The 56,384-nt window shown below is 71.9% G+C and carries 52 protein-coding genes (1 of these 52 running past the window's edge); 20 read left to right on the forward strand and 32 right to left on the reverse strand.

All coding sequences use genetic code 11. The annotated features are described in order from the left end of the window. Positions 1–71 precede the first annotated feature (71 nt). Positions 72–545 carry a hypothetical protein gene (locus OHA17_RS17285; protein ID WP_406507364.1) on the forward strand — a complete coding sequence of 158 codons (474 nt, stop codon included), beginning with the start codon at positions 72–74 and terminating at the stop codon, positions 543–545. Between the two features lie 32 nt (positions 546–577). On the opposite strand, the gene proC is transcribed toward OHA17_RS17285, so the two are convergent. From proC to OHA17_RS17315, 6 genes are all read right to left on the reverse strand, one after another. Continuing rightward, on the reverse strand, positions 578–1,387 hold the full coding sequence (proC, locus tag OHA17_RS17290) for a pyrroline-5-carboxylate reductase (protein WP_398877746.1): 810 nt from the start codon (positions 1,385–1,387) through the stop codon (positions 578–580). Between the two features lie 346 nt (positions 1,388–1,733). Continuing rightward, positions 1,734–2,471, reverse strand: a complete 738-nt coding sequence (locus tag OHA17_RS17295; RefSeq protein ID WP_406507365.1) for an ABC transporter permease — start codon at positions 2,469–2,471, stop codon at positions 1,734–1,736. 215 nt (positions 2,472–2,686) lie between these two features. Further along, complete coding sequence (locus OHA17_RS17300; RefSeq protein WP_406507366.1) at positions 2,687–3,514, reverse strand: ABC transporter ATP-binding protein; 828 nt, start codon at positions 3,512–3,514, stop codon at positions 2,687–2,689. Between the two features lie 223 nt (positions 3,515–3,737). After that, positions 3,738–4,496 (reverse strand): class I SAM-dependent methyltransferase, encoded by a 759-nt coding sequence (locus tag OHA17_RS17305; protein ID WP_406507367.1) that lies wholly within the window; start codon positions 4,494–4,496, stop codon positions 3,738–3,740. A 1,236-nt stretch (positions 4,497–5,732) separates the two neighbouring features. Next, the gene (locus tag OHA17_RS17310; RefSeq protein ID WP_406507368.1) at positions 5,733–6,260 is read right to left on the reverse strand and encodes a hypothetical protein; all 528 of its coding nucleotides are present in this window, start codon (positions 6,258–6,260) and stop codon (positions 5,733–5,735) included. A gap of 35 nt (positions 6,261–6,295) precedes the next feature. Further along, complete coding sequence (locus tag OHA17_RS17315) at positions 6,296–6,589, reverse strand: SH3 domain-containing protein (RefSeq protein ID WP_053729090.1); 294 nt, start codon at positions 6,587–6,589, stop codon at positions 6,296–6,298. 127 nt (positions 6,590–6,716) lie between these two features. Between OHA17_RS17315 and OHA17_RS17320 the strand changes: the two genes are divergently transcribed. Continuing rightward, positions 6,717–8,861: a protein kinase domain-containing protein gene (locus OHA17_RS17320; RefSeq protein ID WP_406507369.1), complete on the forward strand. Its 2,145-nt coding sequence runs from the start codon at positions 6,717–6,719 to the stop codon at positions 8,859–8,861. 155 nt (positions 8,862–9,016) lie between these two features. On the opposite strand, the gene ilvD is transcribed toward OHA17_RS17320, so the two are convergent. The 4 genes from ilvD to OHA17_RS17340 all read right to left on the reverse strand — a co-directional run bounded on the left by ilvD (position 9,017) and on the right by OHA17_RS17340 (position 13,543). After that, positions 9,017–10,867 (reverse strand): dihydroxy-acid dehydratase, encoded by a 1,851-nt coding sequence (gene ilvD, locus OHA17_RS17325; protein WP_406507370.1) that lies wholly within the window; start codon positions 10,865–10,867, stop codon positions 9,017–9,019. A 183-nt stretch (positions 10,868–11,050) separates the two neighbouring features. Beyond that, positions 11,051–11,686 carry a TetR family transcriptional regulator gene (locus OHA17_RS17330; protein WP_406507371.1) on the reverse strand — a complete coding sequence of 212 codons (636 nt, stop codon included), beginning with the start codon at positions 11,684–11,686 and terminating at the stop codon, positions 11,051–11,053. Further along, positions 11,683–12,504 carry a sugar phosphate isomerase/epimerase family protein gene (locus tag OHA17_RS17335; protein ID WP_406507372.1) on the reverse strand — a complete coding sequence of 274 codons (822 nt, stop codon included), beginning with the start codon at positions 12,502–12,504 and terminating at the stop codon, positions 11,683–11,685. The genes OHA17_RS17330 and OHA17_RS17335 overlap by 4 nt, the downstream gene beginning before the upstream one ends. A gap of 106 nt (positions 12,505–12,610) precedes the next feature. Then, a complete protein-coding gene (locus OHA17_RS17340) occupies positions 12,611–13,543 on the reverse strand; it encodes a Ppx/GppA phosphatase family protein (protein WP_053729095.1) in 933 nt (310 codons plus the stop codon). Positions 13,544–13,595: 52 nt separating this feature from the next. On the opposite strand from OHA17_RS17340, the gene OHA17_RS17345 reads away from it, so the two are divergent. After that, entirely contained in the window at positions 13,596–14,411 is an 816-nt protein-coding gene (locus OHA17_RS17345; RefSeq protein WP_398877729.1) for a hypothetical protein, read from the forward strand. A gap of 24 nt (positions 14,412–14,435) precedes the next feature. On the opposite strand, the gene OHA17_RS17350 is transcribed toward OHA17_RS17345, so the two are convergent. Next, a complete protein-coding gene (locus OHA17_RS17350) occupies positions 14,436–16,100 on the reverse strand; it encodes a BACON domain-containing protein (RefSeq protein WP_406507373.1) in 1,665 nt (554 codons plus the stop codon). Between the two features lie 292 nt (positions 16,101–16,392). Between OHA17_RS17350 and radA the strand changes: the two genes are divergently transcribed. Together radA and disA are read left to right on the forward strand one after the other, a co-directional pair. After that, complete coding sequence (radA, locus tag OHA17_RS17355) at positions 16,393–17,790, forward strand: DNA repair protein RadA (RefSeq protein ID WP_406507374.1); 1,398 nt, start codon at positions 16,393–16,395, stop codon at positions 17,788–17,790. Between the two features lie 90 nt (positions 17,791–17,880). Beyond that, positions 17,881–19,005, forward strand: a complete 1,125-nt coding sequence (disA, locus tag OHA17_RS17360; RefSeq protein WP_406507375.1) for a DNA integrity scanning diadenylate cyclase DisA — start codon at positions 17,881–17,883, stop codon at positions 19,003–19,005. A gap of 615 nt (positions 19,006–19,620) precedes the next feature. Here the strand turns inward: disA and OHA17_RS17365 are convergent. Further along, positions 19,621–20,445: a hypothetical protein gene (locus OHA17_RS17365; RefSeq protein ID WP_406507376.1), complete on the reverse strand. Its 825-nt coding sequence runs from the start codon at positions 20,443–20,445 to the stop codon at positions 19,621–19,623. A gap of 165 nt (positions 20,446–20,610) precedes the next feature. Between OHA17_RS17365 and OHA17_RS17370 the strand changes: the two genes are divergently transcribed. The 7 genes from OHA17_RS17370 (at position 20,611) to OHA17_RS17400 (ending at position 26,265) form a co-directional block, all read left to right on the forward strand. After that, a complete protein-coding gene (locus OHA17_RS17370) occupies positions 20,611–21,237 on the forward strand; it encodes a phosphatase PAP2 family protein (protein ID WP_406507377.1) in 627 nt (208 codons plus the stop codon). Positions 21,238–21,325: 88 nt separating this feature from the next. Beyond that, a complete protein-coding gene (locus OHA17_RS17375; RefSeq protein WP_406510743.1) occupies positions 21,326–22,240 on the forward strand; it encodes an A/G-specific adenine glycosylase in 915 nt (304 codons plus the stop codon). Between the two features lie 251 nt (positions 22,241–22,491). Continuing rightward, complete coding sequence (locus OHA17_RS17380; RefSeq protein ID WP_053729102.1) at positions 22,492–23,049, forward strand: SigE family RNA polymerase sigma factor; 558 nt, start codon at positions 22,492–22,494, stop codon at positions 23,047–23,049. After that, positions 23,037–23,708, forward strand: a complete 672-nt coding sequence (locus tag OHA17_RS17385; RefSeq protein WP_406507378.1) for a hypothetical protein — start codon at positions 23,037–23,039, stop codon at positions 23,706–23,708. The genes OHA17_RS17380 and OHA17_RS17385 overlap by 13 nt, the downstream gene beginning before the upstream one ends. Before the next feature lie 119 nt (positions 23,709–23,827). After that, entirely contained in the window at positions 23,828–24,532 is a 705-nt protein-coding gene (gene cseB, locus OHA17_RS17390; RefSeq protein WP_344372794.1) for a two-component system response regulator CseB, read from the forward strand. A gap of 105 nt (positions 24,533–24,637) precedes the next feature. Further along, positions 24,638–25,969, forward strand: a complete 1,332-nt coding sequence (cseC, locus tag OHA17_RS17395; RefSeq protein WP_406507379.1) for a two-component system sensor histidine kinase CseC — start codon at positions 24,638–24,640, stop codon at positions 25,967–25,969. A gap of 92 nt (positions 25,970–26,061) precedes the next feature. Then, positions 26,062–26,265, forward strand: a complete 204-nt coding sequence (locus OHA17_RS17400) for a hypothetical protein (protein WP_406507380.1) — start codon at positions 26,062–26,064, stop codon at positions 26,263–26,265. A 91-nt stretch (positions 26,266–26,356) separates the two neighbouring features. On the opposite strand, the gene OHA17_RS17405 is transcribed toward OHA17_RS17400, so the two are convergent. Next, positions 26,357–27,961: an MDR family MFS transporter gene (locus tag OHA17_RS17405; RefSeq protein ID WP_053729106.1), complete on the reverse strand. Its 1,605-nt coding sequence runs from the start codon at positions 27,959–27,961 to the stop codon at positions 26,357–26,359. Between the two features lie 172 nt (positions 27,962–28,133). Between OHA17_RS17405 and OHA17_RS17410 the strand changes: the two genes are divergently transcribed. Beyond that, a complete protein-coding gene (locus OHA17_RS17410; protein ID WP_398877717.1) occupies positions 28,134–28,697 on the forward strand; it encodes a TetR/AcrR family transcriptional regulator in 564 nt (187 codons plus the stop codon). Positions 28,698–28,701: 4 nt separating this feature from the next. Here the strand turns inward: OHA17_RS17410 and OHA17_RS17415 are convergent, their stop codons facing one another. Then, positions 28,702–29,352, reverse strand: coding sequence for a M23 family metallopeptidase (locus tag OHA17_RS17415; protein WP_406507381.1), 651 nt, complete (start codon positions 29,350–29,352; stop codon positions 28,702–28,704). 498 nt (positions 29,353–29,850) lie between these two features. On the opposite strand from OHA17_RS17415, the gene OHA17_RS17420 reads away from it, so the two are divergent. Both OHA17_RS17420 and OHA17_RS17425 read left to right on the forward strand, forming a co-directional pair. Continuing rightward, entirely contained in the window at positions 29,851–30,237 is a 387-nt protein-coding gene (locus OHA17_RS17420) for a trypco2 family protein (RefSeq protein ID WP_406507382.1), read from the forward strand. Continuing rightward, positions 30,234–33,467, forward strand: coding sequence for an NACHT domain-containing protein (locus OHA17_RS17425; RefSeq protein ID WP_406507383.1), 3,234 nt, complete (start codon positions 30,234–30,236; stop codon positions 33,465–33,467). The genes OHA17_RS17420 and OHA17_RS17425 overlap by 4 nt, the downstream gene beginning before the upstream one ends. 138 nt (positions 33,468–33,605) lie before the next feature. Here OHA17_RS17425 and OHA17_RS17430 read toward each other — a convergent pair whose 3' ends face one another. Beyond that, the gene (locus OHA17_RS17430) at positions 33,606–36,134 is read right to left on the reverse strand and encodes an ATP-dependent Clp protease ATP-binding subunit (protein WP_406507384.1); all 2,529 of its coding nucleotides are present in this window, start codon (positions 36,132–36,134) and stop codon (positions 33,606–33,608) included. 430 nt (positions 36,135–36,564) lie between these two features. Here OHA17_RS17430 and OHA17_RS17435 point away from each other — a divergent pair, with 430 nt between their 5' ends. Then, on the forward strand, positions 36,565–37,197 hold the full coding sequence (locus tag OHA17_RS17435; protein ID WP_398877711.1) for an SCO3374 family protein: 633 nt from the start codon (positions 36,565–36,567) through the stop codon (positions 37,195–37,197). Here OHA17_RS17435 and OHA17_RS17440 read toward each other — a convergent pair. The 10 genes from OHA17_RS17440 to OHA17_RS17485 form a co-directional block, all read right to left on the reverse strand. Then, on the reverse strand, positions 37,176–37,517 hold the full coding sequence (locus tag OHA17_RS17440) for an Lsr2 family protein (protein ID WP_053729112.1): 342 nt from the start codon (positions 37,515–37,517) through the stop codon (positions 37,176–37,178). The two genes, OHA17_RS17435 and OHA17_RS17440, sit on opposite strands and share 22 nt — an antisense overlap. Positions 37,518–37,670: 153 nt before the next feature. Then, complete coding sequence (locus OHA17_RS17445) at positions 37,671–38,201, reverse strand: amino-acid N-acetyltransferase (protein WP_053729113.1); 531 nt, start codon at positions 38,199–38,201, stop codon at positions 37,671–37,673. A gap of 9 nt (positions 38,202–38,210) precedes the next feature. Then, entirely contained in the window at positions 38,211–38,654 is a 444-nt protein-coding gene (locus tag OHA17_RS17450; protein WP_344372754.1) for a BlaI/MecI/CopY family transcriptional regulator, read from the reverse strand. A 124-nt stretch (positions 38,655–38,778) separates the two neighbouring features. Further along, positions 38,779–38,952 (reverse strand): hypothetical protein, encoded by a 174-nt coding sequence (locus OHA17_RS17455; RefSeq protein WP_199827068.1) that lies wholly within the window; start codon positions 38,950–38,952, stop codon positions 38,779–38,781. Between the two features lie 13 nt (positions 38,953–38,965). Continuing rightward, positions 38,966–39,556 carry a hypothetical protein gene (locus OHA17_RS17460; protein WP_406510744.1) on the reverse strand — a complete coding sequence of 197 codons (591 nt, stop codon included), beginning with the start codon at positions 39,554–39,556 and terminating at the stop codon, positions 38,966–38,968. 122 nt (positions 39,557–39,678) lie between these two features. Beyond that, a complete protein-coding gene (locus OHA17_RS17465; RefSeq protein ID WP_053729116.1) occupies positions 39,679–40,485 on the reverse strand; it encodes a type III pantothenate kinase in 807 nt (268 codons plus the stop codon). Beyond that, positions 40,485–41,510, reverse strand: coding sequence for a carboxylating nicotinate-nucleotide diphosphorylase (gene nadC, locus OHA17_RS17470; RefSeq protein ID WP_398877709.1), 1,026 nt, complete (start codon positions 41,508–41,510; stop codon positions 40,485–40,487). The genes OHA17_RS17465 and nadC overlap by 1 nt, the downstream gene beginning before the upstream one ends. 2 nt (positions 41,511–41,512) lie before the next feature. After that, positions 41,513–43,210 carry an L-aspartate oxidase gene (locus OHA17_RS17475; RefSeq protein ID WP_406507385.1) on the reverse strand — a complete coding sequence of 566 codons (1,698 nt, stop codon included), beginning with the start codon at positions 43,208–43,210 and terminating at the stop codon, positions 41,513–41,515. Then, positions 43,207–44,193 (reverse strand): pantoate--beta-alanine ligase, encoded by a 987-nt coding sequence (gene panC, locus OHA17_RS17480; protein ID WP_406507386.1) that lies wholly within the window; start codon positions 44,191–44,193, stop codon positions 43,207–43,209. Before panC ends, OHA17_RS17475 begins: the two co-directional genes overlap by 4 nt. After that, the gene (locus OHA17_RS17485; protein ID WP_406507387.1) at positions 44,190–45,113 is read right to left on the reverse strand and encodes a Rossmann-like and DUF2520 domain-containing protein; all 924 of its coding nucleotides are present in this window, start codon (positions 45,111–45,113) and stop codon (positions 44,190–44,192) included. Before OHA17_RS17485 ends, panC begins: the two co-directional genes overlap by 4 nt. Positions 45,114–45,244: 131 nt before the next feature. On the opposite strand from OHA17_RS17485, the gene OHA17_RS17490 reads away from it, so the two are divergent. Then, complete coding sequence (locus tag OHA17_RS17490) at positions 45,245–46,447, forward strand: threonine aldolase family protein (RefSeq protein ID WP_406507388.1); 1,203 nt, start codon at positions 45,245–45,247, stop codon at positions 46,445–46,447. Between the two features lie 59 nt (positions 46,448–46,506). On the opposite strand, the gene OHA17_RS17495 is transcribed toward OHA17_RS17490, so the two are convergent. After that, positions 46,507–46,734, reverse strand: a complete 228-nt coding sequence (locus OHA17_RS17495) for a hypothetical protein (protein ID WP_406507389.1) — start codon at positions 46,732–46,734, stop codon at positions 46,507–46,509. Positions 46,735–46,897: 163 nt separating this feature from the next. On the opposite strand from OHA17_RS17495, the gene OHA17_RS17500 reads away from it, so the two are divergent. Then, positions 46,898–48,010, forward strand: coding sequence for a DUF5937 family protein (locus OHA17_RS17500; protein ID WP_053729129.1), 1,113 nt, complete (start codon positions 46,898–46,900; stop codon positions 48,008–48,010). 181 nt (positions 48,011–48,191) lie between these two features. Here OHA17_RS17500 and OHA17_RS17505 read toward each other — a convergent pair whose 3' ends face one another. The 3 genes from OHA17_RS17505 to OHA17_RS17515 form a co-directional block, all read right to left on the reverse strand. Then, positions 48,192–48,797, reverse strand: a complete 606-nt coding sequence (locus OHA17_RS17505) for an AAA family ATPase (protein WP_406507390.1) — start codon at positions 48,795–48,797, stop codon at positions 48,192–48,194. A 46-nt stretch (positions 48,798–48,843) separates the two neighbouring features. After that, the gene (locus OHA17_RS17510; RefSeq protein ID WP_406507391.1) at positions 48,844–49,518 is read right to left on the reverse strand and encodes a response regulator; all 675 of its coding nucleotides are present in this window, start codon (positions 49,516–49,518) and stop codon (positions 48,844–48,846) included. Between the two features lie 91 nt (positions 49,519–49,609). After that, the gene (locus tag OHA17_RS17515) at positions 49,610–50,818 is read right to left on the reverse strand and encodes a sensor histidine kinase (RefSeq protein WP_406507392.1); all 1,209 of its coding nucleotides are present in this window, start codon (positions 50,816–50,818) and stop codon (positions 49,610–49,612) included. Positions 50,819–50,914: 96 nt separating this feature from the next. On the opposite strand from OHA17_RS17515, the gene OHA17_RS17520 reads away from it, so the two are divergent. Both OHA17_RS17520 and OHA17_RS17525 read left to right on the forward strand, forming a co-directional pair. Next, on the forward strand, positions 50,915–51,898 hold the full coding sequence (locus OHA17_RS17520) for an SAM-dependent methyltransferase (RefSeq protein ID WP_406507393.1): 984 nt from the start codon (positions 50,915–50,917) through the stop codon (positions 51,896–51,898). A 319-nt stretch (positions 51,899–52,217) separates the two neighbouring features. Continuing rightward, entirely contained in the window at positions 52,218–53,360 is a 1,143-nt protein-coding gene (locus tag OHA17_RS17525; RefSeq protein ID WP_406507394.1) for an NADH-quinone oxidoreductase subunit D, read from the forward strand. 35 nt (positions 53,361–53,395) lie between these two features. Here OHA17_RS17525 and OHA17_RS17530 read toward each other — a convergent pair whose 3' ends face one another. The 3 genes from OHA17_RS17530 to OHA17_RS17540 all read right to left on the reverse strand — a co-directional run. Then, the gene (locus OHA17_RS17530; RefSeq protein ID WP_406507395.1) at positions 53,396–54,403 is read right to left on the reverse strand and encodes a PhlD; all 1,008 of its coding nucleotides are present in this window, start codon (positions 54,401–54,403) and stop codon (positions 53,396–53,398) included. 135 nt (positions 54,404–54,538) lie between these two features. Continuing rightward, complete coding sequence (locus tag OHA17_RS17535) at positions 54,539–55,396, reverse strand: helix-turn-helix domain-containing protein (protein ID WP_406507396.1); 858 nt, start codon at positions 55,394–55,396, stop codon at positions 54,539–54,541. A 579-nt stretch (positions 55,397–55,975) separates the two neighbouring features. Further along, on the reverse strand, positions 55,976–56,384 hold the 3' portion of the coding sequence (locus OHA17_RS17540; protein ID WP_406507397.1) for a hypothetical protein. 590 nt of this gene lie beyond the right edge of the window; only the last 409 of its 999 coding nucleotides appear in the window; its start codon lies beyond the right edge, outside the window; the stop codon is at positions 55,976–55,978.

A 56,384-nucleotide genomic window follows, 5' to 3' on the forward strand; every position in this document is an offset into this window, starting at 1 on the left:
GCTTTCGGCCGAGGCAGGCCTGGCGGGACGGCCGATCCGGTGGTCCTGCCGGGCGTCCTAGTTTGGCGGGTATGAGGTCTCTTCTTCGGATTGCCGTGACCGCCGCGGCCCTCCTCGTCCTGGGGATGGCCGTGGGACCCGGGGCTGCCTACGCCGCGGACGGTGATGAGCGCGTTGCCCGCATACGGCTGCGGGTCGTCGACGCCGTCAATGCGGAGACCCGGGCCGAGATCGAGCGGGCACGGGGCCTCGCGCCGCCCGGTGAGGTGGCGCGGCTTGAGGAGAAGTTCCAGGAGGGGAGCCGGCTCGCGGCGGACCTGCGGACGGTGCGAGCGGTCCGGCCGCGCAGCGCCGAAGCGGAGTCCGCCATCCGTTCGGCCGGTGGTGGGGACGAGTCGTCCGGGGGCACCGTGTTCCAGGCTGCGCGGGCGGCTCTTCCGCATACTCCCGCCGGGGTGCTGAGCCTGGTCGGCGGGGGCGCGCTGGCGCTGGTCGGCGGGGGCGTGGCCGCCACTGTGGTGCGGCGGCCACGAAGGAAGGCGTAACAAGAAGAGGCGTATCGAGAAGGCGCAGCCGGTCAGCTGTTGCCGGAGGCCAGTTCGCGGCTGCGGTCGCGGGCGGCTTCCAGGGCTGCGATGAGGGCGGCCCGTACGCCGTGGTTCTCCAGCTCGCGGATCGCGCTGATGGTCGTGCCCGCCGGGGACGTCACCGCCTCGCGGAGCTTCACCGGGTGCTCGCCGCTGTCGCGGAGCATCACCGCGGCGCCGATCGCGGACTGCACGATCAGGTCGTACGCCTGGGCGCGGGGCAGGCCGAGCAGGATTCCGGCGTCGGTCATCGCCTCGACCAGGTAGTAGAAGTACGCCGGGCCCGAGCCGGAGAGGGCCGTTGCCGCGTCCTGCTGGGATTCCGGTACGCGCAGGGTCTTGCCCACTCCGCCGAAGATTTCCTCCGTATGGGCGAGGTGGTCCGGCGTCGCGTGGCTGCCGGCGCTGATCACCGACATGCCCTCGTCGACCAGTACGGGGGTGTTCGGCATGACGCGTACGACCGGGGTGCCGGAGGCCAGGCGGGCTTCGATGAAGGAGCTCGGGATGCCGGCCGCGGCGCTGATCACCAGGCGGTCGCTCGTGACGTGCGGGGCCAGTTCGTCCAGGAGCTTGCCCATGTCCTGGGGCTTCACCGCGAGAATCAGCGTGTCTGCGCGCTTGGCGGCCTCGGCGTTGGTGACCGCGTCCACGCCGTAGCGGGCGTGGAGTTCCGCGGCGCGCTCCGGGCGGCGGGCGGTGACCAGGAGGTTGGCCGGGTGCCAGCCGGCCCGGATCATTCCGCTGAGGAGGGCCTCACCGATCTTGCCGGTGCCGAGGACTGCGACGGTCTGGGTCATGCGGTCACCCTCCAGGTGGTGCGGCGTTTCGTGACGTCATCCTCGCATCGCGGACGGGTGCCGGAAGGGGGCGTCCGAGGGGCGGTACGGCTAGGGCCTGTCCGGCGGATCTGGTTGGCTTCGGCTCGGGGCGAGGCTGTGATGCTGGTGAGCGGGGATCTGGTGCGTGCAGCTGCAAGGCGGAGGAGGGCGGCGACGCGATGGGGGTCCCCCTGTTCGAGCGCAGCCGAGAACTAGGGGGAGTCGGCAACTGACGACAACGCCGTGGGGGTCCCCCTGGCCCTTTAGGCCTTGGGGGAGGGCGTGCCAGGCTCCCGCGTCCCAGACAAGATCCGCCGGACAGGCCCTACGGGGTCCGGCGGGGCAGGGTGGCGGCGCCGAGGGTGAGGACCAGGACCGCTACCGCCGCCACGATGCCGGTGTCCTTCGCGAACGTGGCCGTCGCGTCCGGGTGGTGGAGGACCTGGGTCATGGCGTCGACGGCGTACGACATGGGCAGGACGTCCGAGATCCAGCGCAGGACCGGCTGCATCGAGTCGCGCGGGGTGAACAGGCCGCACAGCAGGAGCTGGGGGAAGATCACCGCCGGCATGAACTGGACCGCCTGGAATTCGGACGCGGCGAAGGCCGAGACGAACAGGCCGAGGGCGGTGCCGAGCAGGGCGTCGAGCAGGGCGACCAGGAGCAGCAGCCAGGGGGAGCCGACCACGCTCAGGTCGAGGAGCCAGACGGAGATGCCCGTCGCGATGAGCGATTGGAGTACGGCGAGCACGCCGAAGGCCAGTGCGTAGCCCCCGATCAGGTCGCCCTTGGCGAGCGGCATGGCGAGGAGGCGTTCCAGGGTGCCCGAGGTGCGTTCGCGCAGGGTGGCGATGGAGGACACCAGGAACATCGTGATCAGCGGGAAGATGCCGAGCAGCGAGGCGCCGATGCTGTTGAAGACGGCCGGGCTGCCGTCGAACACGTACCGGAGCAGGATGATCATCAGGGACGGGATGATCAGGAGCAGCGCGATCGTGCGTGGGTCGTGGCGCAGCTGACGCAGGACGCGGGCGGCAGTCGCGAGGGTGCGGGACGCGGTCATGAGCGGGCCTCGGGGTGGGGGGGTTGGCGCGGCATAGGGGCAGGCGCTGTGGGGGGGGCGAGCGCTGTGCGGGGGCTGGTCATCGGGAGCCCCGGGCTCTTCGGAGGTGCGGCCGCGGTGGTCATCGGTCGGCCGCGGGGCCTTGGAAGGGGCGAGGTGGCTTAAGGCGGGCTGTGGGCTCCCGGAGGTGCGGGTGCCGGAGGTACGGGTTGTGTTCATCGGGAGGCTTCGGGGTGGGTGGCGGTCTCGTCCACCAGGTGGAGGAAGGCCTGCTCGACGGTTTCGGTGGCGGTACGGGTGCGCAGGTCGTCCGGGGTGTCCTCGGCCAGGAGTACGCCTTCGCGCAGGAGGAGCAGGCGGTGGCAGCGTTCCGCTTCGTCCATGACGTGCGAGGACACCAGCAGGGTGGTGCCGCGGGTGGCGGCGATGGTGTGGAAGAGGTTCCAGAGGTCGCGGCGGAGTACGGGGTCGAGGCCCACGGTCGGTTCGTCCAGGACGAGCAGTTCCGGGGTGCCGAGCAGGGCGACGGCCAGTGAGACGCGGCTGAGCTGGCCGCCGGAGAGCCGGCCCGCGAGGTCGTCGGCGTGGCTGGTGAGGTCTACGTCGGTGATGGCCCGGGTGACCGCTTCGGCGCGGGCCGCGCGGTGGGCTCGGCCGGGGTTCAGTACGGCCGCGAAGTAGTCCAGGTTCTGACGTACCGTCAAATCCTGGTAGACGGACGGATCTTGGGTCACGTAGCCGATGCGCTCGCGCAGGGCCGGGGTGCCCGCGGGGGCACCGAGGACGGTGAGGGTGCCGGTGACTTTCGCCTGCGTACCCACGATCGCGCGCATCAGTGTCGACTTTCCGCAGCCGGACGGGCCGAGGAGGCCGGTGATGCGGGCGCGCGGAACGGTGAAGTCCAGGGCCTTCAGGACTTGGCGGTCGCCGCGCACGACGGTGAGGGACCGGGCCGTTACGGCGGGGGCCCCTTGGGGGCCCGGGGTGGTGTCGCGCCCTGGGGAGGTGCTGTTGCCCGCGGAGTTCGGGTCATAATTCACCATGTGATGAATAGTGCGCCTGCCGGGGTTCGGACGTCAAGGATCGGGGGCCGGGGGCCGTCAGGGGGCGTCCCCCATGGCCCTGCGGGGAGGGGGAGGGCGGGGCGCAGGGCGCTGGAGGAGGCATGAATCAGGAATCACTCGGAAAGCTCGCGGGCTCGTGGGGGCTTTCCGGAAGCCGTGATCCGCTCGGTTGCGGGGGGGGCTGTGCCTCGTCGTGCGGCTGTTAGTTGAGGGCCAGTCGTACGTGGACCACGTAGCACTCCTCCACCGTGCCGTCGGGGAAGCGTTCGCTCAGGAGCTCGTGCTCCCTCTTCAGGAACTCCCTCGCCCTCTCCTCGCCCAGGACCAGGAACGCCGAGTGGCTTCCCAGGTTCGCCAGGTGGGTGGCCAGCGGGACCTTGCGCGTGTGCGGGATTTCGCGTTCCGTGAAGTCCAGGCCGGGGACGTCGGTCCAGGGGTGGCCGCCTCGCTGCTTGCCCTCGCCGCTGGCCGGCCGGAACGAGTCGTGCCGGAAGAAGTCGCGCAGGCGGGCGTCCTGGGCGGCCGCCCACTCCTGCGAGTTGTCCGACATGTTCCACCACAGGGCGAGCGCGCCGCCCTCGCGCAGTACGCGGCGGGCTTCCGGGCCCGCCTTCGCCGGGTCGGTCCAGTGCCAGGCCTGGGCGTACGTGATGAAGTCCGCGGATGCGGTGGCGAGGGGGAGGTGGTTGCCGTCCCCCCGCACCAGCGGGATGCCGGGGTTGTTCCTGCGGAACTCGGCCGCCATGCCGTCGCCGGGCTCCACCGCGGTGACCTTCGCGCCGCGGGCGTGCAGGAGGCTGGTGGCTATGCCGGTGCCGGCGCCGACGTCAGCGACCTGGGCGTTCCGCAGGGGGCGTCCTGCCAGCTCCTCCAGCGTGTCGAGGAGGAGCGGGGGGTACGAGGGGCGGTTCGCGGCGTATTGCGCGGCGGCGGCGTTGAAGGAGTGGGCGCGGGTTGTCATGGGGGCGAGTCTGCCGGGTGGGGTGGGTTGGGGGGCGCGTTTTCCCACCCGCCCGCCCGTTCTGCTCCCTTGCAAGGTTGAGCCACGGGTGGGTGGTGCGGGCTCGCCGGCGGGGCGCGGGCCGGTGGGCGGACGAGCGCGCCCTCCCACCCGCCCGCCCGCTCGGCGGGGTCAAGAGGGCGAGGTACTGGCGGGAGTGGGGTGCCGGATCGTTGGCGGCTGACCGGCCGGTGGGTGCGTGGGCGGGCGGACGGACGGACGGGCTGGCTGGCTGGCTGGCTGGCTGGCTGGCTGGCGTGGCTCGCAGATGGCCTCGCGGCCGGTGAATAGCTACCGGCTTGTCGATGGCCTGGCGGCTGGGGACCAGCTCGCCGATGGGCCGACGGCCGGAGAATTCCAGCGGATCGATGACCTGGCAACCAGTGAGGCCCGGCACCTCGATGGTCTGACAGTCAGAGGCTCAGCCCGCCAATGGGCCGACGACCAAGGGGCCGGCTCGCCGATGGGCTGACAGCCGGGTGATTCCAGCGCGTGGGCTAACGACCGATGGGTCCCGCGCGTCGACAGCTGACGGCCAGGGGCCCGGCCTGTCGGCGCATGGCGGCCCGTGGCGGTGCGTGCACAAAGGCGCCGCCTTCCCACCTGCCCACCCGTTCTGCCCCCTCAAGAGAGCGAGGCACCAGTGGGGGCGCCGGATCGTTGGCGGCTGACGGCCCGGGGGAAGGGGACGTGGCTCGCCGATGGCCTGGGGGCCGATGGGTGGGCAGAGCCGCCTCACAGATGGGTCGCGGCCGATAGGCGGGCACAACCGGCTCACCCACGGGCTCGCGGCCGACGGGTAGGCGCAACCGGCCTCGCGATCGGCTCCGCTGTGAAAGGCAGGCAGAACCGGCCTCGTCGACGGGCCCGCCGCCGACGGGTGGGCACACACCAGCTCATCAATGGGCTCGCCGCTCCTGTGTGCCTGGGGCTGCTGGCCCCCGCACTCGGCGTTCCGTCTCGTGAAACGCCGAGCCATTCCATGGCCCCGCTCATCGCCCCCGCGGCCGACAGCTCCGACGGCCCCTGAGTGCCCCGGGCCGCCGACCCCCAAGGCGCGCGGTAACCGTGCGGTCAGCCACCCGTGGCCCGCCGACCCAAACCCAAACCCAAACCCAGACCCAGACTCAGACCCAGACGCACCAAGGCCGACAGCAGGGCAGGACCCTCCAAGGGGCTCAATCGGCGGGGCCCCGGCTACTTTCGCTTTGGCTTTTTCTTTGTCGACTTCGTCGGCTTCGTCGACGGGTTGCCCCGGCGGCGGGCGTACTGGGCGCGGGCCGTTTCGTATTCCTTGCGGTGGAGGGCCTCGCCCGGGGCCTCGGTGAAGGTGCGGAAGAAGTAGGCGAGCAGCGAGCCGATGAAGCCGATCGCCTTCAGGCCCTGGAGTGAGCGGTCCGCTTCCGGGTCGGCCGGGCGGGTCGAGAAGGCGTCCCAGGTTTTGCGGAACGCCAGCGCGCTGCAGATCGCGAACATCACCACCACCAGCACGTTCACGAAGCTGCCGGTGTTCGAGAGCTGCAGGCCCTCGTACGCGAAGCGCAGGACGAAGCACGCCGCCACCGCCGCGGCCAGCGAGCCGATCGCCGCGCCCGCCCTGCGCAGCCCGTACCCGTTGTCGTGGTCCACCCACGTCGTGCCGAAGAAGCGGATGGGCTCGGGCTGGGGGCCCGCGGTGCCTGCGCCCTTGCTCTCGGGGTTCTCGGGATTCTCGGGCTCGCTCATGGGGTCGATTATCCCAGGGGCGGACACGTAGCCCGTCAGCCGCAGCGCGGTGCCACGTATCCGTCGCTTCCCGTCTTCACGTACGCGTCCGCGACGAACCGGCCGTTGCCGATGTTGTCCCAGATGTTCGAGGTGCCGTACGGGCCCGAGACCCGGGTGCCCGGGGTCTGGCAGTTCACCGGGACCGTGGCGCCCTGGGGCAGCACGTCGATGATCGAGTAGCCCGTGCCGGGGCCGCTGCGCACGTTCAGTTCGCAGCCCGGGGCCACCGGATAGCGCTGGGTCCCCAGCGACGTGGACGCCATGGATTCGGCTGATTCTGATGCCATGTGAAGCTCCCCCATCGGATTCACTCTGCGTGCAACACGCAGGCTAGCAAGCCCCATCGGGCCCGTACGCCCCATCGACTAGGCTCCGCCGGGACGCGCGCGTACAACGGACACTCGGGGGTGGGCCATGGCCTCGCCGCGCAGTATCGGGTTCGGAGCAGAGGGCGCCGCGGATCCGGAGTCCGTCGGGGCGTACCGGCTCGAATCCGTACTCGGCTCGGGCGGGATGGGTGTGGTGCACCTGGCCACCTCTCCCTCCGGCATGCGGCTCGCCGTCAAGGTCGTGCACGCCCAGCACGCCGCCGACCCGGAGTTCCGGGCCCGCTTCCGGCAGGAGGTGTCGGCGGCCCGGCGGGTCAGCGGGGCCTTCACCGCCTCCGTCGTCGACGCCGACCCCGATGCCGACCGGCCCTGGATGGCCACCGTCCACATCCCGGGGCCCACCCTCGCCGAACGCGTCAAGGACAGCGGGCCGCTCACCGCCGCCGAGGTACGCCGGCTCGGAGCCGGGCTCGCCGAGGCCCTGCGCGACATCCACCGGGCCGGGGTCGTGCACCGCGACCTCAAGCCGAGCAACGTGCTGCTCGCCGCCGACGGGCCCAAGGTCATCGACTTCGGGATCTCGCGTCCGTACGACAGCGATCTGCGGACCGAGACCGGCAAGCTCATCGGCACGCCGCCCTTCATGGCGCCCGAGCAGTTCCAGCGGCCCCGCGAGGTGGGGCCCGCAGCCGACGTGTTCGCCATGGGGGCCGTGCTCGTGCACGCTGCCACCGGGAGCGGGCCCTTCGACTCCGCTTCGCCGTACGTCGTCGCGTACCAAGTCGTCCACAACGAGCCCGACCTGGACGGGGTGCCCGAGGATCTCGCGCCCGTGCTGCGCCTGTGCCTCGCCAAGGATCCCGGCGACCGGCCCACCCCGGACGAGCTGATGTCCGCGCTGCGGTCCGTCGCGTACGGGTCCGAGGCCCATATCCCTACGCAGCGGTTCCGTAATCCTGTTCCACCCAGCAATCCTGTTCCGCCTCGGACCGAGAGTGACTCCCCCGAGTCCCCCGAGTCCCCGGGCTCCCCCGCCCCCTCGCGCCGCCGCACCCGCTGGGTCGTCGGCGCGCTCGTGCTCATCGGGGTCGCCGGCGGGGGCGTGGCCGCCGTCCGGGCGCTGCCCGACGGCACCGGGACCGTCGCCGCTCCCGAGCAGCCCGCAGCGGCTCAATTCCGGCCCTGGAACGTGCAGTTGGCCACCAAGGGGGACGGGAATCGTACGGCCTTCTGCTCGGCGGACGCGGGTGGCGGCGCCCTGTACTGCGCCGCGCCCGGCGTCACCGTCGCCCGGCTCGACGCCCTCAGCGGGAAGGTCCTCTGGTCGACGGCGGGGGGCGGCGGGCAGCTGCTGTCCGAGGACCTCGCTCCCGTCGCGGCCGGCGGGAGGGTCCTTGTGCGGGCTCCGGGAGGCGGATCCTTGCGGGCGTACGACGCCGGGACCGGCAAGCCGGTGTGGTCCGCCGACGTATCGGCGTACTCCGGGGTGCATCCCGCAGGCGCCACCGTGCTGCTCGCCACGGCGGACGGGCACGTCACTGCCCTCAACTCCGTTACGGGTAAGGAGAGTTGGCGGAAGGCGGTCGGCGGGCCCCGCTCTCAGTGGGTTGTGCCGGCCGACGGCAAAGGGGCCGCCTTCGTCGCCACCCCGTCCGCCGACGGGCGCTCGACCTCCGTCACCGCCCTCGATCCCGCCACCGGATCCGTGCGATGGCAGGCTCGGGCCGACGGGCGGCTCAGGCCCGTCGCGGCCGACGGCAAGGCCGTGTTCCTGCTGGCCACCGACCCCAGCGGGTTCACCACGGCGGTCGTACGCCTCGACGCCGCCACGCACACCGCCCGCCGCACCGCGCTCACCGCACCCCTCGACCAGGCGCAGGCCGGGGCCGCCGGGGACAGCGTCTACCTGTTCGGGGCGGGCGGGGCGCTGGTCGCGGTCGACTCCGTACGGGGCGGCGAGAAGTGGCGGCTCGACACGGGGGTGGCCCGCGCCTCGCGGCCCGTCGCCTCGGGCGGCCAGGTGTTCCTGACCGGCGCGGACGGGCGACTGCTCGCCTTCGACGCGGGCAAGGGCGTGCTCGCGGGCCAGACCAACCCCCGTATGAACAACGGGCGTTACACCTTCACGCCCGCCCTCCCGGCGCCGCTCGCCGCCGGGGGGCGGGTGTATGCCGCCTCCCCCGACGGGTCGGTGTTCGGGGTCGATCCGGGGGACGTCGCCAGTTGGTGACCTGCTGGATCCGCCAGTTGGTGACCTGTTGATGACCTGCTGGATCCGCCAGTTGGTGACCTGTTGATGACCTGCTGGATTCGCTAGTTGGCGACCCGCTGGGCTCACTGCCGATGCGGCGTCAGCCCAGCGCTCGCACGTCACCTGATGTGGCGTCAGCCCAGCTTCGAGACGTCGCGCACCGCGCCCCGGTCCGCGCTGGTCGCCATCGCCGCGTAGGCGCGCAGCGCGGCCGAGACCTTGCGCTCGCGGTTCTTCGGCGCGTACACGCCGCCCAGCGCGTCCCGACGGGTCGCCAACTCGGCCTCGGGGACGAGGAGTTCGATCGTACGGTTGGGGATGTCGATCCGGATGCGGTCGCCGTCCTCGACCAGCGCGATCGTGCCGCCGGACGCCGCCTCGGGCGAGGCGTGGCCGATGGACAGGCCCGAGGTGCCGCCGGAGAAGCGGCCGTCGGTGATCAGCGCGCAGGTCTTGCCGAGGCCCCGGCCCTTGAGGAAGGAAGTGGGGTAGAGCATCTCCTGCATGCCGGGGCCGCCCTTGGGGCCTTCGTAACGGATCACGACGACGTCGCCGTGCGTGATCTCCTTGCGGAGGATCTTGTCGACGGCCTCGTCCTGCGACTCGCAGACGACGGCCGGGCCCTCGAAGGTCCAGATCGACTCGTCGACGCCGGCCGTCTTCACGACGCAGCCGTCCTCGGCGAGGTTGCCGTGCAGGACCGCGAGGCCGCCGTCCTTGCTGTACGCGTGCACCGCGTCCCGGATGCAGCCCTCGGCCGCGTCGGTGTCCAGGGTGTCCCAGCGCTCGGACTGCGAGAACGCGGTGGCCGAGCGGACGCAGCCCGGGGCCGCGTGCCACAGCTCGACCGCTTCGTCGGACGGGGAGCCGCCGCGCACGTCCCAGACGTCCAGCCACTCCTTGATGGAGCGGGAGTGGACGGTGTGCACGTCCTCGTTGAGCAGGCCCGCGCGGTACAGCTCGCCGAGGATCGCGGGGATGCCGCCGGCGCGGTGCACGTCCTCCATGTAGTACGTGCGGTTCTTGGCGACGTTCGGGGCGACCTTGGCCAGGCACGGGACGCGGCGGCTGACGGCGTCCATGTCGCTGAGGCCGTAGTCGAGCTCGGCCTCCTGGGCGGCGGCGAGCAGGTGCAGGATCGTGTTGGTGGAGCCGCCCATGGCGATGTCGAGCGCCATCGCGTTCTCGAACGCGGCGCGGGTCGCGATGGAGCGGGGCAGGACGGAGTGGTCGTCGTCCTCGTAGTGCCGCTTGGTGATCTCCACGACCGTGCGGGCCGCGTTCTCGTACAGGGCGCGGCGGGCGGTGTGGGTCGCCAGGACCGAGCCGTTGCCGGGGAGGGAGAGTCCGATCGCCTCGGTCAGGCAGTTCATCGAGTTGGCGGTGAACATGCCGGAGCAGGAGCCGCAGGTGGGACAGGCGTTCTCCTCGATGCGGAGGATGTCCTCGTCGGAGATCTTGTCGTTCACCGCGTCCGAGATCGCGTCGACCAGGTCGAGCGTGCGGACCGTGCCGTCGACCAGGGTCGCCTTGCCGGACTCCATCGGGCCGCCGGAGACGAAGACGGTGGGGATGTTGAGGCGGAGCGCCGCCATCAGCATGCCGGGGGTGATCTTGTCGCAGTTGGAGATGCAGATCAGGGCGTCGGCACAGTGCGCCTCGACCATGTACTCCACGCTGTCCGCGATGAGGTCGCGGGAGGGGAGGCTGTAGAGCATGCCGCCGTGCCCCATTGCGATGCCGTCGTCCACGGCGATGGTGTTGAACTCGCGGGGGACGGCGCCGGCGGCCAGGATCGCCTCGCTGACGATGCGGCCGACCGGGGCGAGGTGGGTGTGGCCCGGCACGAACTCGGTGAAGCTGTTCGCCACGGCGATGATCGGCTTGCCGATGTCCTCGCTCGCTACACCGGAGGCCCGCATAAGGGCGCGGGCGCCCGCCATGTTGCGGCCGTGGGTGACTGTGCGGGACCTCAGCTCGGGCATCGTCGCTCGTCTCCTTCAGACAGGGTGGGCTGTCTGTGAGCCTACGCCGCGGCTCCAAGATTTGGACAGGGTGTCCGGATGGCGGGACGCGTGGCTCGCTATTTGACCCCCGTCCCGGGCGGGGGTGGGCCGCTGGGGCTCCGCCCCGGACCCCGCTCCTCAAACGCCGGAGAGGCCGGGTTCTCACCCCGGGTCCGTCAGATACCTCTGCAGGGTCGGAGCCACCATCTCCACGATCCGCTCCGCCGGCGCCGAGGCCAGCGGCTCCACTTCCAGGACGTACCGCATGATCACGATCCCCATCATGTGCGACGCCGCCAGCTCCGCGCGGAAGCGGGGGTCGGGGACCTGGAGGTCCCCCGCCACCCGCTCCAGCAGGCGGCGCAGGACGAAGCCCCGCAGCACCTTCGCCGCCGCGTCGTGCGTGAGGGCCGAGCGGATCACGGCGATCAAAGGGGTGCGGGTCGCCGGGTTCTCCCAGATGGCCAGGAAGTGGCGGGCCAGGCGTTCGCCGACGCCGTCGAGGGAGTCGCCGAGGACCGCGTCCACGGTCAGCGCCGGTTCGAAGTCGACCTCGATGGCCGCCGCGAACACCTCGTCCTTGGTGCCGAAGTAGTGGTGGACCAGCGCCGCGTCCACCCCCGCCGCCTTGGCGATGCCCCGCATCGATGTCTTGTCGTAGCCCCGGTCCGAGAATTCCGTGCGCGCGGCGGCGAGGATGCGCTCGCGGGTGCCGGGGCCCGTTTCGGCGGCGGCCCGCGGAGGCCGGCCGCGCCGGCGCGGGGCGGCCGGCCCCGTACCGCCCCCGGAGTCCGTCATGCGCGGCGGGCCGGCGCGGACGCCAGGTGCAGCCGGGTGAAGGCGAGGGCTTCGGCGAGGTCGGCCTCGCGCTCGGCGGCGGACATCGCCCGCCGGGTGTTGACCTCGATGACGACGTGCCCGTCGAACCCGGTCAGGGCGAGGCGCTCCAGGAGTTCCGCGCAGGGTTGCGTACCGCGGCCCGGCACCAGGTGCTCGTCCTTCGCCGAGCCGCGCCCGTCCGCGAGGTGGACGTGGGCGAGCCGGTCGCCCATCCGGTCGACCATGGCCATCGCGTCCGTGCGGGAGGTCGCGGCGTGCGAGAGGTCGACCGTGAAGTGCCGGTAGTCGTCCTTCGTCACGTCCCAGTCGGGCGCGTACGCCAGCATCTCGCGGTCCCGGTAGCGCCACGGGTACATGTTCTCTACGGCGAATCTGACGTCGGTCTCGTCCGCCATCCGCCAGATGCCGTTCACGAAGTCGCGGGAGTACTGGCGCTGCCAGCGGAAGGGCGGATGGACCACCACCGCCGACGCGCCGAGCTTCTCCGCCGCCGCCCGCGCCCGCTGAAGCTTCGCCCACGGATCGGTGGACCAGACCCGCTGCGTGATCAGGAGACACGGCGCGTGGACGGCCAGGATCGGCACCTGGTGGTAGTCGGAGAGCCGCCGCAGGGCTTCGATGTCCTGGCTCACGGGGTCGGTCCAGACCATGACCTCGACGCCGTCGTAGCCCAGGCGCGCGGCGATCTCGAAGGCCGTTGCCGTCGACTCCGGATAGACCGAGGCCGTGGACAGGGCGACCTTCGCATCCGGGATGCGCACCACTGGTTCTGCCACGCAGACAGGGTACGGGCCGCCACCGCCGAGGGGGGAGGCGGTCCGGCGAGCCCGACGAACGTCACACTCGCCGGTAACTCCGGGTCCGGCTCTCCCCTTCGCTCCGTCAGCCCACCGGCAGGTGGTCGAGGTGGCGCAGGATCACGCCCTCGCGCAGCGCCCAGGGACAGACCTCCAGCTCATCGACGGCGAACAGGTCCATCGCACCCTCGGCGACGAGCGCCCCCGCGAGCAGCTGCGGCGCCCGGCCCTCCGAGACGCCGGGCAGCGTGGTGCGCTGTTCGGTCGTCATGGCGGCGAGCTTGGGCACCCACTCCTCCAGTGATTTACGACTCAGAGTGCGCTGGACGTAGGCACCCTCGCTCGACCGTGCGGCCCCCGCGATCCGCGCAAGCTGCTTGAACGTCTTCGACGTGGCGACCACGTGATCGGGCCGCCCCGAGCGGGTGAACTCCCCTACGGTTTCGGCGATTTGGGCCCTCACATGACGGCGAAGGGCCCGTACGTCGGACGGGTCCGGCGGGTCGCCCGGCAGCCAGCCCGCGGTCAGCCGCCCGGCTCCCAGCGGCAGCGAGACCGCCGCGTCCGGCTCCTCGTCGATGCCGTACGCGACTTCCAGGGAGCCGCCCCCGATGTCGAGGAGCAGCAGCTTCCCGGCCGACCAGCCGTACCAGCGGCGCGCCGCGAGAAAGGTGAGGCGCGCCTCCTCCTCGCCGGAGAGCACCACCAGATCGACCCCGGTCTCGGCGCGGACCCGGGCGATCACCTCGTCCACATTGCTGGCCTCGCGCACCGCGGACGTGGCGAAGGGGAGCAGTTCCTGGACACCCTTGTCCTCGGCCGAGAGCAGCGCGCCACTGATCGTGGCGACGAGGCGGTCGATGCCTTCCGGTCCGATCGCACCGTCCTCGTCGAGGAGTTCGGCGAGCCGCAGCTCGGCCTTGTGCGAGTGCGCGGGCAGCGGCGCGGCACCGGCGTGCGCGTCCACCACCAGCAGATGAACCGTGTTCGACCCCACATCGAGGACTCCGAGTCTCATGGACTGAACGCTACTGCGCGTCCGGACATGGCCTCGGACATACGCTTGAGGTGTGCCAAAGACGAAAAAGGCGAAGCCGGGCAAAGCCAAGGCCCCGAAGAACCCCGCGAACAAGGCTCAGGACGAGCAGGGGATCGACTTCCCGCGCGCCTGGGTCGAGTTCCCCGACCCCGCCGACGACGAGCAGGTCTTCCGCTGTGACCTGACCTGGCTCACCTCGCGGTGGACCTGCATCTTCGGCAGCGGCTGCCAGGGCATCGAGGCGGGCCGGGCCGACGACGGCTGCTGCACGCTTGGCGCCCACTTCTCCGACAAGGACGACGAGAAGCGGGTGGCCGGGCACGTGGCGCGGCTCACCCCGGAGCTGTGGCAGTTCCACGACGTCGGCACCGAGTCGGGCTGGATCCAGACCGACGAGGACGGCGACCGCCAGACCCGCCGCTGGAACGGCTCGTGCATCTTCCAGAACCGGCCGGGCTTCGCGGGCGGCGCCGGCTGCTCGCTGCACATCCTCGCCCTGAAAGAGGGCAAGGAGCCCCTTGAGACCAAGCCGGACGTCTGCTGGCAGCTGCCGGTGCGCCGGACGTACGACTGGATCGAGCGGCCCGACGACACCAAGGTGTTGCAGATCTCGATCGGCGAGTACGACCGCCGCGGCTGGGGCCCCGGCGGCCACGACCTGCACTGGTGGTGCACCTCGGCGACCTCCGCGCACGGCGCGGGCGAGCCCGTGTACGTGACGTACAAGCCGGAGCTGACCGAGCTGATGGGCGAGGAGGCGTACGCCGTCCTCGTCGAGCAGTGCGAGGCGCGGCTCGCCTCGCAGCTCCCCCTGGTCGCCCCGCACCCGGCCGATCCGAAGCGGTAACTCCCTTATCCCGTACGGCAGTTGCTAGCCACTCGGGGTCGAAGACGGCGGCGTCTGCGTGGGTGTGGGCGTCGCCGTCGGGGTGGGGCTCTGGCTCGGCGGCGTCGGGGTGGGCGTGGGCGTCGGGCTGCTCGGGCTCTGCGTCGGCGGCGTCGAGGCGGGCGCGCTGGATCCGCCCGGGCCGGGGTGGCCCGTGGTGCCGGGGTCGGGCGAGGACGGCGTCGCGATGGGCGTGCCGTCGCCCGCGATGCGTACCGCCGCGCCCGAAGGCGCCACCTCGACCCGTGCCGACCACGCGTGGTGCGGCTCCTCGGCGTGGTCGACCCGGATGTACACGGTGACGCTCTGGCCTGGCGCGAGCCTGCCCGCGCTCTGGCTGAAGGTGAGCCAGCGGGCGTGGCTGCGCAGCGACCAGTCGACGGGTGCGCCGCCGGTGGAGGTGAGCGTGAGCACGGTCGTGTCGCCGGCCGAACTCGCCGAGACCGCGAGCCGGGCGGGGCCCGCCGGGGCGGTCGTGGGGCTGATGACCTCGACGGACACGTCGGGGGCGCGGCTGCCCGCGGTGAACCGGGTGTCGGGCTCGCTGCGCGCGTTGCCCGCGTTCTCGTAGCGGTCGTACGGATGCCCGCTCAGTCCGCCCGGGCTGTCGGCCTCGCTGGCGGTGACCTTGGCGCCGCCCTCCGGCTCGCCGGTCGCGGGGGCGCCGCGGTAGGCGGCCCAGAGCGCGAAGACGGGGGCCGCGACGACGGTCGCGACGACGGTGGTGGTCACGGCCCTGGCCCGCAGCCGGTCGCGCCGGGCGGCCCGGTCCTTCGGGTCCATCGGGAACCCGGCGCGGTCGAAGCGCGGGGCCCCACCGCGCGCCCTCGGCACGTGCAGCATCGCGGCCTGGGCCGCGGCCCGCGGCGCCTCGGCCAGCGGCAGCGCGGCCGGGGTGACGGTCGCCCCGGGCCAGGGTCCGGACGCTCCCGTGCGCTCGGCGGCGCGGCGGCAGCGGGGGCAGTCGTCGACGTGCCTGACCAGTTCGCGGCGCAGCGCCGCCGAGAGCAGCACCTGGTGGTCACCGGTGAGTTGGGCGACCGCGGGGCAGCCGCCCATCTCGACGACGGCGAGCGCCGCGCGGGTCCGCTCGACCTCGCAGGCGCCCGCGGCGAGCAGTTCGCGCGCGGCCGGGTAGTTCATGCCGAGCACCGAGGCGACCTCGCGGGCGCCGAGCTGGTGGCGGACCGCGAGTTCGAGGGCCTCGCGCTGTTCGGGGGTGGTGCCGGCGGCCTCGGGCCAGGCGAGCAGGGCGAGTTCACGCCGGCGCCGCTCCTGCTCCTCCTCGGACACCGCTACGGCGGGGGCCTCTTCGGCGGTGCGTCCGGTGTGGGCGCCCTGCCGGTTCCTCTTGCGCTCGGCCAGCTTGCGCAGACAGGCCCAGCGGGCGAGCGCGTACAGCCACGCCTTGCGTTCGGCCTCGGCCGAGGGGCACCGCGCGTGCTGGCGCTCGGAGACGGCGAGTATGTCGCCGAGGGCGGCGGTCGCCTCGTCGTGGTCGCACAGGACGGACAGGCAGTACGTGAACAGGCCGTCCAGGTAGGCCTCGTAACGCGCGGGCGGGCGCTGGGCCAACGTACGGGGCGCACGGCTCTGCGCCCGGTGTGCGCCGGTGTTGTGCGCTGGTTGATCCGGTCTGCTGCTCGTCACGCGAGCGACCGTAGGCGGAGCATCACGACTTCTTCGTACCGGTTGAGCACATTTAATCCTTACGGGTGAACGTATCCCTCAAAAGGGGACAGGAATCGGGAATTCCATGGCATTCCATGGCAGACCAGCTACGCACTGTGCAAACGGACTCAACCAGTCAGGGCGACGCGCGCCCGGCCGCGTCCACCCGAACGGCGGGGCGCGGAAAACCGGCCGTGCCCAGGGGCCCGGCCCAGGGGCCCGCTTCCCCGGCCCGTGCGGGATTGTCAGTGGCCCCCTATACGGTGACGCCATGGCTGCCCGTACGAAATCCGCGAAGGACCGACCGTCCTACCGCTGCACCGAATGCGGCTGGACGACCGCCAAGTGGCTCGGCCGTTGCCCCGAGTGCCAGGCCTGGGGGACGGTCGAGGAGTACGGCGCGCCCGCGGTGCGCACCACGGCCGCGGGCCGGGTCTCCACGGCCGCGCTGCCCATCGGCCAGGTGGACGGCCGCCAGGCGACCGCCCGCACCACCGGGGTGGACGAGCTCGACCGGGTGCTCGGCGGCGGTCTCGTGCCGGGCGCGGTGGTGCTGCTCGCGGGCGAGCCCGGCGTCGGCAAGTCCACGCTGCTCCTGGACGTCGCGGCCAAGGCGGCCACCGACGACCACCGCACGCTCTACATCACGGGCGAGGAGTCGGCGAGCCAGGTCCGGCTGCGCGCCGACCGCATCAAGGCGCTCAACGACCATCTGTACCTGGCGGCCGAGACCGACCTGTCCGCCGTCCTCGGCCACCTCGACGCGGTGAAGCCGTCCCTGCTCGTCCTCGACTCCGTACAGACCGTCGCATCCCCCGAGATCGACGGCGCCCCCGGCGGCATGGCCCAGGTCCGCGAGGTCGCGGGCGCGCTGATCCGCGCCTCCAAGGAACGCGGCATGTCCACGCTCCTGGTCGGCCACGTCACCAAGGACGGCGCGATCGCCGGCCCCCGCCTCCTGGAGCACCTGGTGGACGTGGTGCTCTCCTTCGAGGGCGACCGGCACGCGCGTCTGCGTCTCGTGCGGGGCATCAAGAACCGCTACGGGGCGACGGACGAGGTCGGCTGCTTCGAGCTGCACGACGAGGGCATCACCGGACTCGCCGACCCCAGCGGCCTGTTCCTCACCCGGCGCGACGTGGCGGTGCCCGGCACCTGTCTGACGGTCACCCTGGAGGGCCGCCGGCCCCTGGTGGCCGAGGTCCAGGCGCTCACCGTCGACTCCCAGATCCCCTCCCCGCGCCGCACCACCTCGGGCCTTGAGACCTCCCGCGTCTCGATGATGCTCGCGGTGCTCGAACAGCGGGGCCGGATCACCGCTCTCGGCAAGCGCGACATCTACAGCGCGACGGTGGGCGGGGTGAAGCTCTCCGAGCCCGCGGCCGATCTGGCGATCGCGCTGGCCCTCGCCTCGGCCGCCAGCGACACTCCGCTGCCCAAGAACCTGGTCGCGATCGGCGAGGTGGGCCTCGCGGGCGAGGTCAGACGGGTCACGGGCGTGCAGCGCAGACTGGCCGAGGCCCACCGCCTGGGCTTCACCCACGCGCTTGTGCCGACCGACCCGGGCAAGGTCCCGGCCGGTATGAAGGTCACGGAAGTCGCCGACATGGGTGACGCGCTGCGGGTGCTCCCGCGCGGGCGTCGCGCACAGGCCCCACGGGAGGAGTAGCCGCGCCGGTAGACTTTGCCCTGGTCTCGCCCGTCCGTACGAGCAGTACGCGAGCAGTACGCGCCGTATGAGCAACACCGGAGGAGTGCAGTGGCAGCCAACGACCGGGCATCAGCACCCGGAAAGTCCGGCACAGGCTCCGGTAACGAAGCACTGATGCGCGCCGCGCTGAGCGCCGTCGCGCCCGGCACCGCGCTCCGCGACGGCCTGGAGCGCATCCTGCGCGGCAACACGGGCGGTCTGATCGTGCTCGGCCTCGACAAGACCGTCGACTCGATGTGCACGGGCGGCTTCGTCCTGGACGTCGAGTTCGCCGCGACGCGGCTGCGCGAGCTGTGCAAGCTCGACGGCGCGCTGGTCCTCGACAAGGACATCACCAAGATCCACCGGGCCGGTGTCCAGCTCGTGCCGGACGCGGGGATCCCCACCGAGGAGACCGGCACCCGCCACCGCACGGCGGACCGCGTCTCGAAGCAGTGCAACTTCCCGGTCGTCTCGGTCTCGCAGTCCATGTGCCTGATCGCGCTGTACGTGAACGGGGAGCGGCGGGTCCTGGAGGAGTCGGCGGCGATCCTGTCCCGCGCGAACCAGGCGCTGGCGACCCTTGAGCGCTACAAGCTCCGCCTGGACGAGGTGGCCGGCACCCTCTCCGCCCTGGAGATCGAGGACCTGGTGACGGTCCGGGACGTGACGGCGGTGGCCCAGCGCCTGGAGATGGTGCGCCGCATCGCGACGGAGATCGCCGAGTACGTGGTGGAGCTGGGCACGGACGGCCGGTTGCTGTCCCTGCAACTGGACGAGCTGATCGCGGGGGTCGAGCCCGAGCGGGAGCTGGTCGTACGGGACTACGTGCCCGAGCCCACCGCCAAGCGCTCCCGCACGGTCGACGAGGCGCTGCGCGAGCTCAACGACCTCACGCATGCGGAGCTGCTCGAACTGCCCATAGTGGCAAGGGCGTTGGGCTACAGCGGCTCCCCCGAGACGCTGGACTCGGCGGTGTCCCCGCGGGGCTATCGCCTTTTGGCGAAGGTGCCGCGCCTGCCGGGCGCGATCATCGAGCGCCTCGTCGAACATTTCGGCGGCCTGCAGAAACTGCTGGCCGCCTCGGTGGACGACCTCCAGACGGTCGACGGCGTCGGAGAGGCGCGGGCCCGGAGCGTGCGCGAGGGGCTGTCGCGGCTGGCGGAGAGCTCGATTCTGGAGCGGTACGTGTAGTTGGGGCGAGGGGGCAGGGTTTTCCCACCCGCCCACCCGCCCACCCGTAAGCGCAGCGTTGGCAGGCCCGGCCCCTCCTGGGGCTCCGCCCCCAACCCCGGCACGCCTCCCCACTGACCCGCCCGTGCAGGACACCGAGAAGGCCGCCCCTTGGGGCTCCGCCCCAAACCCCCCTCCTCAAACGCCGGAGGGGCTACCTGTGCGGACGGTTTTCGGCTGCGGGTCGTTCGTGGCTGGTCGCGCAGTTCCCCGCGCCCCTGTAGGGCACCCAGTACTGCTGGTCGCGCCCGCGCGGCGGAGCCGCACAATGTCACAGCCCCGCGCCCCTAGCAGGGCTGATCCTGGCCCGCATCGGGGCATTTCAGCCCGTCCGGCGTTTGAGGACGAGCGCCCTCAAGGCGCGAACGGGGTCTGGGGCGGAGCCCCAGGGGTCCTTCAACCCCCGGCGGGTCTAGGGAAGGGGCGGGGTGGGGCCTCCGGGGTCTGGGGCAGAGCCCCAGCGCACCCCGGCCCAGGGCCAGCCCGCCCCCGGAGGCCACGCGGCGGAGCCGCCGAGTGTCACAGCGGGAAGGGGCGGGGTGGGGGCTCAACCGGGTTTGGGGCGGAGTCCCGGCGTTAGTCCTGGGCCAGGGCGAATGATGCCCTGGCCACTGGGAGGCCCGGGAAGTGGGCCTCTACCAGGTACGTGCCGGGGCTCACCACCCCCGCCCCCGGCGTCGCACAGCCCGGCGCGGACTGCGTGCGGTTCCACTCCACGGTGTGGGTGATCGCGGAGCTGCCCGGCACCTGGAAGAAGACGTCCGCGTCACCCGACGGGCAGTCTTCCGTGGACCACACCCGGTCGTTCCCGGTGGACGTCACCGTCACCACCGCCCCCTTCGGCCCCAGGTCCGCCTTGCACGTGGAGTCCGAGTTGTTCTTGACGACGACTTCGAGGCGCGGCTTCTCCCCCGGTGCGAACGACGTCTTGGTGCTGCGCAGGATCAGGGTCAGCGAGCCCGGCGCGCAGGTCGGCAGGCCGGAGTCGGCCGGGACCTGACGGCCCGTGTCGCCCCCACCGACCGAACTCCCGCCGCCGGAGCCGGAGTTGGAGCCGCCTGAGCCGCCCGAGCCCGTACTCGTACCACCAGAGCTGGAGTTGGAGCCGCCCGAACCTCCGGAACCGGACGAGCCGCCCGAGCCTCCCGAGCCGCTGGACTCGTCGCGGCCACCCGGTGCCGTGCTGATCGCGGGGCCGGAGCCCGAAGGGCCCGGCGTGATCGACTGCGTGGGGTCCGGGCCCTTGTCGTTGCCGCCGCTCTTGTTCCCCTTGCCGCCACCGGAAGTGACGACCCATAGGACGAGGAGCGAGAGCAGCGCGATCAAGGACAGCGCGACTGCCCTCCGTCGCCAATAGATGGAGGAGGGAAGCGGCCCGACCGGATTGCGCAGAGATCCCACGCACCGAACCTTACGAGAGATCGGGGGCAACTCCCGCCCCACCCGCCGCCACTGTGCCCAAGTTTTCCGGATCATCATTCCGGAGCGGGTGCCTCCGCAGTCTGGGCGCCGCCTTGCGGCCGGCTCGTGGTCGCCCCCCATTCATGATTCATACTGTCCGTCACCATGGATAGTGAGCTCTACCGCAACATCACCGACTTCGCCCACGACATGCCGTCCTGGGTGCAGAGCTTCGTCGAGGTCTGGACGGAGCTCGGCCTGCTCCTGTTCGGCGTGCTGTTCGTCTGCGCCTGGTGGCGGGCCCGCCGCCGGGACACGACGTCGTTCGCCCTCGCCCTGCTCGCGCCCGTCGCGACGGCGGTCGCCTATGTGTGCAGCGAGGTGATCAAGTCGCTGATCGACGAGGAACGGCCCTGCCGGGCGGTGGCGGGCGCGGCGACCTCGCTGATCGCCTGCCCCGCCAACGGCGACTGGTCGTTCCCGTCCAACCACGCCACCATCGCGGGCGCCGCGGCCGTCGCGCTCGCGCTGGCCTGGTCACGGATCTGGCTGCTCACCGTGCCGATGGCGCTCGCGATGGCCTTCTCGCGGGTCTTCGTCGGGGTGCACTACCCGCACGACGTGGCGGTCGGCCTGGTGCTGGGCACCCTGGTCGCGCTGCTCGTCGTGAAGGCGGGCACCCGGCCGGTGCGGTCGCTGGCCGAGTCGATGCGTACGAGCGACGTCGCGGCGGTCTCCTGGTTCGCCGGACCCGGCGCACGCGTGCACGCCAGGCAGCACGCACGCCGCTGAGCGCCTTTGCGCGCCCCCATCGGGGGCCGAACGTGCCAGGATCGGCTCTGCGATGAACATTCTGCCGACGATGCCGACCGTGCCCAGCATGCCCATGAACGAGAAGAACGCCACGAACCCGCCGACCGAGCCCGCCGTCCTGCACGAATCCGTCATCGGATGGTTCGGCGAGCACGCCCGCGACCTGCCCTGGCGGCGCCCCGAAGCGGGCGCCTGGGGCGTGATGGTCAGCGAGTTCATGCTCCAGCAGACCCCGGTCAGCCGGGTGCTCCCGGTGTACGAGCAGTGGCTGGCGCGCTGGCCGCGCCCGGCCGACCTGGCCGCCGAAGCACCCGGCGAGGCCGTCCGCGCCTGGGGCCGGCTCGGCTATCCGCGCCGGGCGCTGCGGCTGCACGGCGCGGCTCTCGCCATAACGGAACGGCACGGCGGCGACGTACCGGCGGATCACGGGCAGCTGCTCTCGCTGCCCGGCATCGGCGAGTACACGGCGGCCGCCGTCGCCTCGTTCGCGTACGGGCAGCGGCACGCGGTCCTGGACACCAACGTGCGCCGGGTGTTCGCCCGCGCCGTCACCGGCGTCCAGTACCCGCCGACCGCGACCACCGCGGCCGAGCGGCGCCTGGCCCGCGCGCTGCTGCCCGAGGACGAGGCAACCGCGGCTCGCTGGGCGGCCGCCTCCATGGAGCTCGGCGCGCTGGTCTGCACGGCGAAGAACGAGACGTGCCTGCGCTGCCCGATCGCCGCGCAGTGCGCCTGGCGGCTCGCCGGAAAGCCCGCGCACGAGGGCCCCGCCCGGCGCGGCCAGACGTATGCGGGCACCGACCGTCAGGTGCGCGGCCGGCTCCTCGCGGTGCTGCGCGATGCCACCGGCTCCGTACCGCAGTCGGCGCTCGACGCGGTGTGGCACGAGCCGGTGCAGCGGGCCCGGGCGCTCGACGGGCTCGTCGCGGACGGTCTCGTGGAGCCGCTCGAAGACGGCTTCTACCGCCTGCCGCAGTCGTGACCGGAGCCGTGATCGCGGCGACGACCACCCCGGCCGCCGTCCTGCCCGACTGTGTCCGTAACGCCCGAAAGAGCGGCGTTACCCCTGGAAAACGGCGGTAAACCTCGGCTGTTACACAACCGATGGCTCTCCGTGCGTCTGCCGACGGCTGCTCCGCACAGCCCCGTGACAAGTCCTCCGTAGCTTCATTGACGTAAGCGACCAGCAGGACGAGCGGGACCAGCTCACGGGGACGACGGAGGCGGTTGGGTATGGCGCAGGGCGAGGTGCTTGAGTTCGAGGAGTACGTACGCACCCGGCAGGACGCGCTTCTTCGGAGTGCCCGGCGGCTCGTTCCGGACCCCGTGGACGCGCAGGACCTGCTGCAGACCGCGCTGGCCCGCACCTACGGCCGCTGGGACGGCATCGCCGACAAGACGCTCGCCGACGCGTACCTGCGCCGGGTCATGATCAACACCCGGACCGAGTGGTGGCGGGCCCGCAAGCTCGAAGAGGTCCCGACCGAGCAGCTGCCCGACGCCCGCGTCGAGGACGGCTCCGAGCAGCGCGCCGACCGCGCCCTGCTCATGGACGTCCTGAAGGTCCTGGCCCCCAAGCAGCGCAGCGTCGTCGTGCTGCGACACTGGGAGCAGATGAGCACCGAGGAGACGGCCGCGGCCCTCGGCATGTCGGCCGGCACGGTCAAGAGCACGCTGCACCGGGCGCTGGCCCGGCTCCGCCAGGAGCTGGAGAGCCGCGAGCTGGACTTCCGTGCGCTGGAGCGCGGTTACACGGGCGAGGTAAAGGGGCGGGAGCGGTGCGCGGCCTGAGCAGGCACAGCGGGGGCGCTTTGACGGCGGGGACCACGGCACTGGCCGGGCTCTCCGCCCTCGGGCTGCTCATGGCCGGCTGCTCCACCGGCGGCACCGGCACCCGGGACGAGGGCGAGGCCCCGAAGTCCGACAAGGTCGCCCACGCCACGCCGTCGCCGAGCGCGACCAGCCCGGCGCCGTTCACCAAGGTCGACCCGGTGAAGCTGCTCAAGGCCGACCCGAAGGTCAGCGCCCGGGTCAAGGCCCAGCTCAAGCCCTGCACCAAGGACGAGTACCCGATCGACGTGACGTACGGGCACCTGACCGGCGCGACCGGCCAGGACGTCGTCGTGAATGTCATGAACTGCGCGGACGCCGTCGGCCTCGGCGCGTATGTGTACCGCGCATCGGGCGCCTCGTACGACAACGTCTTCACCGCCGAGGAGACGCCCGTGTACGCCGAGATCGACCGGGGCGACCTGGTGGTGACCCGGCAGCAGTACGCGGCCGGTGACAAGCCGGCGTTCGCGTCCAGCGAGGTCGTGACGACCTACCACTGGGCGGCCGGTTCGGGCGGTTCGGGCGGTAAATTCGCCCAGCAGGACCAGGTGGAGAACGACTACAGCAAGGCGGTCGCCGGCAACGAGACCGCCGCCCCCGTGCCCGCCACCCCCTGACCCGGCCGCCCGGGTCGGCAAGCGTCGCCGTGGGCATGCCGCAGACTGGTACTGCGCCCGGCCCCAGCACGACGGCCGGGCGTCGGAAGAGACCGCCGGAGAACTGAGAGAGCAGCGCGATGGCCGAAACCCATGTTCTGTTCGTCGAGGACGACGACGTCATCCGTGAAGCCACCCAGCTCGCCCTTGAGCGGGACGGCTTCACCGTGACCGCCATGCCCGACGGGCTCTCCGGACTGGAGGCGTTCCGCGCCGACCGGCCGGACATCGCCCTGCTCGACGTGATGCTGCCGGGCCTCGACGGCGTCAGCCTGTGCCGCCGGATCCGCGACGAGTCGACCGTGCCGGTCATCATGCTGTCCGCGCGGGCCGACTCCATCGACGTCGTCCTCGGCCTGGAGGCCGGCGCGGACGACTACGTCACCAAGCCGTTCGACGGCGCCGTCCTGGTCGCCCGGATCCGCGCGGTGCTGCGCCGCTTCGGGCACGCGGGCGGGCCCGGTGCCGCCACCGAGACGCCCGAGGAGGCGCCCGAGCGCGGGGTGCTCGCCTTCGGCGACATCGAGATCGACACCGAGGGCATGGAGGTCCGCAAGGGCGGCGAGACCGTCGCGCTGACCCCGACCGAGATGCGGCTGCTGCTCGAATTCTCCTCGGCGCCCGGCACCGTACTGTCCCGCGACAAGCTCCTTGAGCGGGTCTGGGACTACGGCTGGGGCGGTGACACCCGGGTCGTGGACGTCCACGTCCAGCGGCTGCGCACCAAGATCGGGCAGGACCGGATCGAGACCGTCCGTGGCTTCGGCTACAAGTTGAAGGCGTGATGGGCAAGTGAGGCGCCCCGCGCCGCAGGCCGGCCGCCGCGGGCTCCGGGATCTCCCGGGGCCCGGCCCCCGTACCCGCGCCGAAGCCGAACAGGAGCACGTCGCATGAGGTGGCCGGCCCTGCGGACCGGCGTCCGCTGGAAGATCAGCATCGCGATCACCGCGGTCGGCGCGCTCACCGTGATGGCGCTGAGCCTCGTCGTGCACAACGCGGCCCGCGTCTCCATGCTCGACAACGCCCGCGAAGTGCAGATGGAGCGGCTCAACTTCGCGCAGAACTACTACGAGACCAGCAACAAGCGGGTCCGCTTCGGCACCAAGCTGAACGACCCCGCGCTGCCGGCCGTGCTGAAGTCCAAGGCGCTGCAGGGCCGCAAGGTCTCGTCCGTGCAGGAGCGCGACAGCGGCCCGCCCGACATCTGGGCCGCCGTGCCCGTGGGCAACGGCGACGTGCTGTCGCTGCACTCCACCTTCACCGACCGCAGCTCCAACGTGATGGCCGACCTCGACCGCGCCCTGGTCATCGGCTCGGTCGCGGTCGTCTTCGGCGGCTGCGCGCTCGGCATCCTCATCGGCGGCCAGATCTCGCGCAGGCTCCGCAAGGCGGCGGACGCCGCGGGCAAGGTCGCCGAGGGCAACACGGAGGTACGGGTACGGGACGCCATCGGCGGTGTCGTGCGCGACGAGACCGACGAGCTCGCCCGCGCCGTGGACGCGCTCACCGACGCGCTGCAGGAGCGCATCGAGGCCGAGCGCCGGGTCACCGCGGACATCGCGCACGAGCTGCGCACCCCGGTCACCGGGCTGCTCACCGCCGCCGAACTCCTGCCGCCCGGCCGCCCCACCGAGCTGGTGCGCAACCGGGCGCAAGCCATGCGCACGCTGGTCGAGGACGTCCTGGAGGTGGCCCGGCTCGACAGCGCCTCCGAGCGGGCCGAGCTGCAGGACATCGCGCTCGGCGAGTTCGTGAGCCGGCGGGTCGCCGTGTTCGACCCCGAGGTGAAGGTGCGGGTCGTCCACGAGTCGTGGGTCTCCACCGACCCGCGCCGCCTGGAACGCATCCTGGGCAACCTGCTCGGCAACGCCGCCAAGCACGGCGAGGGGCCGGTGGAGGTCACCGTCGAGGGCCGGGTCGTACGGGTCCGCGACCATGGCTCCGGCTTCCCCGAGGCGCTGCTTCGCGAGGGGCCGAGCCGGTTCCGTACGGGGTCCAGCGACCGGGCGGGCAACGGGCACGGCCTGGGCCTGACGATCGCCGCGGGCCAGGCCAAGGTGCTCGGCGCCCGGCTCACCTTCCGCAACGTGGCCCCCGAGGGCGCGCCCCACGCGCCGGGCACGGGCGGCGCGATCGCGGTGCTCTGGCTCCCGGAACACGCGCCGACGAACACGGGCAGCTTCCCGGTCCAGCCGCCGGCGAAGGACGCGCGGCAGGTGTAGTCGGTACGCGTATACGTGGTCCGTACGCGTACGGGGAAGCGTGATCCTCGTATGGGGAGCGTCAACAGCCAACCACGGCAACACTGTTGACCATGCATGTACGGGCGGCTTTCACGGGCGTACGTGACCCGGTGGTACGCCTCCGCCTGGCGACGGCACTGCTGATCGCGGCACTGGTCCCGCTGGCGGGCCGGGCCCCGGTCTCGGCGGTGCTGGCGGGGGCGGCGCTGCTGCTGGGCCTGTCGGTGGCAGCGGAGGCACCGAGCCATCGCCGCCGGATGGAGACGGCGCGGTGACGCCTCCGCCCCGGGGGCCTGCTGGCCACCCGGGGCGGAACGGTCCCCCGGAGCCCCGCCAACCCAACGGCGGAGCCCCAGGGTTGGCGTACTAAGCCACCGGCTCCGAGAGGGCCGCCGCGTCCGCCGGGGCGGACTTCTCCGGCTCGGGGGCCGGGGCGGAGCCCCGCAGCGGGACCTCCTTGACGAAGAGGGCCGCCACGAACATGGCCACCGCGATGATCGAACCGACCAGGAACGTCCCGTGCGTACCGGAGGACACCGCGTACTGGTACGCCTCACGCACCGGAGCCGGCAGCTTCGCCAGGCTCGCCTGGTCCAGCTGGGCGTTGGCCAGCTTGCCCGCGCCCGAGGAGGCCGCCGAGCCGAGGCGGCGCGTCATCTCGTCGCCCACCCGGTTGGTGAAGATCGCGCCCATGATCGAGACGCCGAAGGACGAGCCGAGCGTACGGAAGAGGGTCGTGGAGGACGAGGCGACGCCCATGTCCTTCATCTCGACGCTGTTCTGCGCGACCAGCATCGTGATCTGCATCAGGAAGCCCATGCCCGCGCCGAGCACCGCCATGTAGACGCCGGACATGAGCCGGGTCGTGGTGGTGTCCATCGTGGAGAGCAGGAACAGGCCGACCACGACCAGCGCGCCGCCCAGGATCGGGAAGATCTTGTACTTGCCGCTGTTGGTGGTGACCCGGCCCGCGATGAGCGAGACGACCATCATCGAGAGCAGCATCGGAAGCAGCAGCAGACCGGAGTTGGTGGCCGAGGCGCCCTGCACGGACTGCTGATACAGCGGCAGGAACAGCATCGCGCCGAACATCACGAAGCCGGTGAGGAAGCCGATCCCGGACATCAGCGAGAAGTTGCGGTTGCGGAAGATGTGCAGCGGCACGATCGGCTCGGCGGCCTTCGTCTCGACGAAGAGGAAGCCGACGATCGAGGCCACGCCGAGCGCGATGAGCTCCATGATGATCGCGGAGCCCCAGGAGTACTGCGAGCCGCCCCACGTGGTGACCAGGACGATCGAGGTGATGCCGACGGTCAGCAGGATCGTGCCGAGGTAGTCGATCCGCCCGCGCGCCCGCTTCTTGGGCAGGTGTAGTACGGCGGTGACCATGGCGAGCGCGACCGCGCCCAGCGGGATGTTGATGTAGAACGTCCAGCGCCAGCCGAGGTGGTCGGTGATGGCGCCGCCGACCAGCGGGCCGCCGATCATCGCGAGCGCCATGACGCCGGCCATCATGCCCTGGTACTTGCCGCGGTCCCGGGGCGGAATCAGGTCACCGATGATCGCCATGACGCCGACCATCAGACCGCCGGCGCCGAGGCCCTGGATCGCGCGGAAGCCGATGAGCTGGGCCATGTCCTGCGCCATGCCGCTGAGCGCGGAGCCGATCAGGAAGATCACTATGGAGGTGAGGAAGGCGCCCTTGCGCCCGTACATGTCGCCGAGCTTGCCCCAGATCGGCGTGGACGCGGCGGTGGCCAGGGTGTACGCGGTCACCACCCAGGACAGGTGCTCAAGCCCGCCGAGTTCGCCCACGATCGTCGGCATCGCCGTGTTCACGATCATGTTGTCCAGCATCGCGAGCAGCATCGCGATCATGAGCGCGAGCAGCACGACGCGGACGCTGCGGGGCTGTGGCCCGTCGGTCACCCCCGCCTCGGCCGCCGTTTCTTCCGGTATCCCCGTAGCCATCGTCCCCAACTCCCTGAAACCTGCCGTCCACCGGGTGAGGCACTTACTTGCCGCCCGGCTAGTTACCACTACACTGGGGAAGGTAGACCCCAACTTGCCGGGCGTCAAGTAAGTAAATGACAAACGGCACGGCCGCCGGGGGACGGCGGCCGTACGCATTCGGGAGAGCGGCATGGCCAGAGGAAACACCCGCCAGCGGATCCAGGACGTTGCCCTGGAGCTCTTCGGTGAGCAGGGGTACGAGAAGACCTCGCTGCGCGAGATCGCCGAGCGGCTCGATGTGACGAAGGCCGCGCTCTACTACCACTTCAAGACCAAGGAAGACATCATCATCAGCCTCTTCCAGGACCTCACCAGGCCCATGGACGAGGTGATCGAGTGGGGCCGCACGCAGCCGAAGACGCTGGACGTGAAGCTGGAGATCCTGGGCCGCTACAGCGAGGCCCTCATCGGGGCCGAGCCGCTGTTCCGGTTCATGCAGGAGAACCAGGCGACCATGCGCGAACTGAGCATCGGCGAGATGTTCAAGGAGCGGATGCACGCGATGGTCGACCTGCTCAAGGACCCGGACTCCGCCATGGCCGACCGCATCCGGTGCTTCACGGCGCTGTTCTCGATGCACGCCGGGATGTTCGTCCTCAAAGACATGGAAGGCGACCCCGAGGAGAAGCGCACCAGCATCCTCGAAGTCGCCAACGACCTGGTCGTCCAGGCCCACCACAACACCCGCTCATAGGCGGTCAGACGGTCACGCCCACCGTCCGCAGGAACGCGACCGGGTTGACGGCCGAGCCGTAGTTCGGCGTCTTGCGGATCTCGAAGTGCAGGTGGGGGCCGCTGGAGTTGCCGGTGTTGCCGGACAGCGCGATCCGCTCGCCGGTGGCCACGCTCTGGCCGATCCGTACGTTGATCTTCGACAGGTGGGCGTACTGCGAGTACGTGTTGTCGGCGTGCCGGATCACGATCGCGTTGCCGTACGCGGGGCCGTCACCGGCGCCGACCGGGCCGGCCTTGACGACGGTTCCGGCGTGCGCGGCGGAGATGGGCGTGCCGCTCGGCACCGCGAAGTCCTGCCCGGAGTGCTTGCTCGCCCACATCGAACCGCCCAGGCCGAAGCTCGCGCTCAGCGTGTAGCGCGCGACCGGGTGCACCCAGGAGGCGGCCTTGGCCTGCTTCACCGCGGCGGCCTTCGTCTGCGCCTTGGCCTGCTCGGCGACCGCGTTCGTGGTGGCGGAGGCGGTCGCGAGCGGCGCCGCGTTCACCTCGTCGGCGACCGCGACACCCGTGCCGAGGAGGGCGGCGCCCCCCATCGCGGCGACGGCGGTCACGGCCGCGGCACGCAGACGGAACGCGGACGGGCGGGCGGGCTTGGACGGGGTGCGCTGGGGCATGCGGGAGCTCTTCCGTACGGCGACAGGGTCGGCCACCGAACGAGGCCGGCGGCGTGCGAGGACCCGGCACGCACAACGGCACACCGGGTCGCCCCACCTTGGTAACCCAAACCCCCATTGCCACCCAAACCGCCCATCTACTAACGAAAGCCGTAACGATCAGAACGGGAATACCGCGAATCCCCGGCCAACAACGCCTAAGCCGCCTAGTAGGCGCGCAACCCCCTGTGCGCCTTGTCACCGCGACCGGGTCGCAAGCCCGTCCCTTTCAGGACCAAGGTCCCGCGAGCCTGGCCGGGCGCGCGGGCTCGCCCTTGGAGCAGCTGATGAACGATGCGCGGATGTCCCGCTCGGTTACGGCCTTCATGCCGCAGGACGCTGACGCTAGGGCTATTAGGCAGCAACCTAATATTCCAAGGTCCAGTGCCGCAGGCGCACGCCTCTGTCCCAACTCCCGTTCACGGAGCCAGAATTGGGGCGAGGCGAGGGGGCCGCACCATGACCGGCGACAGACGTACCGACGACGCGCATGACGACGGCACGCACGAGGACGGCACGCACGCGTTCGACGGGATCGAGCTGGCCGACGCCATCGAGTCCGTACGCGATCAGCTCACCGAAGCCGCCGCCCGGGCCACCGGGCAGCCGCTGGTCTTCGAACTCGGCGACATCCAGATGGAGTTCACGCTCGAACTGCGCATGGAAGTCAAGGGCGGCCTCAAGGTCCGGGCCTGGGTGGTGGACGCGGGCGCCGACGCCGGGCGCAGCACGGGGCGTACGCACAAGGTGTCCTTCACCCTGAAGCCGCACGCCGCCACCGACGGCGCCGCCTGGAAGGTCGGCAACGACCGGCCCGGCGGCGGCTTCGGGGCCGGGCCGCGGTGAGTACGTCACTGCCCACGACCGCCGACCGGGTCGTGGCCGTGCTGTCCGACGGGCACCAGGGCAGCGGGGTCATCGTGTCCCCGTGGCTGGTGCTGACCTGTGCGCACAACCTGGTCGGCGCCCCGCCGGTCCGGCTCACGCATCCCGCGATCGGCGAGGTGACCGCCCAAGTCCTGTGGCAGGACGCCGAGTTGGACGCCGCGCTGATCTACAGCGACGAGGAGCTGCTGCCCGGTCTTCTGCGGCTCGGCACCGTCGACACCGCGCAGTCGCTGCCCGGCTGCGAGATCATCGGCTTCCCCGACATCCAGCGCTACGGCGCGGACCACCACCTCGACTACGACCAGTTCGTGGGCACCGTCCTGCCGGTCGCGGGCAGCCTGCGCGACGACCTGGTCTGCGAGCTGCACCGGCCCCCGGCCACCGAGCGCGCGGACGGCAGCTCGCCGCTCGCGGGTCTTTCCGGAGCGCCGCTCTTCGCGGCGGCCACCCTGCTCGGCCTGGTCAAGGAGATCCCGCGCGGGCGCGGCCACCGCCGGGTGGTGTGCGTGCCGCTGCGGGGAATCTTCGCCTCGGAGGGGTTCCGCGCCGCGTTCGCCACGCTCGCCGCCGTGACCACCCTCGAACTGGTCACCGGCGTCCCCCCGGAGGACCAGCGCTACGAGCACGAGTACGCCGAGGCGATCGGCGCCTCGTACCGCAAGACGAAGATCTTCGGCCTGGACGAGCTGAACAAGCGGGACTCCGAATGGGACCTCGACACCGCCTACCTCAGCCTGGAGGCCAGGCCCAAGGCCACCGAGCCCCCGCAGGCCGGCCGCCCCCTGATGGACAGCGCGCCGCAGCGCATCGACACCCTGCTGGCCTCCCGGCCCCGGGTCCTGATCCGCGGCGAGGCGGGCGCCGGGAAGACCACCCTGGTGTGGTGGCTCGCGGCGCACGCGGCGGCCGGCCGGCTCGGCCCGGGGCTCGCGGACCTCAACGCGCTCGTCCCGTTCGTGGTGCCGCTGCGCACCCTGCGCGCCCAGGGCGCCACCTTCCCGCTGCCCGCCCAACTCCCCACCGCAGCCCGGCTTGTCGTGGACGCGGCGCCCGAGGGCTGGGCCGGGCGCGTCCTGAAGACCGGGCAGGCGCTGCTCCTGGTCGACGGCCTCGACGAGGTTCCCCAGGAGGACCGCGAGGAGGCGCACCGCTGGCTCGCCGCCCTCCTGGACCGCTATCCCCGCACCCGCTGCGTGGTGACGGTGCGGCCGATGGCGGTCGAGCCGGACTGGCTCAAGTACGCGGGCTTCGAGGAGCTCAGGCTGCTCCCGATGAACGACGAGGACATCACCGCGTTCATCGCCGCCTGGCACCGCGCGGCCCGCCTCGACAGCGGCCCGCACGAGGACCTGGACGAGCTGGAGCGCGACCTGTCCGAACAGTTCAAACAGAACAGCACCCTGCGGGGCCTGGCCCGCACCCCGCTGCTGTGCGCGGTGATCTGCGCCCTGCACCGGCTGCGCCAGGGCTTCCTGCCGGACACCCGCTGGAAGCTGTACGAGGCGGCCTTACGGATGCTGCTCGGCAACCGGGACCAGCAGCGCAAGGTCGAGGCGCCCGAGGGCATCCAGATCAGCGCGGACGAGTGCACCGAGCTGCTCCAGCGGATCGCGGTGTGGCTGGTGCGCGAGGGCCAGTCGGAGTTCTCCCGCGACCAGGCGCTGCGCCAGCTCAAGCGGGCCCTGTCGGGCATGGAGAACGTACGCGGCCAGGGCACCCCCGAAGACGTGCTGCGGCATCTGCTCAACCGCAGCGGGCTGCTCCAGGAACGCGCCGACGACGTCTTCCAGTTCACCCACCGCACCTTCCAGGACTTCCTGGCCGCCAAGGAGTTCGTGGAGGACGGCCACCTGGGCGAGCTCCTGCGGCACGCCTCCGAGGAGCAGCAGTGGCAGGACGTGATCCTGCTCGCCGCCGGGCACTGCGGCCGCCGCGATCGGCCGGTCCTCATCAACGGCCTCCTGGACGCGGGCTCCCGCCGGCAGAGCCACCAGGACAAGGCGAAGATCCACGTGCTCGCGGCCCGCTGCGCCCAGCACGCCGCCTACCTGGACGAGACGACCGCCCGCCGGGTCCGCGAGCACATCAGCGCGCTGCTCCCGCCCTGCGACCTGGAGACCGTCACGCTCCTGGCCCGCCTCGGCCCGACCGTCCTCGATCACTTGCCGGCCCCGTGCGAGACGCCCCCCGAAGCACTGGCGAACGTCGTCGGGCTCATCAACCGGGTCGGCAACGCGGAGTCCATCGAGCACGCCCGCGCCTGGTCCGCCGCCCACCCGGACGCCGTCGACCTGTTCGCCACCGAGTGGTCGCGCTACCCGGCCGAGCGGTACGCCCGCGAGGTGCTCGCCCGCCTCGACCTGCGCGAGGCCCGGCTGCACGTGGAGACCCGCTGGCAGCTCGCCCAGCTTCCGCACGTCCCCGACGCCCGCCGGCTGTGGATCACCGTGCCGCCCGACCTCACCGCGGACGAGCTGCACACCGCGCTGCGCGGCCGGAAGGTGGCGGCCCTGCGCCTGAACGGCTGCGAGAGCCTCACCGACCTGGCGTTCCTGCGGGACAGCGCGGAACGCCTCGAAGACCTGGAGGTGCTGCGGGGTTCGGGCCTTCGCGACCTCTCCCAGCTCGCCCGGCTGCCGGGCCTGACCTCGCTCGGGCTGCTCGACGTGTCCGCCCAGGAGGTCGACCTGGCCCCGCTCGGCGAGCTCCCCGCGCTGCGCACCCTGCTGTTCGGCAGCAGCACCGACCTGCACCTGGCGCAGCTGCCGGTCCTGAGCGGCGTCACCACCCTGCACCTGGAGGCCGACCAGGTCGCCGGCTTCGACGCCCTGAGCCGCTGGCCCGCCCTCAGCTACCTGGAGCTCGCCCCCTCCTCCTCGGCCACCACCCGGCGGCTCCTGGCGTACGTACGCGGGCGGCCCGGCATCACCCGGCTCGGGGTCGCGCTCAGCTCGGTGGCGGCCCTCGCCGGGGTGGCGCCGCTGCCCAGCGTCCGCCACCTCGACCTGTGGCTCGCCAACTCCGACGGCGACCTCGGCGCGGTCCTCACGGTGTTCCCCGCGCTGACGACGGTGGACCTCGCGGTGGGCATCGTCCAGGCCGGCTCCTGGAACCCGGCCGCCCTGCTGCGCCGCCCCGGCCTGACGGTCACCGTCAACGGCGGTCCGCCACCACCCGAACTCACCTGAGTAGTCAAGGGAGTTGGGGCGCTTCCCGTAACGGCACGAAGGCGCTTGCGCAGCAGTACGAAAAAGGGGCTGCCCCGGTTCGTACGTTCGTCACGTACGAGCCGGGGCAGCCCCTTCAGGCAAGGCCTCCGGAGAGGACTACGCCTCCTTGCTCAGGTTCGGACCCGCGCCGCCCGCGGCCGCGTCCTCGATCGGCGGGACGTCGGGCAGGGCCGACTTCTCCTCGCCGCGGAAGGTGAACTTCTTCTCCTCACCCTCGCCCTCGGTGCCGATGACCACGATGTGACCGGGGCGCAGCTCACCGAAGAGGATCTTCTCGGAGAGGATGTCCTCGATCTCCCGCTGGATCGTCCGGCGCAGCGGCCGGGCGCCCATGATCGGGTCGTAGCCCTTCTTGGCGAGCAGCGACTTGGCCTCGGCATTGAGCTCGATGCCCATGTCGCGGTCCTTGAGGCGCTCGTCCACCTTGGCGATCATGAGGTCGACAATCTGGATGATGTCTTCCTCGGTGAGCTGGTGGAAGACCACCGTGTCGTCGACACGGTTGAGGAACTCGGGGCGGAAGTGCTGCTTCAGCTCCTCGTTGACCTTGGCCTTCATGCGCTCGTAGCCGGTCTTGACGTCGCCCTGGGCGGCGAAGCCCAGGTTGAAGCCCTTGGAGATGTCCCGGGTCCCGAGGTTGGTCGTCATGATGATGACCGTGTTCTTGAAGTCCACGACCCGGCCCTGGGAGTCGGTCAGGCGACCGTCTTCCAGAATCTGGAGCAGGGAATTGAAGATATCGGGGTGGGCCTTCTCGACCTCGTCGAAGAGGACGACGGAGAACGGCTTGCGGCGCACCTTCTCGGTGAGCTGGCCGCCCTCTTCGTAACCCACGTAACCGGGGGGCGAACCGAAGAGGCGGGAAACCGTGTGCTTCTCGCTGAACTCCGACATGTCGAGGGAGATCAGTGCGTCCTCGTCGCCGAAGAGGAATTCGGCGAGCGTCTTGGACAGCTCGGTCTTACCGACACCGGACGGGCCCGCGAAGATGAACGAACCGCCGGGGCGCTTCGGGTCCTTCAGGCCGGCACGGGTACGCCGGATGGCCTGCGAGAGCGCCTTGATGGCGTCCTTCTGGCCGATGACGCGCTTGTGCAGCTCGTCTTCCATACGGAGCAGCCGCGAGGACTCCTCCTCGGTGAGCTTGAAGACCGGGATGCCCGTGGCCGTGGCCAGGACCTCGGCGATCAGCTCGCCGTCGACCTCGGCGACGACGTCCATGTCGCCGGCCTTCCACTCCTTCTCGCGCTTGGCCTTCGCGGCGAGCAGCTGCTTCTCCTTGTCGCGGAGAGAGGCCGCCTTCTCGAAGTCCTGGGAGTCGATCGCCGACTCCTTGTCGCGGCGCACGCCCGCGATCTTCTCGTCGAACTCGCGGAGGTCCGGCGGCGCGGTCATCCGGCGGATGCGCATCCGGGAACCGGCCTCGTCGATCAGGTCGATCGCCTTGTCCGGCAGGAAGCGGTCCGAGATGTACCGGTCGGCCAGCGTCGCGGCCTGGACGAGGGCCTCGTCCGTGATCGAGACGCGGTGGTGGGCCTCGTAGCGGTCGCGCAGACCCTTGAGGATCTCGATGGTGTGCGGCAGCGACGGCTCGGCGACCTGGATCGGCTGGAAGCGGCGCTCAAGGGCCGCGTCCTTCTCCAGGTGCTTGCGGTACTCGTCGAGGGTGGTGGCACCGATGGTCTGGAGCTCACCGCGGGCCAGCATCGGCTTGAGGATGCTCGCCGCGTCGATCGCGCCCTCGGCGGCACCCGCACCCACCAGGGTGTGGAGCTCGTCGATGAACAGGATGATGTCGCCGCGGGTGCGGATCTCCTTGAGGACCTTCTTCAGGCGCTCCTCGAAGTCACCGCGGTAGCGGGATCCGGCGACCAGGGCGCCGAGGTCCAGCGTGTACAGGTGCTTGTCCTTGAGCGTCTCGGGCACCTCGCCCTTGACGATCGCCTGGGCCAGGCCCTCGACGACGGCGGTCTTGCCGACGCCGGGCTCGCCGATGAGCACCGGGTTGTTCTTGGTACGGCGCGACAGGACCTGCATGACGCGCTCGATCTCCTTCTCGCGCCCGATGACCGGGTCGAGCTTGGATTCGCGAGCGGCCTGCGTCAGGTTGCGGCCGAACTGGTCGAGCACCAGGGACGTGGAGGGAGTGCCCTCCGCAGGGCCGCCGGCGGTGGCGGCTTCCTTGCCCTGGTAGCCGGAGAGCAGCTGGATGACCTGCTGCCGCACCCGGTTGAGATCGGCGCCCAGCTTCACGAGGACCTGGGCGGCGACGCCCTCGCCCTCGCGGATCAGGCCGAGCAGGATGTGCTCGGTGCCGATGTAGTTGTGGCCGAGCTGGAGGGCCTCGCGGAGCGACAGCTCCAGGACCTTCTTGGCACGGGGCGTGAAGGGGATGTGCCCGGACGGGGCCTGCTGGCCCTGGCCGATGATCTCCTCCACCTGCTGGCGGACCGCCTCGAGCGAAATCCCGAGGCTCTCCAGGGCCTTAGCGGCGACACCCTCACCCTCGTGGATCAGGCCCAGGAGGATGTGCTCGGTGCCGATGTAGTTGTGGTTGAGCATCCGGGCTTCTTCCTGAGCCAGGACGACAACCCGCCGCGCGCGGTCGGTGAACCTCTCGAACATCGTTAATCGCTCCTCAGAGCGGTCGGGCAGTAAGGGGGCGGTCCCCTCCCTGTCCTTCCGCATGCTAGTCCCGCAGGGCGGGACAGCTCATTCCAACTGCCGACACCCGTTCATTGCCTCCCGGCCCGAACAGCCGACAACTGCTCCAACCCGATGGTGCGAGACGATGTTCCCGCAGGCCAGGCAGATACCCCTGTCTCCAGTACGCCGATGGCGAACGTGAGACCGCCTGACGAGCGTGTCGCCCCTCCCCACTAGGAATGTCTTACCCGTCCGGACTGACACTCCATGCGGCGCACCCCGGTTCCGTAAGCTACGGGCGAACAACCTTGCGCCCGCTCACGCCCCCAAGCGCCACACTTTCCACAACGGAGCGCAGCCGTCCGGAAACTCAGCGTAACCCAGCGACGTTTCTCCAGTTGCTCCGGGCATGGCCTTCACCGTGCCGGCACCCCGCGCCCCCCTGGATGGCCCGCTCGCGCAGTGGTACGAACGCGAGCTCGGCTGGGCCGTTTCGCCGGGTCCCCCCGTCCAGCTGCTCACCGGACTGCGCTTCGACGTCCTGGAACTCCCGGCGACCGCCGGATTCGCCCTGCTGAAGCGGCACGAGCGGACGGGACCGGTCGCCCTGGTGGGGTGCCGGATGCGGCTGCTCGTGGCGGCCGGAAGCGCGGACGAGCTGCCGGGGCTGCTCGACTGGCTGGAGTGGGGCGGCGTCGGCCTCGATCTGACGGCCGTCGGCGCCGGAGGCCGGATCACCGCACCCGTGCCGCCGGGATGGGCCGGCTCGCGGGGGGCCGCCGTCTGGCTGCGGCCCCCCGAGCCCGGGTGCGAGGTGGAAGCGCGGCTGCCCTCATTCACCGGATTCACTCAGTGCGGTGGTGCCGGTGAAAAGGGTGCTTCCCAGGGTCCGGGGACCCTGCCGGGCGGTCGCGCCGCGTGCCTCAGCCTCGTGAGGCTGGTGGCAGCGGCGGCGACGGAATGCCACCGGGCCCGGTTGTTTCACACGAAATCCCCAGGTGGTGCGGGGAACGCGGGAACTCAGCCGTTCTGCTTCTCGTAGGCCTCACGGATTTCGGCCGGGACGCGTCCGCGGTCGTTCACGTTGTAACCCTGCTCCTTGGCCCACTTGCGGATCTCGGCAGTGTTCTGGTTGCCGGTACCGAGCAGCGCGCCACGGGCCTTGCCGCGACCGCCCGCCGCGCGGCCACCGGTGCGCCGGCCGCTCTTCACGTACGGCTCAAGGAGACCCCGGAGCTTGTCCGCGTTGGCGGTGGTGAGGTCGATCTCGAAGCTCTTCCCGTCAAGAGCGAACGTCACGGTCTCGTCAGCCTCGCCACCGTCGAGGTCATCGACAAGAAGGACCTGAACCTTCTGTGCCACCGGATTTCCTTTCATCGAAAATGCAGTACGCGGAAAGGAAACCGCTTTTGCCTGGAAAACACAAACCCCCAGGAGAGGTTCAGGATCCTTGCTCTGCGGGAAACGTACGCGATTCGGACATAGGGTTCTGACAGCTTCCTGCCGCTTCCCCGATCACAGGTGCAGAAGCATCCGGGTGTTGCCCAAGGTGTTCGGCTTCACTCGTTCGAGACCGAGGAACTCGGCGACGCCCTCGTCATAGGAGCGCAGCAGCTCGCTGTAGACATCTGTGTCGACGGTATCGACCGGAGTCTCCCCGATCTCCGTGAACCCGTGCTTCGTGAAGAAGGCGACCTCGAAGGTAAGACAGAAAACCCGGCGCACTCCGAGCCAGCGCGCGGTCTGGAGCAGCTTGCCGAGTACGAGATGTCCGATCCCGGAGCCGTGGAACTCGGGGTCCACGGCAAGAGTGCGCACTTCGGCGAGGTCTTCCCACATCACGTGCAGCGCCCCGCACCCCACCACCCGCGCGTCCGAGTCGCGTTCCGCCACCCAGAACTCCTGGATGGACTCGTAAAGGGTGACCGTTGCTTTGTCGAGCAGGATCCCGTCGCCGACGTACGCATCGAGAAGGCTTCGCACGGACGGTACATCGCCGGTCCTGGCCCGGCGGACGGTGACCGCATTTGCGGCGGGATAAGACATGCCTGGACGCTATCGCCCCGCACTGTCGCCGGGCGCATCGCCCTCTTGGGACTCTTCGGATCCGTGTTCGGCTTCGCGGTCCCGTTCGGGTTCCGGCTCCTGCACCATGCGCACGGCATCGCGCAGCGCTTCGCGCTCCTCGGGGGACATCATGCCGAAGAAGGCGACGAGTGCGGCCGCCCGGTTGTCGCTCTGGGACCAGGCTTCGTTCATCAGGGCCGCGGCGTACGCGGCGCGGGTGGAGACCGCCGTATATCGATAGGCCCGCCCGTCGACTTCCCGGCGGACCCAGCCCTTCTGATGGAGATTGTCCATTACGGTCATGACCGTGGTGTACGCGATGGACCGTTCCTGCTGAAGGTCTTCGAGGACTTCCCGGACGGTCACCGGACGGTTCCACTGCCAGACGCGGGTCATGACGGCGTCTTCCAGCTCTCCCAATTGACGGGGCACATCTGCACCATAGTGGGAGATGTCGCGAATGGCTGGTTATTTGCAGTTAGCGCGCAGCAAAAAGGGCGCACGTGGGGAAATACCCCGTGCGCCCCCGCTGTGTGTGCCCGTCCGGACGGTGAGGTCAGGACGAGGCGGGCTTCTGCCGGGCGGCCTCGGCGCGGGCGAGCGCGCTGTCCACGGCCGCGTCCTCCTTGCCCTTGTTGGGACCACCCTGGCTCTTCACGATCGTCACGACGAGCGCGATGAAGAAGATGGCCATCACCACGGGGGGCAGAAGCGCGGAAACGTAGTCCATACCGACAGAGTAGCTAGCCCGCCCTGCGCTCCTCTGGCGGGGGCACGGGTCGGCGGCGCGGCGGGAAGACCTCGGAGGGCTTCGGTACGGGGCGGTCCGGCGCGGGGTGCGCGGGGGCCGGGCGGGCCGGGGTGGCGGGGCGCGGCTCGGCGGACTTGTCCTTGCCCTTGTCCCCGGCGCCTCCGTCGACCAGCGTCAGGAGCCGGGTGCGCTGGGCCGGAGCGGTGACCGCGCGGCCGGCCAGACGGGCCCGCACCGAGCGTTCCGCGATCCGGCGGCAGCGCTCCAGGAGGGCCGCGCAGACCGGGTCCGAGCGCAGCGCGCGCAGGGCGGCCAGGTCGTCGGGCCCGGGGTCGTAGCCGGCCGCCAGGGCGTCCTGGAGCAGCTCGGTGTAGCCGGGCAGCGAGCCGGGCAGCGCGTCACGGTAACGGGCGAGGTCGGCCAGGAGGAAGGCGCGCAGCCGGTCCGCCTCGCGGACGGCCTCGTCCACGGAGTCGGCCAGGCGCAGACAGTCCTGGATGTCCTGGTCCTTGACGGCGGTGGGGTGCAGGGCGATGGCCAGGGCGCGTCGGAGCACACGCAGCTCGTCCGCGCCGAACGCCATGCCGCCTCGGGATCCGTAGGGCGTGGGCATGCGGCGACGATACGACCTGAAAGGACAAAATCCGCTTAACAGGCCGATGCCGGGCGCGTGTCGGGGTGGTCCCGGCGCGCCCGGCCGCCGCTTCAGGAGCGCGAGACGTTGCGTTCGTACACCAGGCGCAGGCCGATCAGCGTCAGCCACGGCTCGTGCTCGTCGATCTCCTCGGCCTCGCCGAGCACCATCGGGGCCAGGCCCCCGGTCGCGATGACGGTGACGTCGTCCGGGTCGCCGTCGGGGCCGACCAGTTCGCGCTTCATGCGCTTGACGACGCCGTCGACCTGGCCCGCGAAGCCGTACACGATGCCGGCCTGCATGGCCTCGACGGTGTTCTTGCCGATCACCGAGCGGGGGCGGGCCACCTCGATCTTGCGGAGCTGGGCGCCCTTGATGCCGAGCGCGTCGACGGAGATCTCGATGCCGGGGGCGATGACGCCGCCGATGTACTCGCCGCGCGCGCTGACCGCGTCGAACGTCGTGCCCGTGCCGAAGTCGACGACGATCGCCGGGCCGCCGTAGAGCTCGACGGCGGCGATCGAGTTGACGATGCGGTCGGCGCCGACCTCCTTCGGGTTGTCGGTCAGGACCGGCACGCCCGTCTTGATGCCCGGCTCCACCAGGATCGCGGGGACGTCGCCGTAGTAGCGGCGGGTCACCTCGCGCAGCTCGTGCAGGACGGACGGGACGGTCGCGCAGATCGCGATGCCCTCGATGCCGTCGCCGAGCTCCGCGCCGAGCATCGGGTGGGTGCCCATCAGGCCGTTGAGCAGCACGGCCAGCTCGTCCGCGGTGCGCCGGGCGTCGGTGGAGATCCGCCAGTGCTCGACGACCTCCTCGCCGTCGAACAGGCCGAGGACGGTGTGGGTGTTGCCGACGTCGATCGTGAGCAGCATCAGGCCCGGCCCTCTCCGGCCTCGCGCAGGTCCAGGCCGATGTCGAGGATCGGCGAGGAGTGGGTGAGGGCGCCGACCGCCAGGTAGTCGACGCCGGTCGCGGCGTACTCGGCGGCGTTCGCCAGGGTGAGGCGGCCCGAGGATTCGAGCATCGCGCGGCCCGCGACCAGGGCGACCGCCTCGGCCGTCTGCTCGGGGGTGAAGTTGTCGAGCAGGATCAGGTCGGCCCCCGCGTCCAGGACTTCGGTGACCTGGGGCAGGGTGTCGACCTCGACCTCGATGGCCAGGTCCGGGAAGCGGTCGCGTACGGCCTTGAAGGCCTCGGCGACGCCGCCGGCCGCGACCACGTGGTTGTCCTTGACGAGCGCCGCGTCCGACAGGGACATGCGGTGGTTGACGCCGCCGCCGCAGCGGACCGCGTACTTCTCCAGGGCGCGCAGGCCCGGGGTGGTCTTGCGGGTGTCGCGGACCTTGGCGGCGGTGCCTTCGAGGGCGTCCGCCCAGGCGCGGGTGGCCGTCGCGATGCCGGACAGGCGGCACAGCAGGTTGAGCGCGCTGCGCTCGCCGGTCAGCAGGTCGCGGGTGCGGGTCGTGACGCTGATCAGCTTCTGGCCTGCCTCGACGCGGTCGCCGTCCGCGACGTGCCGCTCGACCTCGAACTCCTCGGTGCAGACGATGGACAGGATCGCCTCGGCGACGCGCAGGCCCGCGACCGTGCCGGCCTCGCGAGCCGTGAAGTCGCCGGTGGCGACGGCGTCCTGGGGGACGGTGGCCGCCGACGTGACGTCCACGCCGCCGTCCAGGTCCTCCTCGATGGCGAGGTGCGCGATGTCCTCGACCTGGACGGGGTCCAGGCCCGACTCGGCGAGCAGGGCCGCGAGCGCGGGGTCGAGGCCGCACTCGTACACCTCCTCCTCGCCGCCGCAGCCGCAGTCGTCGCCGCAGCCGCCGCCCTGGGCGGGCGCACCGATCTGGATCAGGGGGACGTCCACCGGCTGGGGACGGAGTTCCTCGGGCGTGCTCACGGTTACGGCTCCAGGGGGGTGGCGGCGGTCGGGGGGAAGGTGGCGCCGGCGGTGGGACGGATGTCCAGGGACCGCTCGGGGGTGATGCGGACGACGAGGTGGCGCTGCCAGGCCGCGTCGTCGCGGTCGGGCCGGTCCTCGCGCCAGTGGCAGCCGCGGGTCTCCTCGCGGGCGGCGGCCGCGGCGACCAGGACCCGGGAGACGAGCAGCAGGTTGGTGGTCTCCCACGCCTCGACGCCCGGCACGGCGGCCTTGTGCTCGTCCGCGCGGATCGCCTCCAGGCGGCCGGCCGCCTCGGCGAGGCTGTCGGCGGAGCGCAGCACTCCGGCGCCTTCGGTCATGATCCGCTGGATGTGGATGCGGGCGGCCGGGTCGAGCAGCGGCACGGGCCCGTCGTGCGGCTCGGCGGACAGGCCTGGGTCAACAGCCTTGTCCTGTACGGGAGTTGAGGCACCGGCCGCGATGTCCGCCGCGATGTTCTCGGCGAAGACCAGGCCCTCCAGGAGGGAGTTGGAGGCGAGCCGGTTGGCACCGTGCACGCCGGTGCAGGCGACCTCGCCGCACGCGTACAGGCCGGGCACCGTGGTGCGGCCGCGCAGGTCGGTGCGGATGCCGCCGGAGGCGTAGTGCGCGGCGGGGGCGACCGGGATCGGCTCGGTCACCGGGTCGATGCCGTGCGAGCGGCAGGCGGCCAGGATCGTCGGGAAGCGCTGCTCCCACATCTCGGCGCCGAAGTGGCGGGCGTCCAGGTACATGTGCTCGGCGCCCTGGGCCTGCATCTGGCGGGTGATGGCCTTGGCGACGATGTCGCGCGGGGCGAGCTCCGCCAGCTCGTGCCGGCCGAGCATGAAGCGCGTGCCGGCCGCGTCGACGAGGTGGGCGCCTTCGCCGCGTACGGCCTCCGAGACCAGGGGCTGCTGGCCCTCCGAGTCGGCGCCGAGGAACAGGACCGTGGGGTGGAACTGGACGAATTCGAGGTCGGAGATCTCGGCGCCCGCGCGCAGCGCGAGGGCCACGCCGTCGCCCGTGGACACGGACGGGTTGGTGGTCGCCGAGAACACCTGGCCCATGCCGCCGGTCGCGAGGACCACCGCGGGCGCGCGGACCGCGCCGACGCCGTCGTGCTGGCCCTCGCCCATGACGTGCAGGGTGATGCCCGCGGTGCGGCCGTGCTCGTCCTTCAGGAGGTCGAGGACCAGGGCGTTCTCGATGGTGCGCACCGCCTGGGTGCGGACGGCCTCGACGAGCGCGCGGGAGATCTCGGCGCCGGTGGCGTCGCCGCCCGCGTGCGCGATGCGGCGGCGGTGGTGGCCGCCCTCGCGGGTCAGCGAGATCGCGCCCGAGTCGTCGGTGTCGAAGTGGGCGCCGGTGGTGATCAACCGCCGTACGGCGTCCGGGCCTTCGGTGACCAGGAGGCGTACCGCGTCCTCGTCGCACAGGCCCGCGCCGGCCACCAGGGTGTCGTCCAGGTGCTGCTCGGGGGTGTCGCCCTCGCCGAGGGCGGCCGCTATGCCGCCCTGCGCCCAGCGCGTCGAGCCGTCGTCCAGGCGGGCCTTGGTGACGACGACGGTGGCCAGGCCCGCCGCCGTGCAGCGCAGGGCCGCGGTCAGGCCCGCGACGCCGGAGCCGACGACCACGACGTCCGCGTCGATGGCCCAGCCGGGTGCGGGGGCGTCGAGCCGTATTCCGGTGCTTGTCATGCCGGTGCTCCGAACGTGAGCGGGATGTTGTCGATGAGGCGCGTGGTGCCGACGCGGGCGGCGACCGCGAGGATCGCCTCGCCGCCGAACCCCTCGGGGGCCTCCTTGAAGGTCGCCGGGTCGACGAGCGCCAAGTAGTCGACCACGACCGGGGGTTCGACCTTGGCCGCCTCGTCGAGCACGCCCTGGGCCACGGCCTTGATCGACGCGGGGGACGGCGCGGCCGCGGCGACCGCGTGGGCGTCGGCGGCGGCCCGGGCCTCGCCGATCGCGGTGAGCGCGTCGGCCCGGCCCGAGACCGCGCCGCCGGCGGCGGCCCGCGCGTGCAGGGCGTGCTCGGCGGCGAGCCGGTCGCGGGCCGCGAACAGCGCGCGGGACAGGGCACGGGCCGCGGTCCGCTCCGCCGGGTCGAGGTAGCGGTTGCGGCTGGACAGGGCGAGCCCGTCGTCCTCGCGGACCGTCGGCACGCCGACGATCTCCACGGGGAAGTTCAGATCGCGCACCATGCGCCGGATCAGCACCAGCTGCTGGGCGTCCTTCTGGCCGTACAGGGCGAGGTCGGGCGCGCTCAGGTGGAGCAGCTTGGCGACGACGGTCAGCATGCCGTCGAAGTGGCCGGGCCGCACGGCGCCCTCCAGGAGCTCGCCCATGGGGCCCGCGGTGACGCGCACTTGGGGCTCGCCGCCGGGATAAACCTCCTCGACGGAGGGCGCGAACACCACGTCGGCGCCCTCGCGTTCGGCGATCGCGCGGTCCGCGTCCAGGGTGCGCGGATAGCGGTCCAGGTCCTCGCCCGCGCCGAACTGCAGCGGGTTGACGAACACCGTGACCACGACCTGCCCGTCGGGACCGGCCAGCTGCCGGGCGGTACGGATCAGGGTGGCGTGGCCCTCGTGGAGCGCGCCCATGGTCATGACGACGGCCCGGCGGCCGGTCCGCTCCAGGGCCGCGAGCTCCGCGGCCGTACGCACCAGGGCGGTCATCTGTCGTCTCCTTCGGCGAGCACCCCGAGCAGGTCCTGGGCGAGCTCGGGCTTGAGCAGTCCGTGGGCGAGCGCCCGGTCGGCGGTCGTACGGGCCATCGCGAGGTATCCGGCGACCGTGCCCGGCGCGTGCTTGCGCAGCTCGGCCACGTGGGCGGCGACCGTGCCGGCGTCGCCGCGCGCGACCGGTCCGGTCAGCGCCGCGTCGCCCGAGCGCAGGGCGTTGTCGAGGGCCGCGCCGAGCAGCGGGCCGAGCATCCGGTCGGGGGCGGCGACGCCGGCCTGGCCGAGGAGCTCCATGGACTGGGCGACCAGCGTGACCAGGTGGTTCGCGCCGAGGGCGAGGGCCGCGTGGTAGAGCGGGCGGTTCGCCTCCTCGATCCACTCGGGCTCGCCGCCCATCTCGATGACCAGCGCCTCGGCGGCGAGGCGCAGCTCCTCGGGGGCGGTCACGCCGAACGAGCAGCCGGCCAGGCGCTGGACGTCCACGCCGGTGCCGGTGAACGTCATCGCCGGGTGCAGCGCGAGGGGGAGCGCGCCGGCCCGCCGGGCCGGGTCCAGGACAGCCGTGCCGTACCGCCCGGAGGTATGCACCAGGAGCTGGCCCGGCCGGATCGCGCCGGTCTCGGCGAGCCCCTCGACGAGGCCCGGCAGCGCGTCGTCGGGGACGGTCAGCAGGACGAGGTCGGCGCGCCGGAGGACCTCGGCGGGCGGGACCAGCGGCACGTCGGGCAGCAGGGTCGCGGCCCTGCGCACCGACGCGTCGGAGACGCCGGAGACCGCGACCGGGCGGTGCCCGGCCAGCTGGAGGGACGCGGCGAGCGCGGGGCCGACCCGGCCCGCGCCGACGACGCCCACAGTGAGGCGGGCGGGGCGGTCCGCCGGGCTGTGTTCGTGGCGGTGCTCTGGTGGTGCGTTCACGCGGTGGGGCCTTCCGTTCCAGTCCGCGAGGGGTACCGGACGCCAAACCAAAATCAAACGGCCCCGTCATGCTACGCCCAGGCCCCGGAAACCCCCTTGGTTGTCCACAGGGTGTGGGCGATCATCGCCCCATGGCAGAAACCCATCGGAATTCCCTCCCCGAATCACCCGCCGACACCCCGGGCGGGGCACCGGAGGAAACCCCGGATCAGGCCCACCAGCGCCGCCTGGCCGTCTTCAGGAGCGCCAAGCGCACGCTGGCTGAGCACCCGGTCGACCACACCCTCGCGGAGCGCCTGACGGCCCTTCTGGCCGACGGCGCCGAGGTCTACGACCTGGACGAGTTCGCCGACATCTACGGCAACGGCGCGGTGACCGAGCTGGAGCGCCGCACCGCCGAGGAGCTCGGCTTCCCGGCCGCCGCCTTCTTCCCCACCGGCACGATGGCCCAGCAGGTCGCGCTGCGCTGCTGGGCGGCCCGCACCGGCAGCCCCACGGTCGCCCTGCACCCGCTCGCCCACCCCGAAGTGCATGAACGCCAGGCGTTCGGCCGGCTCAGCGGCTTGCGTACGGTCCACCCGACGGACGAGCCGAGGCTGCCCAACGCGGAAGAGGTGCTGGGCTTCGAGGAGCCGTTCGGCACTCTGATGCTGGAGCTTCCGCTGCGCGACGCGGGGTATGCCCTGCCCACTTGGGACGAGCTCGTCGCCGTAGTGGAGGCGGCCCGCGAGCGGGACGCCGTGGTGCACTTCGACGGCGCCCGGATCTGGGAGACCACCGCCCACTTCGGCCGTCCCCTACGGGAGATCGCGGGCCTCGCGGACAGCGTGTACGTGTCCTTCTACAAGACGCTGGGCGGCCTGTCCGGCGCCGTCCTGGTCGGCTCCGAGTCGCTGATCGCCGAGGCCCGCACCTGGCGCCACCGCTACGGCGGCCAGCTCTTCCAGCAGTTCCCCGCCGCTCTGGCGGGCCTGCTCGGCCTGCGCAAGGAACTGCCCGAGCTCCCCTCGTACGTGGCCCACGCCAAGGTCGTGGCCGCGGCTGTGAAGGAAGGCCTCGCCGAGGCGGGCGTGCCGTGGTTCCGGGTGCATCCCGAGCCGCCGCACACCCACCAGTTCCAGGTGTGGCTGCCGTACGACACCGAGGTGCTCAACGCCGCCTCCCTGCGGCAGGCCGAGGAGAGCGGCGTCTGCCTGTTCCGCCGCTGGTTCCCGAGCCCCTCGGGCCCCGCGGGCCTGGCCGTCACCGAGGTCACGGTGAACGCCCCGGGCCTCGCGTGGAGCGCCGAGGACGTACGGGCCGCGGTGGCGGAGTTCGTACGGCTGCTGCCGTAGCGGAGGTCTCGGGCGTGCGCCGACCGGAGTCCCGGGCAGCGGCTGGGAAGGGCGCCCGCTCAGCGGCAGGCGGGCGGGTGGTTCCGGGGGTGGTGGGCGAACAGGTGGGCCAGGGCCGCCCGCAGCCGGCCCGTGGCGAGCCGGCCCGCCAGGACCGCCTCGAAGCGGCGGTAGTCCCGCATCCCACGCAGGACCGCCACGTCGTGGGTGCCCGGCACCGGCGGGGCGGGCGCGCCGAGCCGGGCCGCGCGGTAGCTGTCGATCATGTGCTGCTGCATCACGTCCATGCCTCCACGGTGAACCTGTTCCGGCCGGGCGTCGCGCCGATTGACGAGCCGCGTCAAATGGGAGCCCGGGGCGCCTGAGGCCCTGACCAGCGCCGTCGATTGACCAGGACCGTCAATCGGCGGCCGCTCTGTCAGTGCCGCGGTGCACCATGGGCCCATGAGCGTGACCATCGACATCACGGGCCTGCCGCCCGAGCGCATCGGCTTCGCCGTCTCGCCGCTGGCCGAGCTGGGCCTGGCCCTGCACGCGCTCTCCGAGCCCGGCCACCACCCGGGCCTGCACGGCTGGGTCACGGCGACCGCGGCCGCCCTGAAGCCCGACCTCGCGGACCGGCTGCACGAGGCCGAGTTCCTGTGGCGCAACACGTTCTCCGACGTGTTCATGCCGTTCGCGGGCATCCCCGGCGGGGACGGCAGCCCCGGCTCGACGCTCGCCGAGGACCTCGACCTGCTCGACCGCCTCCCCGACGAGCGGTTCGCCTCCGCCGCCCTGGAGTTCACCTGCTCCAGCCTGTACACGGTCAAGACGCCGTCCCCGCTGCACGACCCGGCGATGCGGGCGCGCGCCCTGGAGATGGCGGCGGTCCGGGGTCCGCGCCAAGTGGAGTTCGCCCAGCGCCTGTTGAGCGACCCGGACTCCATACGGGCCTGGTTGCGGCGCCTGTTCGAGGACTGCGAGCAGGCCTTCTTCGCGGACACCTGGCAGCGGGTTCGGGTCCAACTGGCCACCGACGCCCGGCACAAGGCGGAGATCCTTCGCCGCAAGGGGCTCGACGAGGCCGTCGCCTCGGTGTCGGCCGCGCTCAGCCTGGACGAGGGCGGGACGCGGATCAGCGTGGACAAGCTGACCGAGGGCCGCACGACCGCCACCGACCCCGAGCCCGGCGCGGGGCTCACCTTCGTGCCCACCTCGTTCGGCTGGCCGCACCTGATGGTGCTGCACGCGCCGGGCTGGCGGCCGGTGATCCACTACCCGGTGCACGGGCCCGAACTGCCCTCGCCGGCCTCGGTCGAGATCCTCAAACTGCGGATGGAGGCCCTGGCCCACCCCATGCGGATGCGCCTGTGCCGCAACCTGGCCCGCTCCCCGTACACGACGAGCGAGCTCGCCGACTCACACGGGATCACTGCGCCGGAGGTCTCCCGCCACTTGGCCGTCCTGAAGAAGGCGGGGCTCATCACGACGCGGCGCCGCGGCCGGTACGTGCTGCACCAGCTCGACCTGACGGTCGTGGCCCGCTTGGGGAGCGACTTCCTGGAGGGGGTGCTGCGGTAGCCCCGGCAGGGTGGGAGGCATTCGACTGCTGGCCGTCGGGGGGCTTTGCGCAGTTCCCCGCGCCCCCCTGAACCCTCTTTCGGCTGCGGGTCGTGGGCGGTTGCTCGCGCAGTTCCCCGCGCCCCTGTAGGAGACCCGGCGCTGCCCGGTCGCGGAAGCGCCTTGGGTGAATGGGCCCGCCTCAGTCGAAGCGGATGTGGCGGAGGCCGATGCGGGTGCGGCGCAGGCGGTGCCGCAGGGCGCCGTCGGTGTTGGGCAGGGGCCGCAGCCCGGCCGACGTGGCGACCCGGTCGGCTACCTGAGGGACCGTCAGCTCATCGGTGTGGATGTGCTCGGCGAACTCGGGGCCGCTCAGCCGCTCCAGGCAGAGGTCCAGGTGCCGGACGGCGAAGCTGTCCCGCTTGAGGCCCCGCCCGAGGCCCCGCTCGCTGAGCCGGCGCAGTACGAGCCGGCGCTCCGCCAGCAGCGCGAAGTGGCGCACCTCGTGGCCGCCCTCGGCGCGCAGCCGACCGATGATCTCCTCGAAGTAGCGCGGCTCGACCAGCGTCATCGGGGCGATCACCGGCCCCTTCACCTCGCGCAGCGCCAGGTCGAGCACCTCGTGGACGCCCTCGCGCCAGGCCCGCAGGTCCTGGAAGTCCGTGCGCAGCTCGGGCGGCAGCGCGCGGTGCAGCCCGAAGCCGATGTGCTCCGGATCGCACACGACACTGCCGGGCAGCCGTCGCCGGAGCTCGTACGCGGTCTGCGTCTTGCCGCCGCCGTAGGGGCCGTTGATCCAGAGCAACATGCCGCCCGAGCGTACCGGCGGCAGCCGGGGGCTCGGCGGGATCGGGTCAGACCGCGCCGCCCCCCGCGCGCACCAGGCCCGTCTCGTACGCCAGGACCACGACCTGGACGCGGTCGCGCAGTTCCAGCTTGGTCAGGATGCGGCCCACGTGGGTCTTGACCGTGGCCTCCGACAGGACCAGGCGGGCGGCGATCTCGCCGTTGGAGAGGCCCTGCGCGACCAGGAGCATGACCTCGCGTTCGCGCTCGGTCAGCTTCCCCAGCTGCTTGTGCTCGGGCTCCTTGCCGGCGGCCGGGAGCATCGGGGCGAACCGGTCGAGCAGGCGCCGGGTCGTCGACGGCGCGACCACCGCGTCGCCGCTGTGCACCGAGCGGATCGCGCCGAGGAGTTCGGCCGGCGGCACGTCCTTCAGCATGAAGCCGCTGGCGCCCGCCTTCAGACCGGAAAACGCGTACTCGTCGAGGTCGAACGTGGTCAGGATCAACACCTTGGGCGGGTTCGGCGCCTCGCAGATCCGCCGGGTGGCCTCCACGCCGTCCAGCCTCGGCATGCGCACGTCCATCAGGACCACGTCGACGGCGGTCGCGCGCAGGATGTCGATCGCCTCCGCGCCGTCGCCCGCCTCCGCGACGACCTCCATGTCCGGCTGGGCGGCGAGCACCATCCGGAACCCGGTGCGCAGCAGCACCTGGTCGTCGACGAGCATCACGCGGATCGTCATCGTTCCCTCTCCAACACGGCGAACAACATCACGGCGTACAACAATCGAGCAGCACGTACAGAAGACAAGTACAGGAAATCAGTGGCCGGTATCAGTGGGCCGGTTTCAGCGGCAGCAGGGCGCTGATGCGGAAGCCGCCGCCGGGGCGCGGCCCCGCGTCCAGGGTGCCCCCGACCATGCCGATCCGCTCGCGCATGCCGATCAGGCCGTGGCCCTGGCCGTCCGCGCCGCCGTCCTCGTACATCTCGTGGGCGGCGCCGCGGCCGTCGTCCTCGACGAGCAGGCCCAGCCCGTCGTCGAAGTACACGAGCCGCACGCTCGCCCCCGCGTCCGGGCCGCCGTGCTTGCGGGTGTTGGTGAGCGCCTCCTGCACGATGCGGTACGCCGTGAGCTCGACGCCGCTGGGCAGCGGGCGCGGGGTGCCCTCGATCTTGAAGTCGACGGTGAGGCCGGCCCCGCGGACCGTCTCGACCAGGTCCTCGATCTGCTGGACGTCCGGCTGCGGCACGTACTCCCCCGCCTCCTGGTGCTCGCCCGTGCGCAGCACGCCGAGCAGCCGGCGCATCTCGGCGAGCGCCTGGCGCCCGGTCATCGAGATCGTCTCCAGGGCCGTCTTCGCCTGGTCCGGCGAGGTGTCCATCACGTACGCCGCGCCGTCGGCCTGCACGACCATCACCGACACGTTGTGCGCGACCACGTCGTGCAGCTCGCGGGCGATCCGGGCCCGCTCGGCGGCGACCGCCACCTTGGCCTGCGCCTCGCGCTCGCGCTCAAGGCGCGAGGCCCGCTCCTCCAGCTGCGCGAAGTACGCCTTGCGGGTGCGCATCGAGTCGCCGAGCACCCAGGCGAGGACGAACGGGACGGTCATGATGATGACGAAGAAGACCTTCTCCGTCGCGGTGTTGATGCCGCCGGTGTCCATCCACCGGAAATGCGCGAGCGGCGCCGCGCACAGCCCGCCGACCAGCGCGACCCGCGAGGCCCAGCGCTCGCCCGCGGAGGCCACCGTGTAGACGATGACCAGCATCGCGAAGTCCTGGATCTGGGGATTGACGTTCAGCGCGAGCTGGACCAGGCCCATCGCGATCACGAGCAGCAGCATCTTCTCGGGCACCCTGCGGCGCAGCGCCACGGCGGTGCCCATCCCGAGCGCCACCAGGACCTGGATGCCCCAGGAGGCCTGCTTCGGGTCGTGCGCCATCGCTGTGATCTGCAGGCCGGAGAACCCGAACAGGATGACGGCCCAGAAGGTGTCGACCCCGGTCGGGTGTCTGCGGATGAAGTCGTAGAGGCGCTGCACGTAACCCAGCGTAGGGAAAGCGGATAGGTGCAGGGGTCAACCGCCGGGGCGATCCTGACCCCGGCGGCGTACTCCGCAAGGTGGAGACTTGGCCCCGTGACGGATGAGACGTGTCAGCACTCCCCGGGTACGAGCGGGCCCGGGGCGCCCTGTGGATGGCGGGCCGCCACCGAGCGGGCGCTCTACGGCGACGGCGGGTTCTATCTGCGGCCCGAGGGGCCGGCCGGGCATTTCCGTACGTCGGTGCATGCCTCGCCGCTCTTCGCGGGGGCTGTCGCCCGCCTCCTTACGGAGGTCGCGGCCGGGCTCGGGCCCGGACCGGTCGACCTCGTCGACGTCGGCGCCGGGCGCGGGGAGCTCCTGAGCGGGGTGCTGGCCGCGCTGCCCGCCGGGTTCCCGGTGCGGGCGTACGCCGTCGAGCGCGCGGCCCGCCCGGACGGTCTCGACGACCGGATCTCCTGGCGCGCCTCCATCCCCTCAGGCATCCGGGGCCTCCTCTTCGCCAACGAGTGGCTCGACAACGTGCCGGTGGACGTCGCGGAGGCCGACCCGGACGGGGTGGCCCGGCTCGTCCTCGTACGGCCCGACGGCACCGAGACGCTGGGGGCGCCGGTGTCGGGGGCGGACGCGGAGTGGCTCGCGCGCTGGTGGCCGCTGAGCGAGCCGGGCTCCCGGGCCGAGATCGGGTGGCCGCGGGACGAGGCGTGGGCGGGGGCGGTCGCGTCGCTGGACGCGGGGGTCGCCGTGGCCGTCGACTATGCGCATGCGTCGGGTTCTCGGCCGCTCTTCGGGACGCTGAGCGGGTTTCGGGGCGGGCGGGAGGTTCCGCCCGTGCCGGACGGGTCGTGCGACATCACGGCGCATGTCGCCCTGGACGCGTGCGCGCTGCCGGGCGCGGAGCTGCTCCCGCAGCGCGAGGCCCTGGCCCGCCTCGGCATCTCGGGGGCCCGCCCCCCGCTGTCCCTGGCGTCGTCGGACCCGGCGAGGTACGTGCGGGCGCTGGCCGGGGCGGGTGAGGCGGCGGAACTCACCGCGCGGGGCGGGCTGGGGGACTTCGGGTGGCTGATCCAGCGGGTTTGACCCCCAACCGGCTTTGAGCCCCCACCCCGCCCCTTCCCGAAACCCGCCGGGGGTGAAGGAGCTTCTGGGGCTCCGCCCCAGACCCCGTTCGCGCCTTAAGGGCGCTCGTCCTCAATCGCCGGACGGGCTGAAGATGCTCGGTCCTGCCAGCATCGACCCTGCTAGGGGCGCGGGGAACTGCGCGACCAGCCACGCACGGCCCGCAGCCGACCCCACCCACCCCCGGCGGGTCCAGGGAAGGGGCGGGGAGGGGCTCCCGGGGTCTGGGGCGGAGCCCCAGCGCACCCCGGCCACCCCGCCGCAGGGGATACTGACCCCCATGACGGAGACGACGGTCGGGATCGGGGGCGGGGCGGAGAGCACCGACATGGTGCTCAACATCGGCCCCCAGCACCCCTCCACCCACGGAGTGCTACGCCTCAAGCTCGTCCTGGACGGCGAACGCATCCAGCACGCCGAGCCGGTCATCGGCTACATGCACCGCGGCGCCGAGAAACTCTTCGAGGCCCGCGACTACCGCCAGATCGTGATGCTGGCCAACCGCCACGACTGGCTCTCCGCGTTCTCCAACGAGCTCGGCGTGGTCATGGCCGTGGAGCGGATGCTCGGCATGGAGGTCCCCGAGCGCGCCGTGTGGACCCGCACCCTGCTCGCCGAGCTGAACCGGGTCCTCAACCACCTGATGTTCCTCGGCTCGTACCCCCTGGAGCTCGGCGGCATCACCCCCGTCTTCCACGCCTTCCGCGAGCGCGAGGAGCTCCAGGCGGTCATGGAGGAGGTCTCCGGCGGCCGCATGCACTACATGTTCAACCGGGTCGGCGGCCTGAAGGAGGACCTGCCGCTGGGCTGGCTCGGCCGGGTCCGGCACGCCGTCGCCTCGGTGCGCTCGCGCATGGACGTCTATAACCGGCTCGTGCTCGGCAACGAGATCTTCCGGGCGCGCACCCGCGGCGTCGGCGTCCTGCCCGCCGAGGCCGTGCACGCGTACGGCGTCAGCGGGCCCATCGCCCGCGCCTCCGGCGTCGACTTCGACCTGCGCCGCGACGAGCCCTACCTGGCGTACGGGGAACTGCAGGACACCCTGAAGGTCGTCACCCGCACCGAGGGCGACTGCCTCGCCCGGTTCGAGTGCCTCCTGGAGCAGACCCACAACGCCCTCGACCTCGCCGACGCCTGCCTCGACAGGATGGCCGGCCTTGCGCCCGGGCCGATCAACCAGCGCCTCCCCAAGGTCCTCAAGGCGCCCGAGGGCCACACGTACGCCTGGACCGAGAACCCGCTCGGCATCAACGGCTACTACCTCGTCAGCAAGGGCGAGAAGACGCCGTACCGGCTGAAGCTGCGCTCGGCCTCGTACAACAACATCCAGGCGCTCGCCGTGCTGCTGCCGGGCACGCTGGTCGCCGACATGGTCGCGATCCTGGGCTCGCTGTTCTTCGTCGTCGGCGACATCGACAAGTAGTCGACAGGTGATCGACAAGTAGCCGTCCAGCACGCCTAGTTGGACCAGTGGCCTCTCGCCGCCGTCAGTACGAAACCCGGGCCGAACGCGATGATCAGGCCGGCGGCGCCGGCGGCCGGTGGCTGGACGGACGTGCGGAACAGGACGTCCAGGACCGCGGAGCCGCCCAGGTTGCCGTTGGCGGCCAGGCTCTCCCAGGCATGCCGCAGGGCGCCGCCCGCGCCGTCGAGCCCGAGGCCCGCCGCCGTGTCGTCCAGGATGCGCGGGCCGCCGGGGTGCACCACCGCGAAGTCGAGCGCATCGTCGCCGAGCCATTTCCGCAGCGCCGGCAGGCAGTCGTTGAAGGCGGCGGTCGCGGCCCGGGTGGAGTCGAAGTGCAGCCCTGCGCCGCTCAGCCGGCCCCGGTAGCGGTCGGCGCTGTCGGGCAGCACGTACTCGAAGGTGTCCTCGACGACGAAGCCCGGCCCGGCCCAGGCGGGGCGCTCGCAGACGACCGCGGCGGCGGCGCCGTCCCCGAAGAGCACCTTGTAGACCATGGATTCGAGGCTGGTGTCCTCGTGGTTGTACGTCGCCGCCGACAGGCACTCGGAAGTGACGACGAGGACGTTCGCGCCGGGGTGGGCGGCGATGTCCTGGTGGGCGCGGACCAGGCCCTGGGCGCCGCCCGCGCAGCCGACCGTGCCCATGGGGTGGCGCCGGACGTCGGGCCGCAGGCCGAGTGCGGCGACCAGGTGGACGTCCAGGGAGGGCACCGTCCACGAGGTGGTGTGGCTGGTGACGATCGCGTCGATGTCCCCGGGCCGCAGCCGCGCCCTGGCCAGTGCCCGCCGGCCCGCCTCGGCCGCGAGGTCCAACGCGTCTTCGTAGGCCGCCCTGTTGCGCTCCTCGACCAGAGCCTTTCCGGCCACGGTCGGCGCACCCAGCGGGCGGGTGAAGTGCCGGGTCCGCACGGTCGTCGCCCGGGCGACCCGCAACACGGCCTCCAGGCGCGGGAGTTCCGGATGAGCCCGGCGGATGTCGGCGCAGATCTCGTCGGTCGTCACAACGTTCCCCGGCAGAACGACACAGGGAGGGGCTATGTGAGCGGGCACGGACGATCTCCCCCACAAATCGAAAACGGGCGGATCATCACCGTACGCCAGATGGCTAGAATCAACCCCACAAATCCAAAAACTTGGTCAACTCGTGAGCGATGCCGGGTCGAGTTGGCTGCGGCTCGCGAGCGAGTCGCCCGCCGTGTAGAGCAGCAGCATGACGCGGGCGCCCGGCGACGTCACCGGCTCGGCGACGCACGTCGTCACCCAACCCGGGCCGTACAGCGCGTGGTTGATCGGCCGCTCCGTTCCGTCGGGGTAGGCGATGGGCGCCGCCGAGGCCACCTCGTACAGGGGCCCGGCCACCGGATCACGGCGTACGTCGTCCTCCAGGCGGGCCAGCGCCGCGTTCTGCGGATGCAGCTCCACGGCGTGCCGCAGCTGCGGCATCACCACCGGCGCCCAGGAATTGACCCAGTCGCCGAGGACCACCTCGCGCGCCTCGGGGTCCAGGAGCATCCAGCGCATGGAGTTGGCCGGGGGCTCGCCGCCCGGGAAGAGCGCGGCGAACTCCCGGTTGTGGGCGAGCAGGTTCCACTCGGCGTCGTTGATGTACGCCAGTGCACCACTGATGCCGTCGACGGCCCGCTGCCACTCGCGGGGCACGGACAGACCGGAGTCGCGGTGCAGCGGGCTCGGCGGCGTCTCGCGCCGGGTGAGCCGCCACAGGAACGTCCACTCCTGCTCGTCGAACCTGAGCAGGGTGGCGACGGCGGTCAGCAACTCGGCCGAGGGCGTGCCCAGTTGGCCGTTCTCGAACCGGTTGTACGTGCCCGGCGTACGGTCGAGCAGCAGGTCCATCTGCTCCTGGCTGAGCCCGGCCGCGCGCCGGCCGGGGCCGGGCCGGCGCGGCGGGAAGCCGGCGGAGCCGGGGCTGACGGCGGCGCGCCGCTCCCGCAGCAGCGCCCGCAGGGCGGCGCGGTCGGCGGCGGCGAGGTGCAAGGGGAGCGCCTTCCGTGGTGAGGGCGGTCGGTGGGGGCGGTCGCGGGGCGCGGTGCGGTCGCCGGAGCAATTATCTGCATCCGTGCCCCCTGGAAAGACGGCGGGGCTCCCGACGACAATCATTGCGCGGGCCCACTCGGGGGAGGAGCCCGCCCGGATGCCGGCTGCCCCGCGCATCCGGACTCTGCGGACGGTACCGACACTCGCCACGATGCGCGGCCTCGGTACCGGCCGCAGACCTCGTTCTGGGGGCTGTTGAGCCCCCGGCCCCCGTAAAACCCTGGGGCTTCGCCCCAGCCCCCAATCCCGGGGCCTGCGGCCCTGCCCCTCCCGGATGTCTTCGGTTCACTGCGGGCCGCACGTGGCTGGTCGCGCAGTTCCCCGCGCCCCTGTGGTCACCCAGTACTGGCATCTTCAGCCCGTCCGGCGTTTGAGGACGAGCGCCCTTAAGGCGCGATACGGGGTCTGGGGCGGAGCCCCAGGAAAACCGGCTTCACCTCTTTCCAACCCCCGGCGGGTTTCGGGAAGGGGTGGGGTGGGGCCATCGGGGTCTGGGGCGGAGCCCCAGCGCACCCCGGACTACGAGATGGCCGTCCTCAGTTCCGCCACGTCCAACTGCTCGGTCTCGTCATGGGCCGTCAGGTCGATGACCTCGCCCACCGTTTTGTCCGGGCCACCCTGCTGCGCTCGGTCCGCGAGGGCCTCTTCGCCGATGACGTCGGCCAGGTCCTCGTCCTGTACGGCCTCGATCGCGGCGGCCGCCTTCTGCTCGCCGGCCGTGCCGAAGAAGTCGAAGCGGCCCTCGGGGCGGACCGCGCGGCGGGCGAGGTAGGGCACCACGGCGGAGGCCACCGGCGCGGGCGCCGCGGGCAGTTCGGCCTGGCGGGGGTGGGCGGTGAGGGCGGCCGCCGGGCGGGTGTGTTCCCCGCTGCCGAGAGCCGCCGCGGGCTTCCCCTGCGGCTCCTCCGCCTCCCGGGACTCGGCGCGT

It is taken from the genome of Streptomyces sp. NBC_00212, from assembly GCF_045206365.1.
In the GTDB taxonomy this organism is placed as follows: Bacteria; Actinomycetota; Actinomycetes; order Streptomycetales; family Streptomycetaceae; genus Streptomyces.

Excerpts from the sequence above, each read along its gene's own strand:
- OHA17_RS17285 (WP_406507364.1), top strand. The coding sequence starts at position 72 with ATGAGGTCTCTTCTTCGGATTGCCGTGACCGCCGCGGCCCTCCTCGTC.
- proC (WP_398877746.1), bottom strand. The coding sequence starts at position 1,387 with ATGACCCAGACCGTCGCAGTCCTCGGCACCGGCAAGATCGGTGAGGCC.
- OHA17_RS17295 (WP_406507365.1), bottom strand. The coding sequence starts at position 2,471 with ATGACCGCGTCCCGCACCCTCGCGACTGCCGCCCGCGTCCTGCGTCAG.
- OHA17_RS17300 (WP_406507366.1), bottom strand. The coding sequence starts at position 3,514 with ATGGTGAATTATGACCCGAACTCCGCGGGCAACAGCACCTCCCCAGGG.
- OHA17_RS17305 (WP_406507367.1), bottom strand. The coding sequence starts at position 4,496 with ATGACAACCCGCGCCCACTCCTTCAACGCCGCCGCCGCGCAATACGCC.
- OHA17_RS17310 (WP_406507368.1), bottom strand. The coding sequence starts at position 6,260 with ATGAGCGAGCCCGAGAATCCCGAGAACCCCGAGAGCAAGGGCGCAGGC.
- OHA17_RS17315 (WP_053729090.1), bottom strand. The coding sequence starts at position 6,589 with ATGGCATCAGAATCAGCCGAATCCATGGCGTCCACGTCGCTGGGGACC.
- OHA17_RS17320 (WP_406507369.1), top strand. The coding sequence starts at position 6,717 with ATGGCCTCGCCGCGCAGTATCGGGTTCGGAGCAGAGGGCGCCGCGGAT.
- ilvD (WP_406507370.1), bottom strand. The coding sequence starts at position 10,867 with ATGCCCGAGCTGAGGTCCCGCACAGTCACCCACGGCCGCAACATGGCG.
- OHA17_RS17330 (WP_406507371.1), bottom strand. The coding sequence starts at position 11,686 with ATGACGGACTCCGGGGGCGGTACGGGGCCGGCCGCCCCGCGCCGGCGC.
- OHA17_RS17340 (WP_053729095.1), bottom strand. The coding sequence starts at position 13,543 with ATGAGACTCGGAGTCCTCGATGTGGGGTCGAACACGGTTCATCTGCTG.
- radA (WP_406507374.1), top strand. The coding sequence starts at position 16,393 with ATGGCTGCCCGTACGAAATCCGCGAAGGACCGACCGTCCTACCGCTGC.
- OHA17_RS17370 (WP_406507377.1), top strand. The coding sequence starts at position 20,611 with ATGGATAGTGAGCTCTACCGCAACATCACCGACTTCGCCCACGACATG.
- OHA17_RS17375 (WP_406510743.1), top strand. The coding sequence starts at position 21,326 with ATGCCCATGAACGAGAAGAACGCCACGAACCCGCCGACCGAGCCCGCC.
- OHA17_RS17380 (WP_053729102.1), top strand. The coding sequence starts at position 22,492 with ATGGCGCAGGGCGAGGTGCTTGAGTTCGAGGAGTACGTACGCACCCGG.
- cseB (WP_344372794.1), top strand. The coding sequence starts at position 23,828 with ATGGCCGAAACCCATGTTCTGTTCGTCGAGGACGACGACGTCATCCGT.
- cseC (WP_406507379.1), top strand. The coding sequence starts at position 24,638 with ATGAGGTGGCCGGCCCTGCGGACCGGCGTCCGCTGGAAGATCAGCATC.
- OHA17_RS17400 (WP_406507380.1), top strand. The coding sequence starts at position 26,062 with ATGCATGTACGGGCGGCTTTCACGGGCGTACGTGACCCGGTGGTACGC.
- OHA17_RS17405 (WP_053729106.1), bottom strand. The coding sequence starts at position 27,961 with ATGGCTACGGGGATACCGGAAGAAACGGCGGCCGAGGCGGGGGTGACC.
- OHA17_RS17410 (WP_398877717.1), top strand. The coding sequence starts at position 28,134 with ATGGCCAGAGGAAACACCCGCCAGCGGATCCAGGACGTTGCCCTGGAG.
- OHA17_RS17415 (WP_406507381.1), bottom strand. The coding sequence starts at position 29,352 with ATGCCCCAGCGCACCCCGTCCAAGCCCGCCCGCCCGTCCGCGTTCCGT.
- OHA17_RS17420 (WP_406507382.1), top strand. The coding sequence starts at position 29,851 with ATGACCGGCGACAGACGTACCGACGACGCGCATGACGACGGCACGCAC.
- OHA17_RS17430 (WP_406507384.1), bottom strand. The coding sequence starts at position 36,134 with ATGTTCGAGAGGTTCACCGACCGCGCGCGGCGGGTTGTCGTCCTGGCT.
- OHA17_RS17435 (WP_398877711.1), top strand. The coding sequence starts at position 36,565 with ATGGCCTTCACCGTGCCGGCACCCCGCGCCCCCCTGGATGGCCCGCTC.
- OHA17_RS17445 (WP_053729113.1), bottom strand. The coding sequence starts at position 38,201 with ATGTCTTATCCCGCCGCAAATGCGGTCACCGTCCGCCGGGCCAGGACC.
- OHA17_RS17455 (WP_199827068.1), bottom strand. The coding sequence starts at position 38,952 with ATGGACTACGTTTCCGCGCTTCTGCCCCCCGTGGTGATGGCCATCTTC.
- OHA17_RS17460 (WP_406510744.1), bottom strand. The coding sequence starts at position 39,556 with ATGGCGTTCGGCGCGGACGAGCTGCGTGTGCTCCGACGCGCCCTGGCC.
- OHA17_RS17465 (WP_053729116.1), bottom strand. The coding sequence starts at position 40,485 with ATGCTGCTCACGATCGACGTCGGCAACACCCACACCGTCCTCGGCCTG.
- OHA17_RS17475 (WP_406507385.1), bottom strand. The coding sequence starts at position 43,210 with ATGACAAGCACCGGAATACGGCTCGACGCCCCCGCACCCGGCTGGGCC.
- panC (WP_406507386.1), bottom strand. The coding sequence starts at position 44,193 with ATGACCGCCCTGGTGCGTACGGCCGCGGAGCTCGCGGCCCTGGAGCGG.
- OHA17_RS17490 (WP_406507388.1), top strand. The coding sequence starts at position 45,245 with ATGGCAGAAACCCATCGGAATTCCCTCCCCGAATCACCCGCCGACACC.
- OHA17_RS17495 (WP_406507389.1), bottom strand. The coding sequence starts at position 46,734 with ATGGACGTGATGCAGCAGCACATGATCGACAGCTACCGCGCGGCCCGG.
- OHA17_RS17505 (WP_406507390.1), bottom strand. The coding sequence starts at position 48,797 with ATGTTGCTCTGGATCAACGGCCCCTACGGCGGCGGCAAGACGCAGACC.
- OHA17_RS17510 (WP_406507391.1), bottom strand. The coding sequence starts at position 49,518 with ATGACGATCCGCGTGATGCTCGTCGACGACCAGGTGCTGCTGCGCACC.
- OHA17_RS17525 (WP_406507394.1), top strand. The coding sequence starts at position 52,218 with ATGACGGAGACGACGGTCGGGATCGGGGGCGGGGCGGAGAGCACCGAC.